This is a genomic window from Massilia sp. Dwa41.01b, from assembly GCF_014171775.1.
Lineage (GTDB): Bacteria > Pseudomonadota > Gammaproteobacteria > Burkholderiales > Burkholderiaceae_D > Telluria.
The window spans coordinates 3131607-3189139 of the sequence record NZ_CP050454.1; the positions used below are offsets into that span (position 1 = coordinate 3131607).

Consider the following 57533-nt stretch of genomic DNA (forward strand, 5'->3'; position numbering starts at 1 on the left):
GGCCGAAGTGAATACCGGCTTCCAGCATTTCGCGCATAGTAACGGACATGTAATTCTCCAGGGTTAAGTCTTGAATAACGGCCAGTCACCCTATGGGCACCCTTGTCGGCCGCATTCGCGATTTGAATAAATAAATGGACTACTTTTGACAACATTGCCGGACCTCAGTCCAAGCAACCCGAGATTCTAGCGGGATTCGGGTGGATTTTCAAGCTTTGCGTGCTGCATTCGGGCGTCCGGGCGCTTCGCGTGCCTGGCTGAAGCGCTGCATACGACGTACCGCGTGGGCTCGAGAGCCCACCCTACGAACGGCGAAGCAATTCGATTTTGTAGGGTGGGCTCTTGAGCCCACCTTACGAACGGCGAAGCAATTCGATTTTGCAGGGTGGGCTCTTGAGCCCACGCCGTTAACCCGCAGAACATTCGCAAACCCACCCTCGCCTCGGCAAGCCACTGCACATCCCTTATAATGAAAAGAATATTGCACCGGGCGCGACTGTTGCTCGGCTGTTACGAATACTTACCGTTAGTCGAATCCTCATCCATGACCATCTCCATCAAGACCCCCGACGAAATCGAAGGCATGCGCCTGGCCGGCCGCCTCGGCGCCGAAGTGCTCGACTACATCACGCCTTTCGTCAAGCCGGGCGTGACCACGGGCGAACTCGACCGCCTGTGCCACGAATACATGGTCAAGGTCCAGGGCACCGTGCCGGCGCCGCTGAACTACGCGCCGCCGGGTTACCCGCCCTTCCCGAAGGCGGTGTGCACCTCGGTCAACGACGTGATCTGCCACGGCATCCCCGGCGACAAGGTCCTGAAAAGCGGCGACGCCCTGAACATCGACGTCACCGTCATCACGAAGGATGGCTTCCACGGCGACAACAGCCGCATGTTCCTGGTTGGCCAACCCTCCCTGCTGGCGCGGCGCCTGTCGGAAGTGGCCTACGAGTGCATGTGGCTGGGCATCTCGAAAGTGAAACCGGGCGCGCACCTGGGCGACATTGGCCACGTGATCCAGCAGCACGCCGAAAAGAACGGCTACAGCGTGGTGCGCGAATTCTGCGGCCACGGCATCGGCCGCGTCTTCCATGAAGAGCCGCAGGTGCTCCACTACGGCAAGCCCGGCACGCTGGAAAAGCTGGAAGCGGGCATGATCTTCACGATCGAGCCGATGATCAACGCCGGCCGCCGCGAAATCAAGGAAATGCCGGACGGCTGGACCATCAAGACGCGCGACCGCAGCCTGTCGGCCCAGTGGGAGCACATGATCCTCGTCACCGAGACCGGCTACGAGGTGCTGACCCAGTCGGCCGGCACCCCGCCGCCGCCGGCCATCGTCCTGCCAAAAGCCGCCGTCCCGGCGTAGGCAGCATGTCTCCGATGGCGCTCGACGGGATCCGTCCCGCTCTCAAGGCCAGGCTCAAGGCCGAGCGCCATGCCTTGTTTGCCGCGTTCAAGGATGAGGGCAAGCCGGAGAAGCTGCTGCGCGGCCTGCGCCAGTGCGTCGACGACATCCTTGGCGAAGCCTGGGACGCTGCCCGCCTGCCAGGCAACAGCGCCCTGGTCGGCGTGGGCGGCTACGGCCGCGGCGAACTGTTCCCGCATTCCGATGTCGACCTGCTGATCCTGCTGGGCGAGCCGGCCGACGCCATCACCCAGGCCCGGCTGGAAAGCCTGGTGCAGCTGCTGTGGGACCTGGGCCTGGAAATCGGCCACAGCATCCGCACCGTCGACGAATGCCTGGTCGAGTCGCAGGCGGACATCACCGTGCAAACGAGTTTGCTGGAAGCGCGCCTGGTCGCAGGCAGCGCGGCGCTCTTCGCCCAGCTGGAAGGACGCTACCGGGAAGCGCTCGATCCGCAGGCCTTCTTCCAGGCCAAGACCGCGGAAATGCGCCTGCGCCATGCCAAGTACGAATACACCGCCTTTGCGCTGGAGCCGAACTGCAAGGAGAGCCCGGGAGCGCTGCGCGACCTGCAGGTGATCCTGTGGGTGGCCAAGGCGGCGGGCCTGGCCGCTTCCTGGAGCCAGTTCGCCACGCGCGGCCTGATCACCCACGAGGAAGCGCGCCAGTTGATGGAAAAGGAGCGCGCCTTCAAGGATATCCGCGTGCGCCTGCACCTGCAGACGAACCGGCGCGAAGACCGCCTGCTGTTCGACGTGCAGACGGCGATCGCCGAGTCTTTCGGCCTGACCGACGACGCACCAGGCCCGGGGGCGCGGCGGGCCTCTGAATACCTGATGCAGCGCTACTACTGGGCGGCGAAGACCGTCACCCAGCTCAACACCATCCTGCTGCAGAATATCGAGGCCCAGCTGTTCCCGCAGCCGGCCGTACCGCTGCCGCTCGCCGGTCCTGCCGGCGCCTGCTTCAACGACGTCAACGGCTTCATCGACATCGCGCGCGACGACACCTTCGAGACCGACCCGGAAGCCATCCTCGGGATTTTTGTTGCCATGACCGAGCGCCCGGACATCAAGGGCATGACCGCGCGCACCACGCGCGCGCTCTGGCATGCGCGCGAGCTGATCGACGATGCCTACCGCGCCGACCCGGCCAACAAGGCGAACTTCCTGCGCATCCTGAAGGCGCCGGTGGGCCTGGTGCACGCGCTGCGGCGCATGAACGACTTCGGTGTGCTGGGACGCTACCTGCCGAACTTCCGCCGCATCGTCGGCCAGATGCAGCACGACCTGTTCCACGTGTATACCGTCGACCAGCACATCATGATGGTGGTGCGGAACCTGCGCCGCTTCACGATGAGCGAGCACGCCCACGAATATCCCTTCTGCAGCGGCCTGATCGCCAACTTCCGCGACCGCTGGCTGCTGTATGTCGCCGCCCTCTTCCACGACATCGCCAAGGGCCGCGGTGGTGACCATTCGGAACTGGGCCGCGAGGACGCCCTCGCCTTTTGCCAGGAACATGGCATGCGCGAGGAAGACACGGAGCTGGTCGTGTTCCTGGTCGAACAGCACCTGACCATGTCGCAGGTGGCGCAGAAGCAGGACCTGTCCGACCCCGACGTGATCGCCTCGTTTGCGGCCGTGGTGAAGGACGAGCGCCACCTGACCGCGCTGTACCTGCTGACGGTGGCCGACATCCGCGGCACCAGCCCCAAGGTGTGGAATGCCTGGAAGGCCAAGCTGCTCGAAGACCTGTACCGCATTACCCTGCGCGTGCTCGGGGGCGAGCCGCATTCGGCCGACCGCGAACTGCGCGCGCGCCAGCAGGAAGCGCTGGCCACGCTGCGCCTGTTCGGTTTACCGAGCGATGCCCACGAGGCGCTGTGGGACCAGCTTGACGTGGTCTATTTCCTGCGCCACGACGCTTCCGACATCGCCTGGCAGACGCGCTTCCTGCACGACAAGGTGAACCACCCCCGTCCGGTGGTCAAGGCGCGGCTGGCGCCGATCGGCGAAGGCCTGCAGGTGGCGGTCTACATCAAGGACCAACCCGACCTGTTCGCGCGTATCTGCAGTTACTTCGACCGCAAGAATTTCAGCATCCTCGACGCCAAGATCCACACGACGAAGAATGGCTATGCGCTCGACAGCTTCCTCGTCACCGCCGAGGGTTTCGCCAGCCACTACCGCGACATCATCAGCCTGATCGAGCACGAACTGTGCGAGCTGCTGGTAAGGCAGGCGCCGCTGCCGCCACCGACGCGCCCGCGCCTGTCGCGCCTGTCGCGCCACTTCCCGGTCGCGCCCAGCGTCGACGTGCGCCCGGACGAACGCGGCCAGTACCTGCTGTCGATCGCGGCCAACGACCGCACCGGCCTGCTGTACGCGATCGCCAGCGTGCTGACGCGCTACCGCATCAGCCTGCACACGGCGAAAATCATGACGCTGGGCGAACGCGTCGAGGACGTGTTCCTCGTCGACGGCGCCAATCTCACCAATCCGCGCGTGCTGGTGCAGCTCGAGACCGAGCTGCTTGACGCGCTGGCAGTCTGATTGCGCGCCCTGCCCGTCAACTGAAACACTTCATCTCACTTCATAAGATCCATGACCGAACCGCTCCGCCTCTCCAAACGAATGTCCGAACTGGACCTGTGCTCGCGCCGCGAAGCCGATGAATGGATCGCGCGCGGCTGGGTGCGGGTCGACGGCAAGGTGGTCTCGGAACTGGGCAGCAAGGTGCTGCCCAGCCAGCGCATCACCGTCGAACGCCAGGCCGCGGCCGAGCAGTCCAAGCGCGTCACCATCCTGATCAACAAGCCGATGGGCTATGTGTCGGGCCAGGCCGAGGACGGCTACACACCGGCGGTCGCCCTGATCAAGCCGGAGAACCGCTGGGCGGAGGACCCGGCGCCGGAACAGTTCCACCCGACCCAATTGCGCTCGCTGGTGCCGGCCGGGCGCCTCGACATCGATTCCGTGGGTTTGCTGGTACTGACCCAGGACGGGCGCATCGCCAAGCAGCTGATCGGCGAAAACACCGCGATCGACAAGGAATACCTGGTGCGCGTGGAATACACGAAACCGGGCAAGCTGCCCGAGTCGGACCTGAAAAAGCTGAACCACGGCCTGTGGATGGACGGCAAACCGCTGCTGCCGGCGAAGGTGCGCTGGCAGAACGAAGACCAGCTCAGCTTTACCCTGCGCGAAGGCAAGAAGCGCCAGATCCGCCGCATGTGCGACATGGTGGGCCTGAAGGTAGTGGGCCTGAAACGCGTGCGCATCGGCCGCGTCAAGCTGGGCGATTTGCCGGTGGGGCAATGGCGCTACCTGTCGCCGGACGAGACGTTCTGACGCGCCGCCGCAAGGCTGGGGTCAGGTCTGACATTCGGACACGAGCTCGACCGCCGCAAGGCTGGGGTCACGCCGCAAGGCTGGGGTCAGGTCTGACATTCGGACACGAGCTCGACCGTAAGGCTGGGGTCAGGTCTGACATTCGGACACGAGCTCGACCGTTGGCCGGCAGTGATTCCGCCAGACCCACGCTGAACGCGCATGCAGAGGATTTTCGATAGCAAAGGCAGAGCTCGTGTCTGAATGTCAGACCTGACCCCACCGTACTTGTGAATGTCAGACCTGACCCCACCGTACTGTGACCCCACCGTACTCTGTGACCCCACCGTACGCTGCTCTTGCGACCCCGCTGCTCTTGCCGCCTTACCTTCGCCCGGCGCGGCAAGATGCCTGCAACTGCGGGTCGGCGCCCAGTTCGCGCAGGAGCGCCATCATGGTGTCCAGCCCCCACTCCTGCGCCACCCCATAGGCGGTGCGGCAGTCGGGCGCGACGCGATTGACCTGGGCGCCAGCCGCAACCAGCTTGCGCACCACCTTCTCCAGGCGGGCTTCGCGCTCGCGCACCGCGGCGCTTTTAACTGGCCCGCGCACGCCGTCGACGAACCCGTGCGCCTGCATCAGCTGCATCAGGACGCTCATGCCCTCGCTTGACCCGCTCCCCGTCCGGCTTTGCGCCGGCTTCGAGCAGCAGGTCCATCATCGCCAGGTCCAGCGCCAACGCCGCATGCGTCAGCGGCAACCGGTCGCGCGCGGCGTTGACGTCGGCACCGTGGCGCAGCAGTGTACGCACCATGTCGCGGTCGCCACGGTCGGCGGCGATGCCCAGTGCCGTCCTGCCTCTGCTTCCGGTAGCGTCCGGCCCGGTCGAGGGCGGATCGGCGCTGGCGCCATGCGCGAGCAGGAAGTCGACCATGCCGGCGTCCCCCATCTCGGCCGCCGTCGTGAGCGCGGTGCCGCCCATTGCATCGATGCGCGCACCGTGCTCGAGCAGCAGGGCCACCACGTCGCGCCGCTTGGCGCGCACCGCGCTGTCGACCGGCGCAAAGGCCGCGTAGCCCGGCTCGACGATACGCGGGTCGCGCGCAAGCATCGTGCGCAGCTTGCCGAGATCGCCCGTGCGCACCGCCTCGGCGAATTCGGCGCCACGGCGCTCCACGATCGCCTCGGCCTGGCGCTGGGCAATCTGGTCCGGCCTCAAGAGCAGCCTGGCCAACGCATTGCTCAGGCGGTCAGCATCGGGGTGACGCAGCTCCTCGGCGGTGCGTTCGGTGTCGTTCGATTCAAGGGCCAGGAGGGGCCGCTGCAGCGTGCGGCCGTCCACGTACACGCTCAGGAAACCGAAGTAGTTCAGCAGGATCGGCCTGCCGCCCTCGTTACCGATGACCTTCTTGTCGGAGGGCGTAAACCGCACCGGCTTGAAGGCCATGACCTCGCGGATGAACGCATCCAGGCGTGTCGGATCCAGACCCTTGCACGGGCGCTTTTCCTGCTTGTACAGCGTGCAGACCCCAGCCCTGGATGCGGTCTTGACATACCAGTGCGCCACCGGGTCGCCCGCGTGACCGTCCGGTCGTTCGATCAGCAGCGAAGCCTCGATCGGCTCGCCGCTGTAACTGGCCAGCCGCTCGTGGATCGGCCGCTGCGGGAAACGCCCGGGCCAGAAATGCATGAACTCGTTGTGCGCGATCGGATGATCGCGCAGGGCGCCCTCGTAGGACAGGTCCCATTTCAGGTCGGCGCCGGCATGCACGCAGCCGGCCCAGAGGGCGCCTGCCAGCAGGCAGGCTCCGGCCAGCGCATGCCGGCCCCAGCGCAAAGCGTTCGTTGTCATGCTTCCCTTCGGGACGGGCCTGCCGTTCAGTTGTGGATGTACTTGGTGAACACGTCGCTGAAGTCGCGCTTGGTATGCGTGTCGAGCATGGCCGTGTTCAGGGCCGCCAGCAGTTCGCCGTACTGGCTGACGAGGCTGCCGGCACCGGGCGCGATATTAAGCTTGTGGACCGAGGCGGTGGCATCGAGCGTGCGCAGCGCGTTGTCGCGGCACACGGCATCGCGGTGCTGCTGCTTGCCGATCGTGATCAGGGCCTTGTAGATGTCCTTCAGCTGTTCGATGAAGGTTTTCTTGACGTCGATCGAGAAGCGCGTGGCGTCGAGGTTGAATTTCAGTTCGATATCCATGTCGAGCGTACCGGCGGTCTCGATGCTGACATTCGTAATCTGGTGCGAGGCATAGTCGTAGCGCTTGATCGAGCGCTTCGAGGACACGGCCGAATCGCCATCCACGTGGATCAGCGCCAGGTTGGTGAAGCAGTACTCGTCCTTCTTGCTCTTGATGAGAAAGAAGATCTGCTCGCCGTCTTCGCTGAACAGGTAATCGTCGGCGTCGACCTTGTTGAAGTCGGCAGGCCCGACAATGACGCCGATATCGCTGATGCCCAGTGCTTCCGCTGCCAGTCTCTTGAACATGTTGTTCCTCGTGTGAAAGAAGTCGCTACCTTAGCATTATTTCATCATGGAAAGAACCCTCGGGGTAGCCCGCCGACAGCCAATCCGGGCATCTCATTGCCCGCGCTCTGTTGCCGGTTCGGGCTTGCGCGCCCTCGATGCCTCGTCCAGCTGGAACAGCCTGTTCAAGGCGTCGAGCATGCGCCCGGCGTGCGGATGCCGCTTGTCCCTGGCGACCATTCCCGTCATGCCTGTCTCGAGCGTGGCAACCGGGCGCTGCAGCGTGCGTCCATCGATGCTCACGCTCAGCAATTGGTAGTAGTTCATCAGGATCGGTGTACCCGTCGCCTTGTCCACACCGACGGCATGTTCGCCGTCGGGAACGGGATCGAGCGGCGCGAAATGCATCACTTCCCGGATGAACGCCTCGGTGCGTGCGGGGTCGAGCGGCTGGCAGTCATCCTCCCGGTCGTTCGTCACCACGCACACGCGGGCCGCGCTGCGGGTCCTGATATACCAGGTCGCCATCGGATGCTTGCTCTCCGGCGCCTCGAGCAGCAGGGATGCCTCGATCGGCTCGCCACTGTAGCTGGCCAGCCTTTCCTGGATGGCCCGCTTCGGATAACGCGTGAGCAGGTAGCGCAGCATCTCGTTGTCGCGCAGCCGATGGCGGCGCAGGGCTTCCTTGTACGTCAGGTCCCATTTCAGGTTGGCAGCGGCCTGGGCCCGCGGTATCGACAGGCAGCCCGCCAGGACGAGGCAGCCAGCCAGCAGCAGCCCGCAGCGGTTTGCGGGCGTCACGGACCGCCCTCCTTCGATGCCTTCAATGCCTTCGTGCCAGCGGCAGGCTGTCCGACCGCGGCTTCCACGACGGGATAGAACTTCCCGACGCTGTGTTCGAGTCCATCCTCGTAGATGCGCTGCACCTTGACGATGGGATTGATGACGACACCCTTGGGCAGGGCGACGAAGGGGCCGGTCCCGAGCTTCTCGACGTCCCCCGGCGCGGGATAGGTCCACTTGCCGTCCAGGTTGCGGATGAAGACTTCGCCCGCGTAACACCCCATGACGCGCACCAGGGCTTCCACCTTCTCAAGCGGAAATTTCCGCGTATGGAAGTCGTTCATCATGCCGTCGACGTAGCCGAGGCTGCGCGGCGAGAAATCCAGGGTCACGCCGTGCGTGCGCCTGGCGAACTCCAGCGCCGAATCCGTGCATTCGGCCAGCCTGGCCTGCGGCACCAGAGGCGCCTGGCAAAAGCCGTGCGCCGATACCAGCGACAGCGATGCCGCGAACAATAGCGTGGATGGTTTCATGGACAAGTGCGAGCCCGTTCAGGTAAACAAGCGCAGCGAACCCCGGCCGCTTGCGGCACCGGGTCTCGCACGAAAACGCCGAGGCCTGGGCGCTCTGCTTATTTACGCTTCGGGCCAGGCGGCATGCCTGCGGACGCACCGGCCGAACCAGCGAGGTCCGGTTTGACCGCGGCCGGCAGGCCGACCTGCTTGCGGCAGGTATTGCGCATCGCCAGCTCCTCGGCATTGCTCTGCTCCAGCGTGCCCGGCGGCGCCTTGCCCGGATTGGCCTGCCTGTAGGCCATGGCCTTCATCGCGCGCGCGGCGAACTTGGGCGCGAAGCAGTCGCAGTATGCCCCGAGTTTCGGATTGTCCTTCAGGTCCCATTCGCCGAAGGGCTTGGGGGTGTCGGCCGATTGCCTGCACATCTGGGCATACGAGTCGTTCATGGTCGCAGCCGATTGGGCATGGACCGATGGCAAGGAGGCGACGAGCAGCGCGGCGATGCCGGCGCGGGTGAAGTGGCGGATCATGGGGACTCGCGAAAAATTGAACAGCGCGAATATAGCACGCAACTATTGTGCTGCCGACAATATTTTTGAGGGCCGATGCGGCGCCGCTTCCTCTGCGACCTGGCTCACGGGCAGCCTCGCGGCCGGCCCGCGGCCACACGGCGGACGACGCCTGCCAGCCCATCGTAGAGGCGCGCTTCGATCGCCAATGTTTCGGGACGCCCCAGGTCCGCCAGCACGACCTCAGCCGCGAGGAAACCCGACTTCACCGCCCCTTCCATCGTGCAGGGCATGCGCGTCTGCGTCCAGTCGCCAGCCAGCACCAGGCCAGGCAAGGGCGTGCGCTGGGCCGGTCGGCGCTCCTCGAAACCGACCAGGGGACAGGGAATCGCCATCGGCACCCGGTGCACGCGCGCGTGCAGCAACTTCGCCGACGCCGCGTCCGGTGCGAACTCGGCCAGTTCGCGTACGGTGGCGGCAACGATGGCGTCGTCGTCCATATGCGCGGCGCGGTGGCTGTAGATGATGTTACTGGCGATGACCGACGGCCGTCCCGCCCAGCCATGGCGGATCTGGCCCAGCTCGTAGAAATCGTAGTTCAGGCGCTCGGGCGACCACAGGTGCGAGGTAAAACGCTCGGCCTTGATGTCGCGGTCGAACCAGAGATAGCAGCAGATGTAGGGACTGGGCTCGAACCAGTCGAGTGCCGGCAGCGCCGCGGCGCGCTGCCGGTCGCGGTCAAGGAGCGGCGCCAGCGCCATTGGCGGCAAGGCGCTGACGACGACATCGGCGCGGAGGCGGGCGCCGTCGGCCAGCAGCACGCCGTCGACGCGCCCCTCCCCGACAGTGCGCGTACCGGCGTGTCCAGCAGCACGCGCCCGCCACGCGCCTCGATGTAGCTGCGCGCCTGCCCGGTATACAGTTCCCCCAGCCCGACGGCGGCAAAGCCGAAGTGCAGGCCGGCGTAGCCGCTCAGCTGGGCATGGATGCGCAGCAGCGAAGCGCTCGAACAGCGCTCGAGCGGCACGTTCGTCACCACCATGGCGGCGAATCGCCACCACCAGTCGATCATGCGCTCGCTCACGCCCTGGCTGCGGAAGAAATCGAGGGCACTGATGCGGTCGAGCCCGGCCACCTGCTCTTCGCCGAAGCGCATGCCGCGCCAGCCGGTCTTGAGCATCGACAGGTAGTCGGGAGCCTTCAAACCGGGCGCGCGCAGCATGCTCGGCATCAAAGTGAAGGGCGCGGGCAGCGGCGCATGGCGCAAGGCCAGCGGTGCCGGGCTGGTCGCCAGCGTCAGTACGTGGCCAGGCTGCCAGGTGATCAGGTGGCTGCTGCCCAGCTGCCGGAGGAAGCCGAGCATGTTGTGGTATTCGGGTGGAAGATGTGCGGGCCGATGTCGACCGTATCGCCAGTATGCCCGTCGCGCCAGCTCGATGCCCTGCCGCCCAGGCGCTCGCCTGCTTCCAGCACCGTCACCTCGACCCCGCGCCCGGCCAGCGCCACCGCGCAGGACAGGCCCGCCAGGCCGCCACCCACCACCACTGCTGTCGTCATCGATCGTCCCTGCCCGGTTTGCCAGCCCACAGTCTCCAGGGAGGCGGGCGGAGCCATCGGTACGGCCACGCACACAGGCGCCAGGCAGCGCTTGCGCAAGCCACTTCCTGAACAGGCCGGCTGCACCTCTGTCATGATTGCATCTTCTGTTGTCGTCGCGTAGCATGCAGTCGCGAAGCGACGGCCACGAGCTCGCCGCGAGACAAGTTCATCCAACAAGGAGACAAATTGAAAACGGAAATCCTGCCGTACAGCCAGACCCGCTCGTTCGTGACGGTGTGGCTGATCGAGTTATGGGAGCGCTTCGGCTATTACGGCATGCAGGCGCTGATCGTGTACTTCATGGTGCAGCGCATGGGCTTCGACGACAGCCGCGCCAACCTGGTCTGGGGCGCCGCCGCGGCCCTGATCTACGTCGCCCCGGCCATTGGCGGCTGGATCGGCGACAAGGTGCTCGGCACCCGTCGCTGCATGTTCCTCGGCGCGATCATCCTCTCGCTCGGCTACGCCCTGATGGCGATCCCGACGACCAATACCTGGTTCCTGTTCTCGGCCCTGGGCGTGATCGTGGTCGGCAACGGCCTGTTCAAGCCGAACACCGCCAACCTGATCCGCAAGATCTACGAAGGCGACGACTCGAAGATCGACAGCGCCTTCACCATGTACTACATGGCCGTGAACGTGGGCTCGACCGTCTCGATGCTGGCCACGCCGGCGATCAAGGACTACTTCAACGCCACCCATGGCAACGAAATCGGCTGGCACGTCGCCTACGCCTTCTGCAGCGTCGGCCTGGTCGTCGGCATCCTGACCGGCCTGATGATGCGCGCCACCATCCGCCACGTCGGCTCGCTGCCGGACGAACGGCCGCTCGACATGACGAAGCTGGCCATGGTGCTGGCCGGTGGCGTCGTGGCCGTCGGCCTGTCGGCCGTGATCCTGCAATACCAGAGCCTGGCGCGCGTCTTCGTGTATCTGGCCGGCCTCGTCGTGCTCGGCATTTTCGTGCACCTGATCCGCAAAAGCGAAGCGAGCGAACGTGCCGGCCTCGTCGCCGCCCTGGTGCTGACGCTGCAGACCGTGTTCTTCTTCATCTTCTACCAGCAGATGTCGACCTCGCTGTCGCTGTTCGCGCTGCGTAACGTCGACCTGGAATTCACCCTGTTCGGCGCCCACCTGTGGACCTGGTCGCCGGCGCAGTTCCAGGCACTGAACGCGATCTGGATCATGGTGCTCAGCCCCGTCCTTGCATGGATGTACTCGCGTGCCGGCCGTACCGGCTCGGACCTGTCGATCGCCGGCAAGTTCGTGCTCGGCTTCGCCGTCGTGGCCGCCGGCTTCTTCACCTACGGCGTCGCGGGCCAGTTCGCCGTGAATGGCCTGACCTCCTCCTGGATCATGATTGCCGGCTACGGCCTGTACTCGCTGGGCGAACTGCTGGTGTCGGGCCTGGGCCTGGCGATGGTGGCGCGCTATGTGCCGGCACGCATGGGCGGCTTCATGATGGGCGCCTATTTCGTCGCCACCGGTATCTCGCAATACCTGGGCGGCGTGGTCGCCAACCTGGCCGCGGTCCCCGAGGGCATGTCCGACCCGCTGCAGACGCTGCCGATCTACACCAGCCTGTTCAACAAGCTGGGTATCGCCGCCGTGATCTGCACGCTGATCGCCCTGTCCGTGCTGCCGATGATGCGCCGCCTGACCGCGACCCACAACGCGCACCAGTAATCGTCGCGGGAATCCAGCCCAGGGGCTGCTTCGGCGGCCCTTTTTCATGAAAGGACAGCATGACCATCCTCGCTACCGAACGCCTGCGCCTGGAGCCGCTGGACGACCGCCACTTCGACGGCCTGCATGCGATGAACCGCCTGCCTGACGTCATGCGTTACATCAGCGGGGAACCGGAGACGCCCGAACAGACACGCGCGAGCATCGCCGTCGTCAAGGAACGCTGGACGCGCCATGGCTTTTCCTGGTGGGCCTTCATCGAACGCGAGACGGACCGGCTGGTGGGCGCCGGCTGCATCCAGTACCTCGGGCGCGATCCCGCCAATCCGCTGGAGATCGGCTGGCGCCTGGTGCCGGACAAATGGGGGCAAGGCCTGGCCACGGAGGCGGCCAGCGCCATGATGGCCTGGGCCTTCGACACGCTGGGCGCGCCGCTGCTGGTGGCGATCTGCCACCCGGAGAATGCCGATTCGGCCAGGGTGATGGGACGCCTGGGCATGCGCTACCGCGGGCTGGAGAACTGGTACGGCAAGCCGCACGCGGTGTACGAGATCAGCAGCGCTCGGCCACCAGCGCCAGCAGCGCGTCCGGATCGACCGGCTTGACGAGGTAATGGTCGAAACCGGCCCCCAGTGCGCGGGCGCGGTCTTCGGCCTGGCCGTAGCCGGACAGCCCGATTGCGACCGGGCGCGTGCCGCCGGGCGCGGCGCGCAGGCGCGACACCACTTCAAGGCCATCCATGCCCGGCAAGCCGATGTCGCAGACGACGACATCGAACTGGCCCGCCAGCAACATGTCCAGCCCCCTGGCACCGTCGTGTGCCATGCTGGTTTCATGTCCTTCCATGTCAAGGAAGGCCTTGAGCGTTTCGCAGGCGTCGATGTTGTCTTCGATGAGCAGCACCTGGCACTGTTTCGTCGCCACCGCGCCGGTATCCTGCGGCGGTGGTTCGGCCGCGGGCATGTCGTCCAGGGGCAGGCGCACGCGAAAAACGCTGCCCCGGCCGATCCCTTCGCTGTGCGCTTCCACCGTGCCGCCATGCATGGACACCAGGTTGCGTACCACGTTCAGGCCGACGCCCAGGCCGCCTTCCGAGCGGGCCAGCGAGCGCGGCCCCTGGGTGAACAGATCGAAGATGTGCGGCAGCACTTCGGGTGCGATGCCGGTCCCGTTGTCGCTGATGGTGGCCACGGTCTGGCCATCCTGGACCTCCACAGCGAGTTCGATGTTGCCGGCGTCGCCGGTGTACTTCGAGGCATTGCTGAGGAGATTCGTGAACACCTGGGTCAGGCGCACACGGTCGCCGCGCGTACCGACCGAGGGGGGCGGCAAATGGAGGTGCAGTTCCTGGCGCCGTTCGCGGATGCGCGGTATGACGGTCTCGACCGCGTGGTCGATGATTTCCGCCAGCGACAGCGGCTCGAGGTTGAGGGTGATCTTGCCGCTGCTGATGCGCGCGGCGTCGAGCAGGTCGTCGAGCAGGCGTGACATGTGGTCTACCTGGCGCCGGATCACGCGCGAAAAATTCAGGACCTGGGGCGAGGCGTCGGCCGAGCGTTCCAGCAGCATCGACGACATGCTGATCGGTACCAGCGGGTTGCGCAATTCGTGCGCGAGCATGGCGAGGAATTCGTTCTGGCGGCGGTTGGCAGCTTCGGCCTCTTCGCGCAGGCCCTGGTCGCTGATCGCCGCCAGCACCAGGTGTTCATTGGCCTCGCGCAGGCGGGCGGCCGTTTCTTCCAGCGTTTCCTTTTCACGCGCAACCTGGCGCAGGCGCTCGACTTCGGCTTCGAGGCTGGCGATATGGCGCTGTAGCGTTGCGGTATAGGGGTCCTGGCGCAGGCCTGGCAGCTCCGACTCCAGGGATCGCTGCATCGAACCGCTTTCGTCTTCGTGAAACATTCCCGCCCTTTTCCCTTATTGGTTGGTCACGCGCAAGGCGCTGCCGCCCGTGAGCACACCTTCGATCTCGGTCGGCAATTCCTCGACCTCGAAACCCTGTTCGGTGATGCGAAACTCGCGCAGGTCGTTGCTGTGTGCACAGCCACGCACCTTGACCACCGAGATGAACTTGCGCAGGCGCCCGCCAACCTCGGCATAGCGCATGCTGAGCACCGCATCGACCAGGTAGGAAATATTCGCCTGGCTGAAATGGAGCCCGGTGAAGTCGTCGTCGAGTCCGGTCGTCACGATCGTTGTCACTCCGTGCTTGGCCACCGTCGCCAGCAGGCGGAACACCGCCTGGCGCTGGTCGGCCTGGAACTCGGGCGCCATGTACAGGCCGAACTCGGACAACGAATCGATCACCAGGCGCTTCGCGCCGGTACGCTGCAGGGTATCCTGCAATTCGTCGATCAGCTCGTCGACCGTCAGGTCGAGCATGCGGCTTTCCACCACCGATACGTGGCCATTTTGCACCAGGGCGGCCAGTTCCGCATTTCGCAAGCGTGCGGTGCCCTTCTCGAAATACATCGCCACGCCCTTTTCGCCCTGGCGCGCGCCCTCCTGCAGGAAGCGCGTGGCGAGGATGGTCTTGCCGGCGCCGGTCGGACCGACCGCCAGCATGGTATGCCCTTGCGGCAAGCCGCCGTGCAGGAGGGCGTCGATGCCGGGGACCCCGACCGAGACGCGGCGGGGTTCCTGGTCGACCGGGTGGCCGGGCAGGCGGTCGCTGGCCAGCTCCGGCAGCACGCGCGGATAGACGCGCAGGCCGTCGCGGGTGATGCGGAAGTTGTGCGACCCGGCCAGGTGGGCACGGCCGCGCATCTTGACGACGCGGATCTTGCGCACCACCGTATTTTGCTGGTGCGCCTGGTTCAGCGCCAGCATGCCGTCGGCCACCGTCATGATCGGATTCGCCTCCGGGTCGGTGTGCGCGTACTCGCCGATCAGGAAAGTGGTGGCCTGCCAGCTGGTCATGCGCGTACCGAGCTCCTGCACGAAATACTGCAAGTCGGCAACCCCTTCGTTGCCGCCCTTGGCGGTCTGGACCACCGAGCGGAAGGAATCGACGAAGACCAGCGAAGGCTGGAAATCCTCGACCTCGGCCATGATGCGCTCGAGCACGCCGCCGAAGTCGCCGGTGCGCAGGTTTTCGCTCAGGTTCACATAGCGGATGGCCGGGCCGACCTTGCTGACGTCGAAAAAGCTGAACTGCTGCTGGTAGCGCAGCATCTTCAGGGGCGGCTCGCCGAGCACCGTGAAGAACAGCGCGCGCCGCTCGGGCGTGGCGAGGGCGAACATGATCTGGTGCGCCAGCGTCGTCTTGCCGCTGCCGGGAGGCCCAGCGAGCAGGTTGAAGGAAAACTCGGGCAATCCTCCGCCCAGGAGTACATCGAGTCCCGGCAGGCCTGTGCTCAAGAGTCCCAAGGCTACTTTGTCGGTCATTTACTTCTGCTCCTGTCCATGCTTCCGCCCGTCCGCGCTCACCAAGGCGATGTGCAACAGCTGTTTTGTTAACGCTTCACCGATCAAGGTACCCAGCAGCGTGGTAAAGGTGCCGAGCAAGGCGTCGTTGGCACGTGCGGCTTCCTCGGGTCCCGTCTCGTTCAGGACGTTGGTCAGGGACGCGAACAGATCGGCCAGAGGACGCGCCGAGGAGCATCTGGCAAGCGCTTGCACGCTCGGGCCGGCAGTGCGCAGCGCGCGTCCGAACAGCGCGCAAAAGCCGCTCTCGCCGATCATCGGCGTCAGCTGGTCGGCCAGGCGCAGCCAGGGCCTGACCATCGCGCTCGCCCAGGCAGCGTTCCCGGCACCGTCTTCTCTGTTCATCTTGTCGGCTTCCTCTAGCGACCGGGGCCGTCCGCCTTCTGTATGGTCCATGCGCGCTGATCAGCTGTCGTTTGTTATATGCACGCCTGCCGACTGGCGGGCTGGTTCGCTATTATAGATGCGATGTAAATGTTTTTTACAATCGCAGTGACATTTAACGAAAACCTTACCGAATCCGGCTTGCCGGGGGCGCACGCCTGTGGCATCGGGCCGGTCCCTGCGCCATAATGCGACGAGGCAGTTGCCTCAACGACATATAGCGGGGACACAATGAAACACACCTTCGGCGCCGGCTGCGGCGCGGCACTTATCCTGCTCGCCTGCGGCGCCAGCCCGGCCGCGGCGGCGGCGACGCCGGCAGGGGCGGCAGCCCATGCAAGGACCGCGACAACAGCAGATGCCCGCTTCCAGGCCATCCACGCCGCCGAATGGGCCTGGCGCGTCAAGGAAGGCCTGGCGCGCGGAGGACGATACGCGCGGCCGCGTCAGCCCGGAGCTACCGCGCGTCGATGCGCGCAGCCAGCAGCGCCGTTTGTCCCACTGGCAAGGTGTGCTGACACAACTCGATGCGCTCGGCCAGGGCGCATTGTCGGCCGCCGAGCGCGTGAACTACCAGGTCTACCGTGCCCAGATCGCGCTTTTGTGGAAGCGCTGCGTTTTCGCGAGTACGAAATGCCGGTCAATGCCGACAGCGCCTTCTGGACCGACGTGACCTACGGTGCGCGCCAGGCGTTTGCCCGGCCCGACGACTACCGCGACTACCTGGCCCAGCTGGCCGACATGCCGCGCTATTTCGGCGAGCAGGTCGAGAACATGCGCGCCGGCCTGGCGCGCGGCTTCACGCCGCCGCGCGTGACCCTCAAGGGACGCGACAGCGCCCTGGCCTCGGTGGCCGGCGCCCGCCCCGAGGACACCGTGTTCTACACGCCTTTCAGGGACATGCCGGCCGCGATTCCGGCAAGCGAGCAGGCGGCGCTGCGCGCCCAGGCCGTCGCCGCCATCCGCGAACGGGTGCAGCCGGCCTATGCCAGTACCCTCGCCTTCGTGCGCGACGAATACATCCCGCAGGCACGCACCTCGCTGGCGGCCGGGAGCCTGCCCGGCGGCCAGGCCTACTATGCCTCGAAGATCGTCGAATTCACCACCACGGCGATGAGCGCCGACGAGATCCACCGCATCGGCCTGGCCGAGATGGCGAAGATCCGCGCCGAGATGGCCGACATCATCAAGCAGACCGGCTTCCAGGGCGACCTGCCCGCCTTCCTGCAATTGCTGCGCACCGACCCGCGCTTTTATGCGAAGACGCCGGAGGAACTCCTGATGCGCGCCGCCTGGGTGGCCAAGAAGTTCGACGCCAGGGCCGGCCAGTATTTCGGCTACCTGCCGCGCCAGCGCTTCGCGATCCGCCCGGTGCCGGACGACCAGGCGCCCTACTACACGGCCGGGCGCGGCGGCCCCGGCGTCTACCCGGTCAACACACGGAACCTGCCGGCGCGCGCGCTCTACAGCCTGCCGGCCCTGACCCTGCACGAGTCGGCGCCCGGCCACGCCTTCCAGGTGCCGATCGCGCTCGAGCAGAAAGGCGTGCCGCCGTTTCGCCGCGCCTACATTTCGGCCTATGGCGAAGGCTGGGCGCTCTACACCGAGCGCCTCGGCGTCGAGATGGGCATCTACGAGACGCCCTACGAAGTCTTCGGGATGCTGAGCTACCAGGCCTGGCGCGCGGCGCGCCTGGTGGTCGATACCGGCATCCACAGCAAGGGCTGGACGCGCGAACAGGCATTGGCCTACCTGCGCGAGAACACCGCGCTGTCGACCCACGAAGTCGAAACCGAGGTCGACCGCTACATCTCGTGGCCGGGCCAGGCGCTGTCCTACTACCTGGGGCAGATGGCCATCATGGAAGCGCGCGCCAGGGCGGAAAAGGCGCTGGGCGACAAGTTCGACATCCGCGCCTTCCACGACACCGTGCTGCAGCTCGGCTCGGTACCGCTGCCGGTGCTCTCCGCGCGCATCGACCGCTTCATCGCCGAGGGCGGGAAAAGCCCCTATCCGCCGCAAGCGTGAAGGGGGCTTCGCGGCGGCGAGCGGGCGCCGGGATAGCGGCGCCGGCGTCGAACCGCGCGCCGCCGCCGCCGGGGATGCGCTAGTTTCCACTATCGGCATCATCGACTCCTTCCCATGCAAAAAATCGTTGTCATCGGCGGCTCCGCCGGCAGTATCGAAGCCCTGAAACACATCCTTGGCGCCTTGCCGCGCGACTTTCCGGCAGCCATCCTGATCGTCGTCCACATCGGCGCCGGGGACAGCCTCCTGCCAAGCCTGCTCGAACGGCGTTCCGCGCTGCCCGTGCAGCATGCCGTCCAGGGCGCCCCATCCTGCCCGGACACGTGCTGGTCGCGCCCTCGGACTTGCACCTGACGGTCGCCAGGGGACGGCGAACGTGCCTATGCGCGGCTTTCGCGCGGGGCCAAGGAAAACCATTCGCGCCCCGCCATCGATCCGCTGTTCCGCTCGGCCGCCTCGGTGTTCGGTAGCGATGCGATCGGGGTCGTGCTGTCCGGTTTTCTCGACGACGGCACCGTCGGACTGCAGGCGATCAAGGCGCGCGGCGGCATTGCGGTGGTCCAGGATCCGCTCGATGCCGAGGCGCCCGACATGCCCGCCAGCGCGCTGGCGCATACCGAAGCCGATTTCGTGGGCCGGGTGGACGAGATCGCGCCGACCCTGGTGGCGCTCATGCAGCGGACGCCGCCCTTGCCCGAGGCCGCCAACGAGGCCGAACCAGGCGACTGGATCGCAGTCGAAAATCACATGTTCGACGGGAGTAGCAACATGGAGGATCTGGACCGGATCGGGGCGCGGGCGCAGCTGACCTGTCCCGAATGCGGCGGTGCCATCTGGGAATTGCGCGGCGACGGCCCCTTGCGCTACCGCTGCCATACCGGGCACGCGTTCACCGCCAAGGTGCTCGAAACGCTGCAGAGCGGCGAAACCGAGGAAGCGCTATGGGCCGCCGTGCGTGCGCTGCACGAGCAGGAACAGCTGTACCGGCAAATGCACGGCAAGCCGCCGGCGCACCACCGCAGGGGCGCGCTCGCCGACAAGGCCGGGGACGAATACCTGATGAAGGCCGAACAGGCACGGGAACATGCGCAGCTGCTGGCCGAGCTGATCAAGTCGCGCGTGCTCGTGGCGGCCAAATGAGGCCGGCTGCATGCGAGCGAGGCAGGACGGCCCGGGGCGGGCCCGCCGGCGGCGCTCAGTCGTCCGCGTTCGGGTCCATCCCCGGAAACATCACCTCGGTAAAGCCGAAGCGTGAAAAATCCTTGATCCGCATCGGGTACAGGATCCCCAGCAGATGGTCGACCTCGTGCTGGACCACGCGCGCATGGAAGCCCTCGGCCTCGACCCGGATCGGGCGGCCGAACTGGTCGACGCCCTCGTAGCGCAGGCGGGTATGGCGCGGCACGCTGCCGCGCAGGCCGGGCACCGACAGGCAGCCTTCGAAGCCCTCTTCCATCTCGTTCGACAGGGGCGTGAGGACGGGATTGAGCAGCACCGTTTCCGGCACCTGGGGCGCGTCGGGGTAGCGCGCATTGTGCTGGAAGCCGAAGATCACCAGCTGCAGGTTGACGCCGATCTGCGGCGCCGCCGCCGCCCGCGCCATTGGCCGCGTGCATGGTGTCGAACATGTCGGCCACCAGCGCGTCCAGTTCGGGCGTACCGAATTCGCGCACGGGCTCGGCCACGCGCAAGAGGCGCGGGTCGCCCATCTTCAGGATCTCACGTACCGCCATGGCCGTTCTCCCGTGTCATGTCAGCTGCCAGCTCCTTCAGGAAGGCGCGGAAGCCCTCGCCCGTCTCCGGGTGCTTGAGCCCCATCGCGGCGGTGGCCTGCAGGTAGCCGAGCTTGGAGCCGCAATCGTAGCGCTGGCCGTCGTAGCGGTAGGCCAGCACGCGCTCGACCTGCATCAGCGCGGCGATGCCGTCCGTGAGCTGGATTTCGCCGCCGGCGCCCAGTCCCAGGTTTTCCGGGTGCTTGAAGATCGCGCCGCTGAGCACATAGCGGCCTACCACCGCCGGGGTCGACGGCGCTTCCTCGGGCTGGGGCTTTTCGACGATGCCGGAGACCAGTTCGAGCCGCGGCTTGTGCGGCGTGGCGCTGACGATGCCGTACTGGCGCGTATGCGCGCGCGGCACGTCCTGCACGGCCAGCAGGCTGCATTTCTCGTCGCCATAGGCCTCGGTCATCTGGGCCAGCACCGGCCGGGTGGCGCCGCTCGTGTCCATGAAGTCGTCGGCCAGCAGCACGGCGAAGGGCTCGTCGCCCACTACCGGACGCGCGCACAGCACGGCGTGGCCCAGGCCCAGCGGGGCCGACTGGCGGATGTAGATGCAGGTGACGTTCTTCGGGATCACCTGGCGCACGAGGTCGAGCAAGGCCTGCTTGTTGTGTGCTTCCAGTTCCGCCTCGAGCTCGTAGGCCTTGTCGAAATGGTCCTCGATGGCGCGCTTGTTGCGGCCGGTGATGAAGATCATCTCCGTGATGCCGGCCGCCACCGCTTCCTCGACCGCGTACTGGATCAGCGGCTTGTCGACGATGGGCAGCATCTCCTTCGGCTGCGCCTTGGTGGCGGGAAGGAAGCGGCTGCCGAGGCCCGCGACGGGAAAGACTGCCTTGCGTATCCTGGTCATCGATATCTCCTGTTGCGGTTTCAAGAGCTGCTGCCAGCCTGGGCCAGCAGCGCCAGCAGGCCTTCCTCGTCGAGAATGGCCACGCCCAGGCTTTCCGCCTTGGCGAGCTTGCTGCCCGCCTCGCTGCCTGCGACGACGTACGAAGTCTTCTTCGACACCGAGCCGCTGACCTTGCCGCCGGCGCCTTCGATCAAGGCCGCGGCCTGGTCGCGCGACAGCGACGGCAGCGTCCCGGTCAGCACGAAGGTCTGGCCGGCCAGCGGGCCGTCGCTACCGGCCTCAATCGGCAGGGCGTCGAGCTGGGCCAGCAGTTCGCTGCGCAGGGTCGAGAGCGCTCGACTTCCTCGCGGCGGCCGGGTTGCGCCATCCACGCGTCGAGCGAGGCGACGACTGTCTCGGGCAGGCCGAACACGCCGAACACCTTCAGGTGGGCCAGGTCCGCCAGCGTGCGGCCGTCGAGCAGCTGGCGCGCGCGCGGCTCGGTCAGTTTCGGAATGCCGAGCGCGGTGAGCAGGCCCACTTCGTCGAGCCGCTCGCGCAGCGCCGCCCGGGCGGATGCTCGCCCCGGGCGATACCCCGGCGGCCAGCAGGGCGTCGAGCGCGGCCTGGTTTTTCGGTTCCGCGAAGAAGTCGGCAATCGCTTCAGCCACGGTGCCGCCGATGTCGGGCAACACGCGCAACAGGGCCGCCGGTGCACGGCGCACCAGTGCCAGGCTGCCGAGCCAGTCGGCCAGGGTTTTCGCCGTGGATTCGCCCACATGGCGGATGCCGAGCGCGAACAGCAGGCGCTCGAGCGGCGGCTGGCGGCTGGCGGCAATCGCACCCAGCAGGTTGTCGGCCCATTTGGTGGCGACCTTGCCCTTGGCCGCTGCCGGTGCCGCTTCAGCCGTTCCGCCTTCGCTCGCTTCGCGTTCGTCGGCCATGCGCTTCATCTTCAGCAGATCGTCCAGCGTGAGCTTGTAGAGGTCCGCCACGCCGTGGATCAGGTCGCACTCGACCAGGCTGTCGATGTAGCGGTCACCGAGGCCTTCGATGTCCATCATGCGGCGGCCGGCGAAGTGACGGATCGCTTCCTTGCGCTGGGCCGCGCAGGACAGGCCGCCGGAGCAGCGTGCGATGGCCTCGCCCTCTTCGCGCACCACGTGCGAGCCGCAGACGGGGGCAGGTGGCCGGCAGTGTGTACACGGCCGGCGCCGGCTCGGGGCGGCGCTCCAGCACGACCGACAGCACCTCGGGAATGACGTCGCCGGCGCGCCGGACCACGACCGTATCGCCCACACGCACGTCTTTCCGGCGTACTTCGTCCTCGTTGTGCAAGGTGGCATTGGTGACGGTGACGCCGCCCACCGATACCGGCACCAGGCGCGCCACCGGCGTGATGGCGCCGGTGCGTCCGACCTGGACGTCGATGGCGGAGACCAGCGTCAGCGCTTCCTCGGCCGGGAACTTGTGCGCCAGCGCGAAGCGCGGCGCGCGCGAGACAAAGCCCAGCAGGCGCTGGTCGGCCAGGCGGTTGACCTTGTAGACGACGCCGTCGATCTCGTAGGGCAGCGAGGGGCGCTTTTCGCCGATGCCCCGGTAGTAGGCCAGCAGGCCCTCGCGGCCCGTCACCACGGCCCGCTCTTTCGACACCGGCAGGCCGAGCCGGTCGAACCAGTCGAGCACCTCCGAATGCGATTCCGGCATGGGAACGCCTTCCAGCTGGCCGATGCCATAGGCGAAGAAGCGGAGTTTACGCTGGGACGTGATGCGCGCATCGAGCTGGCGCAGGCTGCCGGCGGCGGCGTTGCGCGGGTTCGCGAATTCCTTCTGGCCGGCGTCGCGCTGGCGCGCGTTGAGGCGCTCGAAGTCTTCCTTGAACATCAGCACTTCGCCGCGCACTTCCAGCACCTCGGGGATGTCGCTGCCGTGCAGGCGCAGGGGAATGACGCGCACGGTGCGGATGTTCGCCGTGACGTCCTCGCCCGTGTAGCCGTCGCCGCGGGTGGCCGCCTGCACGAACACGCCCTTTTCGTAGCGCAGGCTCATGGCCAGGCCGTCGAATTTCAGTTCGGCCGCGTAATCGACCTTGGCCGCGTCGAGGCCTTCGCGCACGCGGCGGTCGAAGTTGTCGACATCCTCATCCTCGAAGCCGTTGTTCAGCGAGAGCATCGGCACCGCGTGCGTCACCTGGCTGAACTCGGGAATCGGCGCGCCGCCCACGCGCGAAGTCGGCGTGTCGTTCGACACCGCTTCCGGATGGGCCGCTTCCAGCGCCTGCAGTTCGCGGAACAGCTTGTCGTACTCGGCGTCGGGGATGGTCGGCGCGTCGAGCACGTGGTAGTTGTAGATGTGGCGGTTCAGTTCCTCGACCAGCCACGCCATGCGTGCGATATAGTCCGGCTGCTCGCTCATCGAGGCCTCAGCTGAACAGGCGCAGCGCGCGTGGGGAACCTGCCGGGATGTCGGCCGTCTCCATCTCCGCGTAAAAGTCCTTCACCTGGCCGGCGATCTCGTCCAGCGCGGCATCCATCAGCGGCTGCTCGTAGTCGTCGACGATCGTCGCGTCCAGGCGCAGCATCAGGTCCCTGGCGCACTTGAGCATCGCGCCGAAACCGTCGCGGCTCGGGGCCACGCAAGGCACATCCAGCAGCAGCGTCAGGCGGTCGGTGCTGTCCGCACCGAGGGTGACGTTGGTCGAGAGCGTGAACAGCACGCCGCCCGCCTCGTCGAGCATGGCGAAGCGCCCGTCCGGGCGCACGTCGAAGCCGGCATTTTCCAGCGCGCCGATCAGGGTCGACATCGGCCAGGGCGCAGCGTTCGAGCGCAGGTTCACGCCCAGCTGGGCATCGTGGTTTGCGACGAACTTGTGCAGGGTGCGCGCGTCGCTCATCACCTCGATCATGTCCGGCACTTCCGGCTCGGCGCCGATTTCGTCGGCCACGGCGCGCAGGCGCGTGACCAGTTCCGAGTATTCCAGTTCGTTCAGGGCCGTGGTGCGGGTGGCCATCTGCACGCCCGCCTGCAGCTTGGTGTAGACACCGCCATGCACGATCGGCGCCCAGTCGCCGCCGACCGCCAGGCCAATGTAGTGGATCGGCTTGTTGCCGACGCGGCGCAGTTTCAGGAGCGCCGGCAGCATGCGCTCGCCGCGGCCGGGCGCTTCCAGCGCCAGCGGGATGATGCAGTCGATCAGCGGGTCGACCAGGTTCTCGGCCGCGTCAAGCGGTACCGCGGGGGCAGCCGGTGCGCTGCTGCCGGCCAGCGGGGCCAGCGGATCGGCGCTGCCGAATCCCGTGCCTGAGGTGGCACCCGAGGTGGCGCCCGAGGCCGCACCCGAGGCGGCACCCGATGGCGCCGTGACGGCACCCGACGCTTCCGGCGCATCCGGCGCGGTACCGAAGCTCGGCTCGGCCGCCTCCAGGCCCGGCATGCCGACGTCGAGCACGGGCTCGCTGCGGTCGGCGCCGCTGCTGCGCATCAGGACGTCGTCGTGGTCTGAGGCGAAGGCGCGCTCGACGCTCTTGCGTGCCTTGTGCTCCTGCCATTTGTTATAGGTGATGACGCCGACGACGAATACGCCGCCGGCCGCGATCAGGCTCATTTGGAAGTCTGTCATGCTGCTTGTGCCTCTTGTGCGAAAGACGCGGCGGACTCCATGTCCACCGCCACGATGCGCGATACGCCCTGCTCCTGCATCGTCACACCGATCAGTTGGTTGGCCATTTCCATCGCAATCTTATTGTGCGAAATGAAAAGGAATTGGGTATGTTCGGACATGCGCTTGACCATGCGGCAGAAGCGCTCGGTATTGGCGTCGTCCAGCGGCGCGTCGACCTCGTCGAGCAGGCAGAAAGGCGCCGGGTTCAGGCGGAACATCGAGAACACCAGGGCGGTCGCCGTCAAGGCCTTCTCGCCGCCCGAGAGCAGATGGATGGTCGCGTTCTTCTTGCCGGGCGGCTGGGCCATCACCTGCACGCCGGAGTCGAGGATCTCGTCGCCCGTCATCACCAGCTTCGCGTTGCCGCCGCCGAAAAGGATAGGGAACAGCTCGGAGAAATGCGTGTTGACGCGGTCGAAGGTATCCTGCAGCAGGTCGCGCGTTTCCTTGTCGATGCGGCGGATGGCGTCTTCCAGCGTGGCGATGGCTTCGTTCAGGTCCGCGTTCTGGGCGTCGAGGAAACGTTTGCGCTCGCTGGCCGTGGCCAGTTCCTCCACCGCCGCCAGGTTCACCGCGCCCAGCGCGGAAATGGCATTGGTCAGGCGCGTGACCTCGCCCTGCAGGTATTGCGGCTTCATCTCGGGGTCGAGCTTCTGCGCGAGCTGGGCTTCGTCGGCGCCGGTGGCGGCGAGCGCCTCGGCGAACTGCTCCTGGTTCAGGCGCGCGGCCTGCTCCTTCAACTGCATTTCGGTGATGCGGTCGCGCTGGGGCTGCAGTGCCCGTTCGGTGCCCATGCGGCCTTCCTCGGCATGGCGCAGCTGCTGCGCGACCTGGTCGAGTTCATGGCGGGCGTCCGCCAGGGCTTTCTCCTGGCTTGTCCTGCGCTCCAGCAGTTCCTGCAAGCCCTCGTGGGCCGTGCCGCTTTCCAGTGCCGCCAGTTCCGCCTGGCCGCCAGCCAGGCTCTCGGCCACCTGGGCCGCCTGCGTGGTGGCGGTCGCGATCGAGCGGCGCAGCTCCTCGATCTTCGCGCGCCCGGTCTTTTCCGCGAACAGCGCTTCCTGGGCGCCGCGTTCGAGTTCGCGCAGCTTGTCACGCGCCTCTGCGAGCGCGCTTTCGCGCTGCAGGAACAGGGTCTGGCCGTCTTCGAAGCTGGACTGGACCTCGGCCAGCTCCATGTCGAGTTCCTCGAACTGCTGCTCCGCCTCGTGCTGGACCATGCGCTGCTCTTCTTCCTGGGCCGCGATCTCGGCCAGGTCGACATCGATCTGGCTGCTCCTCTGGTTGAAGCGCGACTCGACCTCGTTCTGGCGCACCACCTCGATCTGCAGCGCGTGCGTTTCGCGCTGCAGCGTGGCGATGCGCGCACGCGCATCCTGCAGGCGGCGCGTCAGTTCCGTCACCGCCGCGTCGGCGCGGGTGGCGCGCGAACGTGCTTCGTCGAGCAACAGGGCCTGGGCACGCAGCTGTTTGCCGATGTTCTCGATGTCGTGCTGGCGCGCGAGCATGCCGTCCTGCTCGGCGTCGGCCGCGTAGAAGCGCACGCTGGAGCTGGTGATCACATGGCCCTGGCGCGTGACGAAGCAGCCGCCCTGCGGCAGGCGCGCGCGCTCGGCAAAGGCTTCGGTGGCGCTGTCGGCGGCGAACACCAGTGCAGCCAGTCGTTCAGTACGCCGCGCAGGCCCGGGTCGTTCAGCTTCATCAGGCTGGCGAAGGTCTTCAGGCCGGGCACCTGCGCCGCTTCCGGCGCTGCGGGCGCCGGCGCATACAGGGCCAGGCGGCTCGGGGGCGTCGCCGACAAAGGCTTTCGCCCAGTCGATGTTGGACAGCTCCAGCGCGCCGGCGCGTTCGCGCAGCACGGACTCCAGCGCCGTCTCCCAGCCCTCTTCCACGTGCAGCTTTTGCCACAGGCGCGGCAGCGCGTCGAGTTCATGCTTTTTCAGCCAGGGCGTGACCTTGCCCCTGGGTTTGCACGCGTTCCTGTAGTTGCTTCAGGGCCGACAGGCGTGCTTCCAGCTGGGCGTTGGTGGCGGCCTCGCGCTGCGCCAGCGCCCCGGCTTCGCGTCGCTCCGTTTCCGCCGCGTCCTGCAGCGCGGACGCTTCTTCCTGCAGCAGGGTCTGTTCTTCCAGCGCCGCCTGCTTTTCCTCGAGCTGCATGCGCAGGTTGGCCAGGTGGGCACTGTCGGGCGGCGCCAGCGATTTCTTCTCCGCCTGCAAGCGCTCGCGCCGCGTCGCCAGGCCGTTCAGGATATTGCCGGCATTGCGGCCATGGGCGGCGGCCAGCTCGATGCGCTGGCGGACCTCGCCGATGCGGGCGCGCGACTCATCGGCGCGGCGCTGGGCTTCGCGCCAGGCGGCATCGAGTTCCGGCAGGCGTTCCTGCTGGGCTTCGACGGCGATCTGGGCGCCCTCGGCGCGCGCCGCCAGTTCCTCGACGCGGAACGTCGCTTCCTCGATCTGCTCCTCGAATTCGGCTGCCTGCGCCAGCCAGCCATCGCGCTGCGCCGCCAGCGTGCCGAGCTGGTTTTGCAGGCGCGTGCGCGACTCGATCACGAACTTGATCTGCGCTTCCAGGCTGCCGATCTCGGAATTGGTCTGGTACAGCGCGCCCTGCGCCGTGTGCAGGCGGTCGCCCACGGCGAAGTGGTGCTGGCGCAGGTGTTCCAGTTCCAGTTCGACGTTGCGCAGTTTCGCGGTCTGTTCTTCCAGGTTGTTTTGGGCTTCTTCCATCTCGCGGAAGTAGCGCGTTTGCTCGGCCTGGGCTTCGTTCCTGCGCAGCAGCCAGAGCAGCTTCTGCTTTTCTTCCTGGTCGCTTTGCAGCTGGTGGAAGCGGTTCGCGACCGCCGCCTGGGCTTCCAGCTTGTCGAGGTTGGCGTTCAGTTCGCGCAGGATGTCTTCCACGCGCAGCAGGTTTTCGCGCGTGTCGGACAGCCGGTTTTCGGTCTCGCGGCGCCGTTCCTTGTACTTCGAGACGCCAGCCGCTTCCTCGAGGAACACGCGCAGTTCTTCCGGGCGCGACTCGATGATGCGCGAGATCATGCCCTGGCCGATGATGGCATAGGCGCGCGGACCCAGGCCCGTGCCCAGGAAAATGTCCTGGATGTCGCGCCGGCGCACCGGCTGGCTGTTGATGTAGTAGGTGGAAGTGCCGTCGCGCGTGAGGGTGCGCTTGACGGCGATTTCGGCGTACTGGCCCCACTGGCCGGCGGCCTTGCCGAGGCTGTTGTCGAAAGTGAGTTCGACCGAGGCGCGGCCCGAGGGCTTGCGGTGGGTGGAGCCGTTGAAGATCACGTCCTGCATCGACTCGCCGCGCAGCTCGGACGCTTTCGATTCGCCCAGCACCCAGCGCACGGCATCGATGATGTTCGACTTGCCGCATCCGTTCGGGCCGACCACGCCGACCAGTTGTCCAGGCACCTGGAAATTGGTTGGATCGACGAAGGACTTAAATCCCGACAATTTAATGGAGGATAGTCGCACCTTGCTTCGGCTACTCGGGAATCGTTAAAGGACGCATCATACCATCTGTTGCTTGCTTTTCGGCCAAGCTTGCGGGGCGAACGCGAGCGAGCCCCGCGGTGGCGGTGGCAGGCCCCAGAGGATTGACGATTGGAAATTGAAGGGCGCTGCCGGGGCGAGCACTTGCGCGATGCGCGTGCCTGGGACGGCTGCGATCCCCTGAACCGGAGAACGGCGGCGGACGCCTGGCGGCGGCCGCCCGGTCTCAGCCGACGGCCTGGAGCGCCGACGGCGCCGGGTCGTTGACCGCTTCCTGCAGCGCCTCGGTCAGCACGCGGCCGACCACGCCTTCGAGCGCGACGACGCTGACGCTGCCGGCGCGGAAGGCTTCGGCAAGTTTTTCGGCGGACAGCGAGAACGCTTCCTGGCGGCGCCCGCGCGAGAAGATGAAGAGCGTGCGCAGCGGGCTGACCCAGGCCAGCTTGACCTGGCGCACACTGCCGTCCGGCGCCTGGAACGCCAGGCACATGCCGCGCTCCAATTCATCGACGCGCTGTGTCGCTTCGTCCTTCTCCGCCGTTTCCTCTTCGGCGGCTGCGGCCTGCTCGCGCGCGATGCGGCGCAATGCGTCCTGCTGGGCCGCCTCGACGGCCAGCTCCAGCTGGCGCTCAGGAGCCAGTTCCAGCGGCGCCCGCACAATCGACAGGTGGCAGCGGGCCAGCTCGGCGAAAAATTCCAGGCGCTCGGCATCCTGCCATTTGATGGCATCGAGCCATTTGTTCAGGGTCATCAACAGTCCCGGCAGCTTGGCGATCAGCACCTTGCGCTGCTCGGCCGTCGCCTTCGGCTTGACGGTCCAGACCAGCTCGTCCATGGTCTGGGTCGCATTCTCGACCGCGCCCGGGCGTTCCTCGTCGATCAGGTAGGCAAAGGTCATCACGTCGACCCAGCGTTTCTCGAGGAAGGTCGAGACGGTGGTGACGAGCTCGCCGTCGGCCACACGCACGGCGATCACCTGGCGCGCGGTGCGGGCGGCGACCGCCTGCTTTTCCACCTTGACGGCATGCGCGATCGGCGCCGCGATGGCTTCCTCATGCGCCTTTTCTTCCGCCTCGAGCTGGGCTTCCAGTTCGGCCACGGCCTCCGCGAAAACGGCGGGCTGGCCCTCCTGGTCGCGGCCGATGCGGTCGACCCCGCGGCGCATGGCCTGCATCACCGGATCGTCGGCGCCCTTGCGCCCTTCCCAGCCCATGCGCGAGAACAGGTCGATCATGCGCCGCGCAGGGTGGGCTTCCTCGAAGAAGAAGCCCTGGTCGACCAGCGCCGCGCGCAGCACCGGCACCTGCAGGAAGCGGATGAGTTCGCGCGTCTCGGACGGGATGGTGTCGTCGAGCAGCACGGTCTCGAAAATGCGCGACAGCAGGTCCAGCGTGTTTTCTTCGCCGCGCGACAGGAGGCCCGGCGGCAGGCTCTGCTTCAGGCGCGGCAGGTAGAACACGTTATGGGGGATGGCCATGGCGGAGGCGTCGGCAAATGCCTGTGTCTCATCGGATCCCTGCGCCGATCCCTGCGCCGATCCTTGCCCCAGTCCCGGCATCTGGCCGATGCCTGCGCCATGTGCCGGCGCTCCCTCGTGTCCGAAAGCGGCACCGGGCGTCCCTGCCTGCCCTTGTACCTGAGCCAGGCTCAGGCTCGAGAGCAGGTTCAGCAGGGAACCGGCCGCGGCGGCGCTGGCGGCGTCCAGGCCCGGGATGCCGGCGAAGCCGCGCCGCCCTGTGCAGGGTGCGATGGCGCCGGGGCGAAACCGCCAGCGGGCGTGGCGGCGGCGCCGATGCCGGCAGTGCCGGCCTGGGCTGGCGCAGCATGGGGCGCAGCACCCGCGGCCGCCGGGGCCGTCGGAGCGAAACCGGGCGCGGCGGGGGCGGTGGCGGTGCCGCCGGCGACCGTGAAGCCGGTCGCGGCGCTCGGCCGCCAGCCATTGCCTTGCGGCATGTCGGGCAGATCCGGCACGAGTGCGGCGCCGGCCGCCAGCTGCGCGCCCGGGACGGCGTTGCCGCTGCCCGGGAGCGCGCGCAACTGCTGGGCCAGCTCCGCATCCATGGGGGAGCGGCGCCGGTCGCGCCTGGCGGACGCTTCGCTCGACTTATGGATATGGAAGCGTTCGCGCCCCGCCTTGCTGCGCGCGCGCAGGGCGGCGTCGATGGCGTCGAACATCTGCCCGAGGTCGAGGAAGAGCTCCGGGCGCAGCATCGGCAGGATCAGTGAATGCGAACCTTCGTCCGGCTCGAACTCGCGCCAGGCGCTGTGGACGGCTTGCAGGAACACTTCGGGACGGAAGGGATTCTGGCCGGGACGCAGCACATCGCGCCCGAGCAGCAGCCCAAGGCGTACGCACAGGCTGGCCAGCACTTCCGAATGGGCGATGTCGAAAGGACGCGACAGGGTGCCGAAGGCCACCTTGCTGTCCATCTCCTCCATTGGCACCAGGCTCAGCAGTGCGAGGTCGGCACTGCCGCTGGTGCGCGGGGACAGGCCGTCGACTTCGGCGCGCAGGGCGCGTTCGATCGCTTCGCCGGCCAGGTGCACGAAGGCGTAGGCATTGCTCTTGAGCAGGTGACCGGCGCGCGTGCGCCGATACGCCACCTGGGCGTCGTTGCCGGCCGTCGTCATGTCGGCCATCGCATCGGCGAGCCGTGTGGCGAGCGAGGTCAATTGTTCGTTCGCCATCGCGATCGCGGTCCGGACGAGCTCCGCCAGCACCTCGCGCTGCGGCGCCTGGGTCTTGCCGGGGCTAGGATTCTCGTTGGGAGCGTGAGCCATGATCGATATCGATTCGTCCTGGTAGCGGAAACGCCATACCTTTATTGTGACACATTATTTCCGTAAGGCAATGGCGAACACAAATAAATGTTCGTATTTACCCAAACTGGGTAGAAACATGTCCTGCATGAAACTCATGTTATCTACCTGCTATCCGCTGTTATATGCGTGTCATCGAAGACGCAAGCGTCGTTTCGTGTCCAGGCAGCATCTTCAGCTTGCGCTACCGCAAATGTCAAGCTAGCTGTTTCCCTACCATAAGATTTTGCCCCGTCCAACCGGAGGATTTTCCATGAATGCGGTACGCCAACTCGACATCCGGCCCAAGATCGCTGCGGCGCTGGGCCTGCCTTTCGTCCTGAATGCCACGCTGGTGCTGTGGCTGCTCTCGCGTTCGGAGTCGGGCACCCTTCCCGGCCCCGCCAGCGTGCTGTTCAGCCTTGCCGCCTGCCTTGCGCTGGCCGCGGCGCGCGCTGGCGCCTGGCTGGCGCGCGAGGCGACGCGTCCCCTGCACGAAGCCCTGCAGCTGGCGCGGCGCGTGGCCGATGGCGATCTGCGCGTGCGCACCATCAGCGCCGGGCGCGGCGACGGCACCCTGATGCTCTCGACCTGGCCGCCCTTGCCGCAAAGCTCGCCGGCGTGATCGAACAGGTGCGCCAGGGCGCGGCCCGGTGACCGCCGGCAGCAGCGACATTGCGGCCGGCAACATGGACCTGTCGACCCGCACCGAGCAGCAGGCCGCTTCACTGGAAGAAACGGCCGCGTCCATGGAAGAGCTGACGGCGACGGTGCGCCAGAACGCCGAGCATGCCCACCAGGCGCGCACGCTGGCCCTGTCGGCGTCCAGCGTGGCCATCAAGGGTGGCGAAGTGGTCGGCGACGTCGTCGGCACCATGGCTTCGATCAACGATTCCTCGAAACGGATCGCGGAGATCATCGGCGTCATCGACGGCATTGCCTTCCAGACGAATATCCTTGCCCTGAACGCGGCGGTCGAGGCGGCGCGCGCCGGCGAACAGGGGCGCGGTTTCGCTGTCGTCGCTTCCGAAGTGCGCAGCCTGGCCCAGCGCTCGGCGGCAGCGGCCGGGAAATCAAGGGAGCTGATCGACGATTCGGTTGGCAAGGTCGAGGCCGGCACCAGCCTGGTCGACAAGGCGGGCCGCACGATGGCGGAAGTGGTTGCCAGCGTCAAGCGCGTGACCGACATCATCGGGGAAATTGCCGAGGCCAGTGCGGAGCAGACGGCTGGCATCGAGCAGGTCAATGGTGCGATCGCGGCGATGGACGGCGCAACCCGGCAGAACGCGGCCCTCGTCGAGGCGTCCGCCGCCGCCTGCGCCGCCCTGCGCGAACAGGCGGCGACGCTGGCGGACGCCACTGGCGGCTTCGTGCTGGCCGACAAGCCCGTTGCGCCTGGCGCGGCCCCGGCCGCCGCTGCACCGAAGCGCAGCGCCACGCGCGCCCGCCAGGCCGAAGCTGGCCGCGGCAAGGAAGGCAGCGCGGCCGGCCAGCCGGCCCCTGCCGCCGCACCGCGCAACCCGCAGCCCGCTCGTACGACAAGCGGCAGCGCGGCCAGGCACGACCCTGATTGGGAAGAATTTTAAATGCGCATTTGAAATGCGTTTCGAAGTCGAGCTATCGAAATGCGCGCACGAATCAAGAATGACGATTATCCTTTATGTGTAGGCGAGTATCCTACACGGGCTCAGGCGGTTATCCGATACCGATAAAACTGCTCGGCTCGCATGATTGCAAAACCGAAACCTGCTGATACAAGATCCAGTAATTCGGCGAGTGACTGTTATCCAACATCGAAAGGAATAATCATGGCCTCGAATCAAAAACGCACCCAGGGCGGTACCCCTGAGCAACACGCTGAAGCCGGTCGTCAAAGCCACAAAAACGACGGCAACAAACAATCCGGTTCGGGCTCGGGCTCGCGCTCGGGCAGCGGCTCGGGCACCCGCGGCGGCACGCCGGAACAGCATGCCGAGGCAGGCCGCCAGAGCCACAAGAACGACGGCAACCAGCAGTCGGGCTCCGGCTCGGGTTCGCGTTCGGGCGGCAATTCCGGCACGCGCGGCGGCTCCCCGGAGCAGCACGCAGAAGCCGGCCGTCAAAGCCACAAGAACGACAAGCGTTAATTTCCTTTCAGTCGTCGCATGACGCGACGGTGAAAAGAATCAGCCCGGCGCATATTGCGTCCGGGCTTTTTTGTTTTTGGTAAATAGTAAAAGCCGAACAGGCCGGACATATTGATGGGCTTACTCAATTGCTCATCAATAAATATGGAAATGCGCTGTCGGGATAATCCGACATAATTTCAGCCCAATGCATGCAAAGGATATTTGCACCTGCATGGCATTTGGCAAATAGTATATGCATGGATTACTTCCATTGCGGAGCAAAGCGGCATGAAAAAAGCCGCAGAGAGGTGACGCACCGCTGGACGGGTGCGTGCCTGTCTGCGGCCCTGGCCGCCCTGCCGCTGCCGTTTCGTCAGATATTGCGCAGGACAGCCCCTTTCGGCGGCGCGAAGTCGACGATGTCATTGATCATGCCGGCGATCTTGGCGTCGCGGGAATTGAGGTGCAGGTCGGAATACTGGTGGATGCCCCACTGCTCGGGCGTCAGTTCGATATGCTTGCGCAGGATCGATTCCGTGCGTGCGTCGTCCGCGCGCAGGCCCTCGACGATGATGTTGAGCGCATCGGGACGCGAACCCGGCGAGGCCGTCGCGTGCGACTTGTGCACCATGAAGCGGGCCGTTTCGCTGGCATAGCGGCGCGTTCCCGCCAGGTACATGATGACGGCAATCGAGGCCACCGCCCCGCCGTTGTACATCACGAACTCGATCGGCGACTTCGACATGAAGTTGTACAGGCACAAGCCGTCGCTCACGTAGCCGCCGTTCGACTGCACCAGCACGTGCGCCGTTTCGATGCCGTCCTCGCTCATGTGGCTGGCCGCCTCGAACACCCGGTGCACCATATCGCTGTTGACGTCGCCCGACAGCGTGAACCAGGCTTCCTTGCTCTGTTTGGTTTGTTCTTCGCTCATAGTCTTTTTCTACCTGCAAAGTGTGAATCTCAGTGTAACAAATGACGAAAAAACCCCGCGCGCACGCCCTCCAACGGTGCGCGCATACCCGCTGCGGCTCGCCAGCCCGACGCACGCCGGCTTGGCGGGCCTGAGAAAACCGTCAGAGCAAGGCGCGGCGACGAAGACGGTACATTTGTACGGCCAGGAGCCGCAACGCGGCTATGGCGGTTTTGTCAGGCGCTCCTATTCATCCTGCCAAGATTGACAGGGCTGCGGGGCTGACATATCCTCCACAGTCTTGATCGGGAGAGCGCAGCGACATGCTGCCGCCGAAGGGGCATCACCCAAAAACTCTCAGGCAAAAGGACCGTTCAAGGGCCGGTGCGTACCAAGCGTGCCGGACCAACTCTGGAGAGCGGCCGCGGCGAGACCCGCGGCCCACCGAAGGGGCAGGCGGACCCGTTCCGCTATCTCTCAGGTACCAAGGACAGAGGGGCGCAGCGCGCGCTGGCATCGGCCGGCGTGCGGCTCCCCTATTCACTGCCCTGAGGATTCCATGACGCTCAAAGCGACCCCGCTCAATTCCGCACACCGCGCACTCGGCGCCAAGATGGTCGATTTCGGCGGCTGGGACATGCCGGTCAACTACGGTTCGCAAATCGAAGAGCACCACGCGGTGCGTACCGACGCGGGCATGTTCGACGTCTCGCACATGTGCGTGGTCGACCTCGAAGGCGCGAACGTGCGTGGTTTCCTGCGCGGCCTCCTGGCCAACAACGTCGACAAGCTGCAGACCCCGGGCAAGGCCCTGTACTCGTGCATGCTCAATCCCGAGGGCGGCGTCATCGATGACCTGATCGTCTACTTCTTCCGCGAAGACTGGTTCCGCCTGGTCGTCAACGCCGGCACGGCCGAGAAGGACATCGCCTGGATGCGCCAGCAGAACGACGCCACTAGCAGCGGCTTGACGATCACCGGCCGCCGCGACGGAGAGAACGCGATCGCCCTGGTCGCCGTGCAGGGGCCGAACGCCCGTGCCAAGGTCTGGGAAGTGCTGCCGGCCGCGAAAGCGGCTTCGCAGGACATGAAGCCCTTCAACGTCGTCATCGTGCCGGATACGGCCTTCGGCGAAGCGATGGTCGCGCGTACCGGCTATACCGGGGAAGACGGTTTCGAGATCGGCGTGCCGGCCACGCAAGTGGAAGCACTGTGGAAGGCGCTGATTGCCGCCGGCGTCAAGCCTGCCGGCCTGGGCGCACGCGACACGCTGCGCCTGGAAGCGGGCATGAACCTCTACGGCCAGGACATGGACGAAACGGTCAACCCGCTCGACGCCGGCCTGGCCTGGACCATCGACCTGGTCTCGGAACGCGACTTCATCGGCAAGGCGGCACTGCAGGCCAAAGGCCAGCAGGCGAACTTCGCCGGCCTGATCCTGCGCGAAAAAGGCGGCATCCTGCGCGCCCACCAGAAAGTCGTGGCAGCCTCGGGCAACGCCGGTGAAATCACCAGCGGCACCTTCAGCCCGTCGATGCAGCAGGCCATCGCGCTGGCGCGCGTGCCGATGGACGTGCAGATCGGCGACACCGTCCACGTCGAGATCCGCGACAAGAAGCTGGCCGCCACGGTCGTCAAGCTGCCGTTCGTGCGCAACGGCAAAGTGCTGGCATCTTAAGCTTCCAACACAATTTATAATATCGCGTCAAACCAACCTGGAGCCCTTACATGAACATCCCGACCGACCTGAAATACACCGAGTCCCACGAGTGGGTCCGCCTCGAAGCTGATGGCACCCTCACCGTCGGCATCACCGAGTATGCGCAGGACGCCTTGGGCGACATCGTGTTCGTCGAACTGCCGCAGGTCGGCAAGAGCTTCACGGCCGGCGACGACGCCGCCGTGGTCGAGTCGGTGAAGGCCGCCAGCGACATCTACGCGCCGGTAGGCGGTACCGTGGTTGCGGTCAACCAGCCGGTCGCCGACGCGCCGGACTCGATCAACCAGGATGCCTACGGCGCCTGGCTGTTCAAGCTGCAGCCGACCGACGCAGGCGCGATCAACGGCCTGATGGACGCCGACGCCTACGGCAAGACCACCGACAACTGATCGTCACGCGCCTTCGGGCGTTGAAATCCCCTGCGGCGCCCGCATCTGGGTGTGCCGCAGGGCGCAACAGCAGCACAGCTTACTCGTCCATTTGACCCGCGCAGGCAGCGCCCGCGCCACCGTCCCTTCTTTTTGGCCACCACCATGACCCGCACCAGCCTCACCCAACTTGAAGCACGCGATTCCTTCATCCCGCGCCACATCGGCCCATCGGAGTCCGAAGAAGCAGCGATGCTCTCGACCCTCGGCTACCCATCGCGCGCGGCCCTGATCGACGCGGTCGTTCCCGCCAATATCCGCCGCAAGGACAAGCTCGACCTGGGCGAATTCTTCGAGCCGCTGCCCGAGCAGGCGGCGCTGGCGAAACTGAAAGCCATCGCGTCGAAGAACAAGGTGATGAAGTCGGTCATCGGCCAGGGCTACTACGGCACCCACACGCCGCCCGTCATCCTGCGCAACATCTTCGAAAACCCGGCCTGGTACACCGCCTACACGCCTTACCAGCCGGAGATTTCGCAGGGCCGTCTGGAAGCAATCCTGAACTTCCAGCAGATGATCACGGACATGACCGGTATGGGCATCGCCAACTCGTCGATGCTGGACGAGGGCACGGCTGCTGCCGAAGCGATGACGCTGATCCAGCGCGTCGGCAAGTCGAGCTCGAAAGTGTTCTACGTCGCCGACGACGTGCTGCCGCAAACCCTGGAAGTGATTCGCACGCGCGCCGAACCGATCGGCGTCGAAGTGCGCACGATCGCGGCCGCCGACATCGAATCGCTGAACGAGACCTGCTTCGGCGTGCTGCTGCAATACCCGGGTGCGAACGGCGACGTGCGCGACTACCGCGCAGCTGTCGAGAAGCTGCACGCGGCCGGTGCGATGGTGATCGCCGCCGCCGACCTGCTGGCCCTGACCGTGCTGACGCCACCGGGCGAATGGGGCGCGGACGTGGTCGTCGGTAACAGCCAGCGCTTCGGCGTCCCGCTCGGTTTCGGCGGCCCCCACGCCGGCTACCTGGCCACCCGCGACGAATACAAGCGCTCGATGGCGGGCCGCCTGGTCGGCGTCACCGTCGACGCCCGGGCAACTCGGCCCTGCGCCTGGCGCTGCAGACCCGCGAACAGCACATCCGCCGCGAAAAGGCGACCTCGAACATCTGCACCGCGCAGGTGCTGCTGGCCGTGATGGCCGGCATGTACGCGGTCTACCACGGCCCGCAGGGCCTGACCCGCATCGCCCGCCGCGTGCACCGCATGACCGGCATCCTGGCAAGCGGCCTGCAGCAGATGGGTTACCAGCTGGCCAACGCCAGTTACTTCGACACGCTGACCGTCGTCACCGATCGCGCCGCCGAACTGCACGAGGCCGCAACGAACGCCGGCGTGAACCTGCGCCGCGTCGACGATGGCCACGTGGGCCTGTCGCTGGACGAAACCACGACCCGCGAAGACATCGCCCTGCTGTTCTCGATCTTCGCCAACGGCGGCGCGGTGCCGGATGTAGAGTCGCTGGACAAGGATGCGGCTGACGCTTTCCCGTCGGTTCTGGCCCGTACCAGCGCCTTCCTGACCCACCCGACGTTCAACCGCTACCACGCCGAGCACGAGATGCTGCGCTACCTGCGCAGTCTTGCCGACAAGGACCTGGCGCTGGACCGCACCATGATCCCGCTGGGTTCGTGCACGATGAAGCTGAACTCGACCTCCGAGATGATCCCGGTCACCTGGCCCGAGTTCTCGAACATCCACCCGTTCGCACCGGATGACCAGACCGTCGGCTACCGCGAAATGATCGGCCAGCTCGAAGCGATGCTGTGCGCCGTCACCGGCTACGCCGCCATCTCGCTGCAGCCGAACGCCGGTTCGCAGGGCGAATACGCGGGCCTGCTGGTGATCCAGAAGTACCACCAGTCGCGCGGCGAAGGCCACCGCAACATCTGCCTGATTCCATCGTCGGCGCACGGCACCAACCCGGCATCGGCCAACATGGTCGGCATGCAGGTGGTCGTCACCGCCTGCGACGAGAACGGCAACGTCGACCTGGCCGACCTGAAGAAGAAAGCCGAGCAGCACAGCGCCAACCTGGCCTGCGTGATGGTCACCTACCCGTCGACCCACGGCGTGTTCGAAGAAGGCATCCAGGAACTGTGCGAGATCGTCCATGCGCACGGCGGCCAGGTGTATATCGACGGCGCCAACATGAATGCGCTGGTCGGCGTGGCCGCACCGGGCGCCTTCGGCGGCGACGTGAGCCACCTGAACCTGCACAAGACCTTCTGCATCCCGCACGGCGGCGGCGGTCCTGGCGTCGGTCCGATCGGCGTCGGCGCCCACCTGGCGCCCTTCCTGCCGAACCAGCTCTCGACCGGCTACGTCCGTGACGAACAGGGCATCGGCGCGGTCAGCGCCGCGCCCTACGGTTCGGCCTCCATCCTGCCGATCTCGTGGATGTACATTGCGATGATGGGTGGGGAGGGGCTGACGAATGCCACCGAAACGGCCATCCTGAACGCCAACTACATCGCGCGCCGCCTGGCACCGCACTATCCGGTGCTCTACACCGGCCACGACGGCCTGGTCGCGCACGAATGCATCATCGACCTGCGTCCGCTGCAGGACAAGACGGGCATTTCGAACGAAGACGTCGCCAAGCGCCTGATGGACTTCGGCTTCCACGCGCCGACCATGAGCTTCCCGGTGCCGGGCACGCTCATGATCGAGCCGACCGAGTCCGAGTCGAAGATCGAGATCGACCGCTTCATCGAGGCGATGATCACGATCCACGCCGAGATCGTGAAGGTCGAGCGCGGCGAGTACGACAAGATGGACAACCCGCTCAAGGGTGCGCCGCACACGGCCGAAGTGGTGACGGCCGACGACTGGCAGCACACCTACACCCGTGAAGTGGCGGCCTTCCCGGTGGCCTCGCTGCGCAAGAAGAAGTACTGGCCGCCGGTGGGCCGTGCGGACAACGTGTATGGCGACCGGAACCTGTTCTGTGGTTGTGCGCCGATCAGCGATTACGAATAATCGCTAGGCACTGACCTTGGCGGCGGCGCGGGGAGCGATCCCTTCGCCGCCGTTGTCGTTTCTGGCTGACGTTGCGGCTGCGGATCTGTACGACCGCGTGGGCACGAGTGCCCACCCTACGGTGCACCGCCGTTGTAGGGTGGGCACTCGTGCCCACGCGGTACGACGTACGATGGTCGAGACGTCCAAACGACATCAATCCCTCCTCGACGCCAGCCGCAAATGCGGCCTTGGCGTCTTCCTGCGCTCGCCCCGGCCGGGCTGGCTGGCGTCGCGCCGGCCGTCCTTCAACACGTCGCGCATGTCGATGTCGGCCACGCTCGACGGCGGCGTGGCCACATCGGGTGCTGTCACCGCTTCGTCGAGCCGGAACGCGGCCACCGCGCGCGACAGCGTCAGGGCCTGCATCTGCAGGTTGCGTGCCGACTCGGCCGCTTCTTCCACCAGCGTCGAATTGCGCTGCGTGACCTGGTCCATCTGCACGATCGCCTGGTTCACGTCCAGCAGTCCGCTGGCCTGCTCGGCACTGGCCGAACTGATCTTGCTGATGATGTCGCCCACCTGCTGGACCGAGGTGGCGATGGTGGCCATGCTGCTGCCGGCCTGCGCGGTCCGGCAGTGCCGCCCTCGATCTCCGCGACCGATTGCGCCACCAGCTCGCGGATCTCGCGCGCGGCGGCGCCGGCGCGCAGCGCCAGCGAACGCACGTCACCGGCCACCAGCGCGAACTCGCGCCCGCCCTCGCCCACGCGCGCCGCCTCCAGGGCCGCGTTCAGCGCCAGCGTACCCGTCTCGACGGCGATAGCGTCGATGCGCGCGCCGATCTCGCCCACCTGCCGGGCGCTGCCCTTGACCGTGGCCAGCGTCGTTACCAGCCGGTCGACCACGCTCTCGCCTTGCTGGGCCACGTTCGACGCGGATTCGGCCAGGCGGTTCGCTGCCCGGGCGCTGTCGGCCGTGAGGTTGACGGTGGCGGCCAGCTCCTGCATCGACGAGGTCGTGTGCTCGAGCGAACTGGCGCGGAAGGTGGCGCGCGTGGTGAGGTTCAGGTTACCCGGGGCCAGGTCGCGCGACGCCGTGCCGATCGAGCGCGCCGATTCGAGGATGGTGCGCAGCGTCAGGTTCAGGTTGCGGATGCTGGCGTTGAGCGCGCGCGAGGTTTCCCCTATCTCGTCGTTGCCATACACGCGGTCCTGACCGTCAGGTCGCCGCTGGCCAGGTCGACCGCCGCAGCCCCGATGCCGCGGATCTCGGCCAGCAGCGTGCTGCGCACCGCCACCGTGATGCGCAGCGAGACGGCAATGGCCAGCGCGATCACGCAGGGCATCAGCCAGGTCATCGTGCGGAAGTCGCTTGCTGCCGTCGCCGAGGCCTCCTCGGAGAGCGTCTGCTCGAGCTGGGCCAGGGCATTGAGGCGCTGGGCGACGACGGCGAAGGCCGCTTCCGCCTTGCTCATGGCGTTGGCGCTGATCGACTGGTCATCGCGCACCAGTTCGATCGCGTCGCGCACGGCACGCACGTACACCGCATGGGCGGCCGCGGCCTGGTCGACATAGCGCCGCTCCGCGCTGCCGGCAGGGGTCATGCGCGCCACCCGCTCCAGCCCTGCATGGGTCAGCGCGTGCTGGCGGTGGATGTCCGCGATCAGGGGCTCGATGCGGCGGCGCGGGAAGCTGCCGCCGATCCGGGTATGCAGCTGGTAGATCTCCGCGTGGCTGCGCTGGGCGGTGAAGACGAGCTCGCTCGCGGCGCGCATGTGCGCCGCGCGCTGGCCGACGATGTCCTCCAGCGAGGCGTTCTGGCGCACCATCGCGTACCAGGCGCCGCTCGAGAGCAGGACCAGCAGCACCAGCACGACGCCGGGCGCCAGCAGCAGTTTGGGGCCGATCCGCAGGCGCGACAGCATGGCTCAGGCCCCGCGGCGTTGGGAGGGGAAGGCGGCGGCAAGGGCCGCGGCCGGGAAGTGCTGGGGAATGTGCATGATGGCCTCGTCAATGGGCGCCGCGCGACAGTACGCGACTTCGCGATAGGTACCGAAGTTTCTCTATCGCATTTGATCAATCTAAGTCATCCGTCCGGCGCTGCCTTTGAGCAATCGCAACACCCTCCCCGCCATGGACAATTGCCGCCACGCAGGTACACTAGCGGGATGAAGATTGCCGTCCACCTGGCGCGCAACCGGCGCCTGCTGGCGTGGTGCGCGTTGTCTGTCGTCCTGCACCTGCTCCTCATGCTCTGGGTCGACGCGCGCTTCACGCCGCCCCCGCTGCCCGAGGTCGGCACGCCGCTCGCGTTGCGCCTGGTCCCCACGCCCCAGCCTGCGACCGCGCCGCAGGCCGATGCGCCCGCGGCCGCCGCCCAGGCATCCGCCGCGGCGCCAATGCCGCTGCCGGCACCGGCACCGGCACCGGCGCCGGCGCTACGATCGGTTCCCCTCGACGCGGCAGGCGACGCGCCGGCACCGGCGGCAAGCCCTGCGCAAGCACAAGACCGGGCCACCGGCATCCTGCCCCAACAGATGCCCGGACGCTACCAGTGCGCCCGCCCCCGTCCGCCAGCATCGGCTACACCGTGATCCGTACGCGCCCCGGGGCTGAGGCCGAACCGGCCGCCTCCGCCCGGCTGTCCTGGCAGCGCAAGGCTGGCCGCTACCAGTTGACACTGGACGGCGTGCTCGGCGAATTCGAGAGCGAGGGCGGCGAGGACGATGCCGGCATGGCGCCCGCGTCCACGCGCGAGCGCTCGCCGACCGGGGGCGCATGGGTCACGCGCTTCAACCGCGAGGAGAACCGGATCGACTATGCGGGCGGGGCTGCTCCCCTCCCCACGGGCGTCCAGGACCGCGCCTCGGTGCTGATCCAGCTGGCCGGCATGGGCCTGGCCGAGCCCGACCAGATGCAGGACGTGATCGAGATCGTCGTGGGAGGCGCCGCCGGCACCGGGATCGCGCGCTTCCGGTCATGGGGCAGGAAGAGATCGACACCGGCATCGGCCGGCTGGCCGCGGTGCACCTGGCGCAGCTGGCGCCGTCCGGCGAGCGCCGCGTGGAGCTCTGGCTGGCACCACAGCAGCACTGGCTGCCGGTACGCATCCAGGTGACGGAACCGGACGGCACCGTCGTCGACCAGGTCGTGCGCACGCTGGACCTGGAGGCGCCCGCCAGCGGGGCGCAGTGAGGCGGGGCCCGCCGACGTGAAAACGGCCGGCATGCCGCCGGCCGTTCGTGTAGCGCCCAGCGGCTTACGCCAGCTTGGCCGCGTGCTCGCGCGTCGCGTGGAAGGTGAGCTTGGGCCAGCGCTCCTGGGTCAGGCGCAGGTTCACGCCGGACGTCGCCAGGTAAGCGAGGTTGCCGGCCGCGTCGTAGGCCACGTTGTGACCCAGCTGCGTCTCGAAGTCGGACAAGGCCTTCTTGTCGTCGCTCGACACCCAGCGCGCGCTGCTGATGCTGGAGCCCTCGAAGACGGCATCGACGCCGTATTCATTGAGCAGGCGGCTGGCGACGACGTCGAACTGCAGCACGCCGACCGCGCCCAGGATCAGGTCCGAGCCCAGCACCGGCTTGAACACCTGCACCGCGCCCTCCTCGCCCAGCTGCTGCAAGCCCTTGTGCAGCTGCTTCATCTTCAAGGGATTCCGGATGCGCACCGTGCGGAACAGGTCCGGGGCGAAGTACGGGATGCCGGTGAAGGTGAGCATCTCGCCTTCCGAGAAGCTGTCGCCGATCTGCATGTTGCCGTGGTTCGGCAAGCCGATGATGTCGCCGGCGTAGGCTTCTTCCACCTGCTCGCGGGACGATGCCATGAAGGTCACGACCGACGACAGCTTGACTTCGCGCCCAAGGCGCAGGTGCTTGACCTTCATGCCCTTTTCGAAACGGCCCGAGCACACGCGCAGGAAGGCGATGCGGTCGCGGTGGGCCGGGTCCATGTTGGCCTGGATCTTGAAGACGAAACCGGAGAACTTCGGCTCGGCAGGCTCCACGGCGCGCACGGTGGCGTCGCGCTCGCGCGGGGCCGGCGCCCAGTCGACCAGGGCCGAGAGGATTTCGCGCACGCCGAAGTTGTTGATCGCCGAACCGAAGAACACGGGAGTCTGCACGCCCGACAGGAAGCGCTCCAGGTCGAACGGGTGGCTGGCGCCATGCACGAGCTCAACTTCCATCTTCAGCTGCTCGATCTCGAGCGGGAACATCTCGGCCAGCTTCGGATTGTCGATACCCTTGAGGATCTCGAAAGCGCCGTCGGCTTTTTCTTCGCCGGCCTTGAACAGCATGATCGTGTCGTTGAGCAGGTGGTACACGCCGCGGAAATTCTTGCCCATGCCGATAGGCCAGGTCACCGGCGCGCATTCGATCTTGAGCACCGACTCGAGTTCATCGAGCAGCTCGAGCGGGTCGCGGGTTTCGCGGTCGAGCTTGTTCATGAAGGTGACGATCGGGGTATTCCTCATGCGGCAGACGTCGAGCAGCTTGATGGTCTGTTCTTCCACGCCCTTGGCGGCGTCGATCACCATCAGCGCCGAATCGACGGCCGTCAGCACGCGGTAGGTGTCTTCCGAGAAGTCCTGGTGGCCGGGGGTGTCGAGCAGGTTGATGACGTGGTCGCGGAACTCGAACTGCATCACCGAGGAGGCGACCGAAATGCCGCGCTGCTTCTCGATGTCCATCCAGTCGGAGGTGGCATGGCGGCCGCTCTTGCGGCCCTTGACGGTACCGGCGAGCTGGATCGCGCCCGAGAACAGCAGCAGCTTTTCGGTCAGCGTGGTTTTACCGGCGTCGGGGTGGGAAATGATGCCGAAGGTGCGGCGGCGCGCCACTTCGCGCGCGATGGCGGCCGGCGGGCGCGCAGAATCGGCAGCGGCAGCGGCAGTGGTGTCAAGAGCGCTGCCTTCGTCGGCGGCAAGGATGTCAGGTTCGTTGGACATAGTCGAGCCCGGATGGCCCCAATGGAGAAAACCCTCGATTTTACCGATTCCGGCGCCGCTCGTGTGAATAGAATGCGGCCCGGCGGGAGCGATTGCTCCGGCCGGGCCGCCTGGGGCGTCGTATCGCCCTGTCCGGAACCCGCGTTCCCGCGGTCCCGTAGTTTCCCTCTTCCCTACCTCATTCGCGCACCCGGCGCCAGCCGGAAATCTTCGTTGTCAGCGGCAACGCGTTGACGGCGGTGGTGCTGATGATGCCGCCGTCGGCATTGGTGGTGATCTGGCGCAGGTCGCCCGACGGCAGGCTGATCACGGTGGTACCAACCGCAGCCGCCGAGTTCGACAGTGTCTGCCCCGCGGCCGCCACGTACGTGGTCCGGTTGCCGCTGGTGACGGCGACGCTCATCAGGGGCTGGGCGGTACACACATTGAGCTGGTAGACATTGCTGCTGCCGCCCACCTTGCAGCCGGTCGGCGTCGTTGGCACGTTGGTCACGACGTTGAGCGCGCCGTCGATGATTTTCGGGTCGAGGTTGACGCGTTCGCCCAGGTTGCGGTCAAAGCGCATGCTCCAGCCATCGGCCGTGCCGAGAGCAAGATTGACGTCAGGGCCGCTGATGGCATACGCCGTCCCGGTGCCGGCGATGACGCTCAGCTGGCGGTTCACCATCGTCGCGACCGGCACACTGCCGAGCGCCTTGCCGTTATCGGCCAGGACGTAGGCGGCCTGGACGCTCGTGTCCCGGATGTCGCCCTGGTCGAGCAGCCGCCCGGTGCCGAAGGCCACCACGCGCCGGCTCACCACGGTACCGTCGGGGTTCCTGGCCTCGCAGATCGTGACGTCCGGCCGGGTCGTGATTGGCTGGTTGACGCCGGCGTCGCCCATTTTCAGCAAGCGGGCGTCCCCACCGGCGCTGTAGTCGAAACGCCACATACGGCCGAGGTTGTCGCCGCCGTAGACGTGGGTCACGCGCGGATCGGTGTGCGGGTCCTTGCTGATCGCCGTGATGCGCGCCAGGCCTGAAGGCGTCTCGACGCTGCCGTCGGTCCCGGTCTTCGACAGGATGGTGCCGTTGGCAATGTCCACGACATACAGCCAGCCCTTGCCGGTGCCGACGGTGACGCCGTCCGTGCCGGGGATGTTGTTGTAGCCCGAGCTCAGGAAGGCGGCCCAGTGCTTCCCGCCACTCCCATCCGTCCAGACGCCGATTTGCGGGTTGCCGAAAGTCAGGCCGATGTCGTCGTCGTGCTTGCCGCACACGGCGGCGTCGGCGCAGAGTTCCCACAGCAGCTTCGGATCGGCCGGATCGGTGACGTCGAGCGCATAGTAGCCGCGGCCGCCGGCATTGAGCCCGCCGACCAGCACGGTGCGCCATGCGCCGTCGATCTTCACGTCAACCACTTCGGGCGAACCGTCCACCGTGAACTGGTGGTTGGTGCCGTAGGTCGTGCTCGCCTGGCGGTAGAGCTTCTTCATGGTGATGCGCGGCACATAGGCCCACAGCTCGTCGCCGGTCTCGCCGTCGAAAGCATGCAGCATGCCGTCGTTGGCGCCAACGAAAACGGTGGGGGCGCGACTGGCCTTGGCCGACTTGAACGCGCCGTAGCCGGAGATGAACGCCGGGTCCTTCACGTCCGGGTCATCGAAATCCTCGTAATTCTTGGTCGGCCGGCGCATGTAGGCGGGCTTGGACGAGGCGATGTCGCCCAGCACCAGCGGCAACTGCCCCAACGCGGCTTCCGGATCGGCGGCCTTGCGCGCGTATTCGCGCAGTACCCTGTTGTTGGCAAACTGCTGCTGGCCGCGCAACCAGCCGACGATATTGCGGCCATCGTTGACGACCAGGCGATCAAGCACGGTCAGCGTCGGGCATTGGTCGAGCTGGCCGCACTTGTTGTCGAACCAGCCCTGCTCGGTCGGCGTCATCAGGTTATAGCGGAATTCCTTCAGGCCGCCCGTGTCGACGTCGCGCATGAGGATCCTGCGCGTATCGGTCAGCGCGCCCACTTTTGCGCCCAGCAGGGTCGAGGTGTTCCACTTGGCGACTCGCGATACCGCGCCCGTGGAGACGTCGATCTCCTTGCTCTCGAGTTCGCCGTACCACTTCACGGTCGTGAAGGTGGCGGCGAACAGGTCGTTGTCGTCCACCGACACGTTCGGGGTCGAGGTCGCGGCGGCCGAGGCGGCGCCCTGCTTTTCCTGGATATCCGACAGCGCGCTGGAGAGGCCGGCGACGACCTCCAGCGGCGCCGAGGCGCTGAAGTACTTGCCGTGTCCGTTGATCGCCGCGTGCCACAGGTCGTCGACGCGCGACTGGTAGGTGGCACCGCCGGTATCGTCGTTCGTCGCCGGATTCGGCCAGACATAGGGGCCGTTGTTGTTCCACGGGCAGCCGGTGGCGACACCGGTGATCAGTTTGTGGAAGTCGGTGCCGGCCGTGGGCGACCCGTAGTTCTTGTCATAGGTCATGATGCCGTCGACGCCCAGTCCCAGCGTGTAGGTATTCATGTGCAGGCGCTTGTTGTCGATACCGGTCCTGCCCGGCACCAGGCCTTCGTTGTCCCAGTTTTCGAGCGTGGTACGCAGCGAAGTGCTCTCGGTGTTCGAACCGCCGTTGTACCAGTACAGGGCGATGTCGGCCAGCGAGTTGGCCGATTGCGGGGTCGGATCGACGCAGCCCTTGTCCTTCGAGCAGAAGCGCGTCGTGCTCTCGACGTTGTCGTTGCTGACGACGTCCGCGGCCGCCGGACCATTCCAGTAGCCGTCCGTGGTCATGAAGGTGAAGTTCTGCTCGCACGGGAAACGCACGACCTCGTTGCCGGCGGAACGCTTGTAGGGCGCCAGGTTCGCATACATCTTGCCGACGGCATGCAGGGCCTGGCGCAGCGGTGTCGAGTTGTTGCCGTTCATCTTGTAGAGCGCGTCGTACCAGTCGGCGCGCGCCTTGCCGATGAAAGGTTGCGGGATCGTCATGCCGCCCTCGGCGGCCGCGGTCGACAGCGACACGATGCCGACCTTGTAGCCCTCGCCCACCGGCTGGAAGGCCAGGCCGACCGAGGTCTTCATCATCTGGTTGCGCGTCTTGTAGTACGCGTACCAGTTGGCGAAGTTGGTCATCTCCTCGTCGTAGGTGCAGGTGGTGCCGGCGCAGTCGCTGCGCTCGGTGACGCGCGGGTAGCTGTTCCTGGCCGGGACAATGTCCACGCGGCTGAACACCGAGGCGCCCAGCCCGAGCGTCGTGGTCGGAATGCCGTCGGCGGCGGCCGGCTTCTGGGTGAAGCTCAGGTTGCCGTTGCTGGTGAGGGCGCCGACCGTGATGGCCTGGCCGGCACGGTTCGCCCGGGGAGCTCACGAGGCACAGGGTGGTGTCGGGCGCAGCGGCGCAGGCCGGCGGACTGTTCGCGGTGCTGCCGACATACGCGCGGATGATGCCGTTGGTGCCGATCCTCTCGGCAAGCGCAATCGCCACGCCATTGGCGCTGGCGTTGTTGTCGAAGGTGATTTTCGTGTTCAGCAGCTGGGTGCTGCCCAGCAGCAGCGAGGACAGTTCGGTACGCTTGCCGTTGTTGGCGCGGCCGGAGATGGTCAGGAGCGCGGTCACCGTGTCGTCGGCACCGACGACCAGGTCGACGCCGGCGCGGCTGCCGTCGCTGACCGGCGTGCATGTCGTGCCGTTGCAGGTGATCGGCACCACCGCCACGATGGCGTCGCTGCCCAGCGAAATGTCGTAGCTCGAGCAGGCCGGCACGCCGAGCACGGTCGGCGTGCGCACGCAGGCCGTGTACTGCCTGTCGCGCTTGGCCACGATCGACGCGGCCAGTGCGTTCGCGGCGGCCGCCCTGCTCGGCCGCGGTGTCGGTGCCGTTGTCGGCAAAGACAGCGGTGCTGGTCAGGGTGATGCTGCCTGCCGGCGTGATGGCCTCGACGGTCTTGATGCGGGTACGGTTGCTGGTGGTGGAGGCGCGCACCGTGATGCTGCCGTACCAGTCCGGGACGCGGTTCGGATCGGAGAAGCGCGGGTACTTGTAGGCGCCGACATATTTCGCCTGGCAGGTGGTCAGGGCGCGGCTGTTACACCAGCGCAGGGGTGCCGCCACCGGATAGCCGGCCGGCGCGGCCCCGCCCACCGTGGTCACGCGGCAATCGGTCAAGGTGGCGTCGGTGCAGTATTCGCCGACGTTGATGTTGTAGTAGTACGGGTTCGCCAGGAAGTACACCGGCGTGTAGCGGGTGTCGCTCGGGTACGAATAACCCAGTTCATTCTTGACGCAGTTGGCACTGCTGGTGTCGCACCAGGCCAGGTCGGGGAAGCCCTGGGTCAGGTCGATCATGGTCTGGCCCTGGCCCAGCAGGTCGGTCTTGTTGATGCCGAAGGCGTCGGCCGGCACCTGGGTCCAGTTCGTCGTCTTTTGCCTGGTCATCGAATCGAAGGACACGCCCGTGTCCCTGACCGGCGGCAGATAGCGCACCTTCGGGTTGTAGTACTGCTTGTTGAAGTCGGCGCTGGCAAACGGCGGATCGCCGATGCGGCAGCCGCGCGTGCCGCTGGCCAGGGTGCCGCGCGAGCGGCACGAGCCGGTGTCGTCCACGTAGTCGGGCGTGAAGGTGCTGGCCATCGAACCCGAGTTATCGTAGAGCAGCATCAGGTTCGGCTTCACCGTGCCGGTGCCGTCGATGTTCAGCAGCGGCAGGTTGGCGATGGAGGTCGGCGCCGCCTGGCTGGCCGGGGCCAGGAGCAGCAATGCGATCAGCGAGAGTATGCGCTTCATACGTATTTCCATTCTCATTACCCGGCTGCGAGCCGGTCTTGGGCGCCGACCCGGTTGCGGGCCAGTCTTGGATGCCGGCCCTGTCCCGGGCCGGTCTTGCTGCCGGCCCTGTTCCGGGCCGGTCTCGGTGCCGGCGTCAGGGGCCGACCAGCACCACCATCTGGTTCACGACATTACCGCCCCGCTTGCCTGCAATCCGGGCGGTGACGACGAAGTGCACTTTCGGCGGCCGGCGGTAGCGCGGCGCGTCGATCGCCAGGCTTTCGCCCGGCCCGATCTTCCTGCGCGCCAGGTTGTCGGCGGTCATGACACAGCCGTTGCTGGTGCCGTCCGCCGCCATGCCCGAGCTACCTTGGACCGAACACAGGCGATGGATGACGTACTCCACCGGCTGGCCCTCGAAGGTCACGGACCGGCTTCCGGCCCAGAATTGTTCGGAGCGCGTGCTCAGCCTGGGGTGGAGCGTCGCGACGTAGCCGGTACTTGGCCCTGTCTCATTGAGCGTGCCGGCACTGGTCTTCACGGTCACATTCAACCACCGGTAGCCCTCCATCAATCCGAAGTCGACCGCACGCGCCTGGGCCGAATCGTAGGCCAGGTTGGCTGCCGTCATCGTGGTCGAGTTGGTGGACTTGAGCAGGTAGATGCTCGACATCAGCATCACGGCCAGGATGATCAGCGTGACGGGCATGGCCAGGCCCCGCTGGGCCTTAATGGACGGCTGCATTGTTCGGGCTCCATTGTGAATTGCGCATTGGCATGACGGTTTCGAACACGCGATAGCGGTAGCAGCGCCAGTCGACGGGGTCGCCAGGCACCGCCACGTCGACCTCCATCGGCACGGCGTTCACGCCCACTGGCGACTGGCTCGCGAACACGGTCGGCCGGGCTGTGGTGGCCGTGCAGCCGCCCTGCTGGCTTTCGCGCTTCTTGCTGCGTGCGACGACGGCAATGCGCAGCGCGACGATACGCTGGTAGTCGCCGCGGTTGCCGACCCCCCCGATTCCGTCGGCATCGATCATGGTAGGCGACCACTTCCCGACACTCAGGATTTCGCGCTTGACGAAATTCTCCTCGTCGCGGGTATCGAAGCCGTACTGGGCCTTGATCGACACGATGTTGTCCGCCACCGTGGCCGGCAGCCGGCTGGCGCCGGCCATGTCGGTCGCGCGCAACTGCAGGAAGCCCTGATCGACCGACCAGGTATGGAAGGACAGCGCCCCCGCCCGGCCGAGGTGGAAGACACGCATGTTGCCTGGCAGGACAGGGATACCGATGCTGCCTTCGTTGGCGTTGTAGCGGAAGTCGACGTCCACCTCCGCCACTTTCAGGACGGGATTGGCTGGTGAAATGGGCTTGACCGGGTCGGCGGACACCTGGGCCAGCGCGCAGTCACCGCTGCCGTCTTCGGCTGCGAGGACGACGACATCGCCCCGCGAAAATCCGTAGGGCTCGCCGCCGAGCTGCAGGCTCGTGGGCAAATTCGCGTCGTATCCGACGACGCGCGCCGTTCCGCTGCCCCCCTGGCTGCTGCCCGAATACAGGGTGATCGTATCAGGCCTCGTACCGTTCGATTCGATGAGGGCCGGCACCAGGGGATGCAGCCCCCCCGCCGCCGCCAGCTCGTAGCCTTCGGTATCGCGGAAGAAGGTGTTGCAGCCGACCAGCAGTGGATCGTTCAGGCCGTAACCGGCCTGCTGGGCGTCGCCGCTGATCGAGAACATCGCCAGCATGCCGTTCTGCATCGAATCGGAGGTGGCGATCGCGGAGGACTTGGCCGATTCCGCGCCGGTGACGAGGCGGGTGGCAAAGCCCAATGCCAGCAGGCCGATGGCCACGCTGACCAGGAGCTCGACGACCGAGAAGCCGCGCATGCGGGGGAGACTGGAACGCATCGGGTTCTCCTAGATGTAAGCGCGGATAACGTGCCTGTTGGCGGGCGCGGTGGCCTGGCGCTGCCAGCCGATGGTGATGGTGACCTCGCGCGGTTCGTTGATGGGGCCCTCGCCCACCGTGATCGCGATCGTCGCACCGGGAATGGCGGTGCGGGTCGCCTGGTACCAGGGTGCCAGCTGGCTGCTGGGCGTGCCGCCGGAGTAGGCATACCCGGACAGTGCTTCCTTGTTCGTCGCCATGGTTCCCATCAGGGTTTCCGCCGCGAGGGTGGCTTCGGCGCGCATGCTGGCCTCGGACAGGGCGGCGTACGAGCGTGCCTGCAGGCCGACGGTGCCGAGCAGGCCGATGGCCAGCAGCACGGCCGCCATCAGCGCTTCGAGCAGGGCGACGCCGCCCTGGCGCCGCATTGAAAGGGAAGGCATCTTCTTCATGGTGGGCACCTCTGGGGGTCGTTTTGGGTGGCGTCGGGCTTGCAGCGGCTGGCAATGCCGGCCAGGGTCAGGGCGACCGCGACCTTCGGGGTGGCGCCGGCACGGCTGCCACGGGGCTCGAGCACGATGCGGCGCAGCCCGTTGGGAACGGTCGTGTCGACCCAGCCGAGCGGCGTGAAGTACACCGCATCGGCCGTGGCCGGCGTGAAGGTCTGCTGCAGGACGGCCGCGGCCGGGAGTGCGTCGGCGGGGCGCAGGACAGACTTGAATCCGGTCGCCCCGGCCGGGTCGTCCGCCGCCGCGGCCTCGAGGGTCGACCAGTTGTCGCTCTCGCGCGTGCAGGGTGTTTCCGGGGTCGGGAAGCAGATGTCGACCTGCCAGTCCTTCTGGCCATTGCCGTTCGGAGTCAGCACCATGCGGCCGAAACTGTTGTTGCTCAGGGCCTGGTTGCGGGCCATGACCAGGCCTTCGGAGTAGAACTGGGTGGCGCTGGCGACCTGGTTCTTGTAGGTCCATTCGCTCATCATCGGCACGCCGATCGACAGGATGATGGCGAGGATGGCCAGCGCGACCATCGCTTCGATCAGGGTGAAACCGCGCCGGGCCAGGGCGCCAGGCGAGCGCCTCGTCGGCCACGTCATTGGCTGCACCCTCCTTCTTTGGTGCGTACCCAGCAATTGTTCGGCCTGGCCCAGCCGGTCCGGCGCGGACACGGTCCTGCGGTTGCCGCCCTGGTCGATCGAGAACACGAAGCCGGCGGTCGGGCCAGTGCCGCTGCCCGTGGCGGTGACGGTGAAGGTGGTCGCGGTGTCGTTGCTGACGCTGAAGACGAAGTCGGCAGTGCCCGCCGGCAACTGGCCAGGGGTCGTGCCGAAGCCTTCGTAAGTGCGGTTGGTCGACCAGTACTGCTCGGCGATCGGCTGCGTGCCCGCAAGGCCCGAATACGCATCCGTGAGCCGGGTGCGCAACACGTAGCTGCCGTAGTTCGGGATGGCGATCGCCGTCAGGATGCCGATGATCGCAACGGTGATCAAGAGTTCGATGAGCGTAAAGCCGGTCTGCCGTTTCATTGTTATCCCCAGAAGGACGGCTTGGCCGTCTACGCGGCTTGCCGCAAAAAGTTTCCTCTGGAGAATCATACCTCAGCAAGCTTGCATTACCCTGAGGAAATGCTGACAGGGAGCTGACAAACTGGTCTTTCCGGAGCTAAATACGCCCGAATCGGGCGATGCGCTCAGGGAAAACTGACCGTGAAGACCGCGCCGCCCGGGCCGCATCCTCGATCCGGACATCGCCTCCGTGCAGCCTGGCGATGTCGCGCACGATGGCCAGGCCAGGCCGCTGCCGGCCGTGTTCTCGTCGAGGCGCACGAAGCGTTCGAACACCTGGGCGCGCAGGTGCGGAGCGATGCCCGGGCCATTGTCTTCGACGCGCAGGAGCGCCCCCGCCGGCGCGCCTGCCGCAGCCGACCGTGACCCGCCCTCCCCGCGGCGTGTAGCGCAGCGCGTTGTCGACCAGGTTGTCGACCAGGTCGCGCAGCAGGAAGACGTCGCCCGGACGGGCGCCGGCTCCAGTTCGAAGCCGAGGTCGATTTCCTTGACGGCCGCCCGCTCCACGAAAGTCTGGACACTGTCGGCGACCACCTGCGCCAGGTCGAGCGGCACCAGGCGCGCGCGCGCGAAGCGCTGCGGTTCGGCGCGCTCGAGCGAGAGCAGCTGGTTGGTCTGGCGGATCATGCGTTCGTTCGCGCCCAGCATCATCTCGACCGACCTGCGCGTCTCGGGGTCGTCCGCATGGCGCGCCGCCAGCCATTCGAGCTGCAGGCGCAGCCCGGCCAGGGGCGTGCGCAGCTGGTGCGCCACGTTCGCGCGAAACTCGTCCACGGCGCGCGCGCCGGCCTCGATCCGGCCGAGCAGCGCGTTGAAGGCGTCGACCACGGGCGCCAGTTCGCGCGTCAGGCCGGCATCGTCCGGGGAGCGAGATCGCCGCTGCCGCGCGCATCGAGGCGGGCGCGCAGCCGCGCCAGCGGCGCCAGGCCATTGCCGACCGAAAACCAGACCAGGGCCACCAGGGCCAGGCTGAACACAATCTCGAGCAGGACGAGCGAGCGCAGGATGGCGGCGCGCGCGCCCTGGCGCGCACGCACGGTGCGCGCCACGCTCACGCGCACCGGCCCGGCGCCCGTGGCGGCTTCGGCGACGGCGACGCGTACCGGTTCGCCGTGCATGCGCGCGTCGGCCAGGCCGGGGCCCTTCGGTGCCGGTAGCGCGGCGGCACCGGCCAGGCGCCGTCCGTCCAGGTCATGCACGGCAACCCAGCCTGCCTCGCCGGCGTTGTCGGCGATCGATGGCGGACCGAGCGAGGCCAGGTTGCCGCCGCGCACGCGGCCCGCAGCGGCCGCCGCGGCCGCGCGCAAGCCCTCGTCGAACGCGAGCTGGGCCGGCGTCCAGGCCAGCAGGTAAGTGAGCGTGGCGGCGCCCAGGTTGAAGACCGGGATGGGCGCGACGAGCCACTTGAGCAGGCGCAGGCGGATGCTGCCGGCCTTGCCGCTCGCGCGGCGCTGCGGGCGCTGGCGCGTTTCGCGGATCATGGGTGGCGGCCCGGGTCGCGCTTCACGTGGCCGTGCCCGCTTCCAGCAGGTAGCCGAAGCCGCGAATGGTGCGCAGCTGCAGGCCGGCGCCGTCGAGCTTGAGCCGCAGGCGCGAGACATAGACTTCGACGGCATTCAGGGTCAGGTCGTCGCCCCAGGGTGCGATGGCATCGATGATCTGCTGTTTCGACACCACCCTGCCCGCCTGTTGCAGCAGGTATTCGAGCACGGCCCACTCGCGCGCCGACAGGTCCAGCGCACGTTCGCCCACGCGGGCGCGGCGGGCGCCGCTGTCGAAGACGAGGTTGCCGAGGGTGAGAACGGTGCTCTTGGGCGCATTGCGGCGGCCGAGGGCGCGGATGCGCGCGACCAGCTCGGGCGTGGCGAAGGGTTTCACGAGGTAGTCGTCGGCGCCTGTTTCCAGGCCGCGCACGCGGTCCTCGACGGCATCGCGCGCGGTCAGGAGCAGCACCGGGGTGGCGTCGCCGCGCGCGCGCAGACGCCGCACCACCTCGAAGCCGTCAATGCCCGGCAAGCCAATGTCGAGCACGGCGACCAGCGGCGGGTTGCGCTGCAGCGCGAGGTCGGCCTGCAGGCCGTCGCGGGCCAGCTCGACCTGCATGCCATGCCCCTGCAGAGTACGGATCAGGCCATCGGCCAGGACGGCATCGTCTTCGACAAGTAGGACATGCATGCGGGAATGGAGGGGCGCGGGGGTTGTAATTGCGCCCATTATGAGCCAGATCCTTGCGTCAGCTCAATGATTCGGCTGATTTTCGGCATCTTTCCCAGTAGGACTGGACTGACAAGACACCATGCATACAGCCTACACGGGGGCAACCCCTAATCTTATGTTCGGCACCGGACTATAGCTTTAATGTACACACATCGCGATGAGGCAGTGTCAACAGTGCCCCCCAAGAGTCGCACTCCATGCAGTACGTTAGATAAGAGGACAGAAAATGAACAACGCTCAACTCGGTGGTGTCACGCAAAAAGCACAATCGGTCAACCAGCTCCCCCTGACCAAAGAGGAAAACAAAGCGGCGTCCCGTCCAGTTGTCAGCTTCAGCGGTACCCAGCAGAACGAACTGCTGGCCGCCCTGCCGCGCCAGGACCTGGAAACCCTGTTCGAGCACCTGGAACTGGTTCCTATGCCTTTCGGCAAGGAATTGTTCGAGTATGGCAGCAAACTGGAATACGTGTATTTCCCGACGACTTCAATCGTGTCGCTGCTGTACGTGATGGAAGACGGTGCCACCACCGAGATCGCCGTGGTCGGACACGAAGGCGTGGTTGGCGTGTCGCTCTTCATGGGTGAGCGCGCCATGTGCAGCGCCGTCGTGCAGAGCGCCGGCTACGGCTACCGCCTCAAGACCCAATACCTGCGCGACGCCTTCAACCGCGGCGGCGCCCTGCCCCAGCTGCTGATGCGCTACACCAACGCGCTGTTCGCCCAGATGGCCCAGAACGCCGTCGGCGGCCGCCACAGCTCGATCGAGCAAAAGCTCTGCCGCTGGCTGCTCGACCGCCTGGACCGTTCGCCAGGCAACGAGCTGAAAGTGACCCAGGAACTGATTTCGATCATGCTGGGCGTGCGCCGCGAAAGCATCACGGCCGCTGCCGGCAAGCTGCAGGACGAAGGCCTGATCCAGTACCGCCGCGGCAACATCACGGTGCTCGACCGCGCCGGCCTGGAAGAATATGCGGGCGAGTGCTACAAGGTCGCTAAGACCGAATATGACCGCCTGCTAATGGATGTAGCCCGCTAAAGGCAAGCTCGGCAAGATCGTCGTCTTCCGTCGCCGGCACGACCGGCGATGGAACCGGCGGCTTCGATGGCGGGGCCTCCGCGACGCTCGCCACGACCGGAATGCGTGCCCGCACGCAGGTTCCGACTCCGTTGATCCCCCGTCCCACCTCGAGTTTTCCACCCAATAGCAAGGCGCGCTCGCGCATTCCCAGCAGGCCGTGCGACTTCGTGCGCGCCAGGGCATCGTCGCCGATGCCGACACCGTCGTCGCTCACTTCCAGTGCCAGTGCGCCGTCTTCGAGCGCCAGGTGCACGATGACGCTGCCCGCGCGCGCATACTTGGCGATATTGTTGAGCGCTTCCTGCACGATACGGAACAGCGCGATCGCATGCATCGGGCTGACGCTGTCGATGTCGCCGTCCACCAGCACGTCGCAGTCGAGCGCGGTCACGCGGGCGTAATCCTCGCAATAGCTCTGCAAGGCCGCCGACAGGCCAAGGTTGTCGAGCAGGCTGGGGCGCAAATCCTCGACGATGCGGCGCTTGAGCTGCACGGTATCGACCAGCGTGGCGCGGGCGCGGGCCAGCATCTCGACGAGATCGGGGCGCGTGGCACGCAGTTGTTCGCTTACGCTGCTGAGGTCGATACCGATCGCCGTCAGGTTCGCGCCCATTTCGTCGTGCAGTTCGCGCGCCAGGCGCGATTTTTCGTCCTCGGCCACGTGGATCAGGTGGCGCGACAGTACGGACAATTGCTCGGTGCGGCGCGCAACCATGGTCTCGAGCTGTTCGTTGGTCTGTTGCAGGGCATACTCGGCATCGAGGCGGGCACCGAAGCTGCGCTGCACCAGGCGATAGAACAGGAGCAGCACGGCAATCGCGGCGGCGTTGATGCCCAGGCCCAGCATGGCCGCGTGACGGTACTGGGCGTAGAAGGCGGCGCTGCGCGCGGCCAGCAACTCGTTCTGTTCGCTCAGCATGATGACGACCTGCATGCGGATTTCGTCGCCCTCGCCTTCGCCGGCAGCACCGGTGATGGCGAGGATTTCGCGCAGGCCGCCGTCCTGGTAGATGGCCAGCGCCTGGTTCATCATGCCGAGCTGGCGCTCGACCGCCAGGCGCAGCTGGGCCAGGTTTTTCAGCTGGGCAGGATTGTCCGCCAACAGGGTACCGACCTTGCGCAGCTGCTTGTCGATCTGGTCAGGCGCCCCTTGCACGCTGCTCAGGTAAGTCGGGGCCCCGGAGAGGAAATAGCCGCGCAAATTGCTCTCGGCATCGGTCACGAGCAGGTTCAGGTGCTGCAGCTCGTCGGCCACTTTCGTGGTCTGGTCCTGCAGGCTGTTCGCGGCCTTCAGCCCCTCGAGATTGCGCAGCAGGCTGACGCCATTCGCCACGAGAATGAGCACGCAGGCAAAGCACAGCAAGGTCTTGTACCAAGGCAAGGCGCGCTGGCGCGCGGGCATGGGACCACTGGTAAAGTACATCTGCTGGCTTCCTTTCGCGCAACTGTGCCGGACCGGAAGATTATAGTCCCCTTGGGAATCTATTGCAGCCTGGCAGTTCTGTGGAGTGGGCGGGATACGACAGATGTGCGGAGCAGCATGCCCGCTCGACAAGGGCCTGTCGGTGGGTGACGCCTGGCGAAGGCGTGCGGGCGGCAGGGCCGCCTTGCCGGCAGCCCGCGTTGACATGGGCGGACCGTCCGGGGCGGACGCCGGGCGGCGTCCGCGAACCTGCTAAGTACTCACCCAAAAATAAATGTGTTTTTGGCTTCCATAACCGGCGCGTTGCTGCGTTGGCTCGCGTCCGCTTGCGGGGCAGTGCTCGCACTGCGGCGCGCTCGCCGCCTTGCACCGCATCCGAACCGGCACGTCCGGTTCTGTTTGCCAAAATTCACATTTATTTCTGGTCGAGTACTTAGTCGAGCAGGTTGTTCTTCATGGCATAGTAAGTCAGGTCACTGTTTGACTGCAGGCCCATCTTTTCCATGATGCGGGTACGGTAGGTGGAAACGGTCTTGATCGACAGCGACAAGGCATTGCCGATGTCGGACACCGTTGCACCCTTCGCCAGGCGCAGGAACACCGGAACTCGCGGTCCGACAGCTCGGTGTGCAACGCTGTGTTCGGATCGCGATCGAAACTCTGCGCCAGCAGTTCGCCGACGGTGGAGCTGACATAACGGCGGTCCGGAAGACGGTGCGCACGGCGGTCTTCAGTTCGTCCGCGTCGCATTCCTTGTTCAGGTAGCCGTTGGCACCCATCTTGAACAGGTTCAGGGCATATTGTTGTGCCGGATAGCCGGACAGGATCA

General features: G+C 66.6%; 44 protein-coding genes, 8 pseudogenes and 2 riboswitches (2 of these 54 cut by a window edge). Of the genes and pseudogenes, 16 read left to right on the forward strand and 36 right to left on the reverse strand.

The window, feature by feature from the left end:
- Positions 1-49, reverse strand: partial view of a 30S ribosomal protein S2 gene (gene rpsB / locus G4G28_RS14335; protein WP_182988783.1) — the start only. Its footprint begins 701 nt before the window's first position; the window shows 49 of its 750 coding nt (coding positions 1-49); its start codon is at positions 47-49; the stop codon falls past the left edge of the window.
- Positions 50-544: 495 nt separating this feature from the next.
- On the opposite strand from rpsB, the gene map reads away from it, so the two are divergent.
- From map to G4G28_RS14350, 3 genes are read left to right on the forward strand one after another with little or no spacing between them, the layout of a single operon-like run.
- Positions 545-1369: a type I methionyl aminopeptidase gene (gene map / locus G4G28_RS14340; protein WP_182988784.1), complete on the forward strand. Its 825-nt coding sequence runs from the start codon at positions 545-547 to the stop codon at positions 1367-1369.
- A 5-nt stretch (positions 1370-1374) separates the two neighbouring features.
- Positions 1375-3963, forward strand: a complete 2589-nt coding sequence (locus G4G28_RS14345) for a [protein-PII] uridylyltransferase (RefSeq protein ID WP_182988785.1) — start codon at positions 1375-1377, stop codon at positions 3961-3963.
- A gap of 51 nt (positions 3964-4014) precedes the next feature.
- Positions 4015-4761 carry a pseudouridine synthase gene (locus G4G28_RS14350; protein ID WP_182988786.1) on the forward strand — a complete coding sequence of 249 codons (747 nt, stop codon included), beginning with the start codon at positions 4015-4017 and terminating at the stop codon, positions 4759-4761.
- A gap of 363 nt (positions 4762-5124) precedes the next feature.
- Here the strand turns inward: G4G28_RS14350 and G4G28_RS14355 are convergent, their stop codons facing one another.
- From G4G28_RS14355 to G4G28_RS14390, 8 genes are all read right to left on the reverse strand, one after another.
- Positions 5125-5400 carry a hypothetical protein gene (locus G4G28_RS14355; RefSeq protein WP_183107512.1) on the reverse strand — a complete coding sequence of 92 codons (276 nt, stop codon included), beginning with the start codon at positions 5398-5400 and terminating at the stop codon, positions 5125-5127.
- Positions 5336-6592, reverse strand: coding sequence for an ankyrin repeat domain-containing protein (locus tag G4G28_RS14360; protein WP_183107513.1), 1257 nt, complete (start codon positions 6590-6592; stop codon positions 5336-5338). The genes G4G28_RS14355 and G4G28_RS14360 overlap by 65 nt, the downstream gene beginning before the upstream one ends.
- 26 nt (positions 6593-6618) lie before the next feature.
- Entirely contained in the window at positions 6619-7227 is a 609-nt protein-coding gene (locus G4G28_RS14365; RefSeq protein ID WP_182988788.1) for a PH domain-containing protein, read from the reverse strand.
- A gap of 93 nt (positions 7228-7320) precedes the next feature.
- On the reverse strand, positions 7321-8007 hold the full coding sequence (locus G4G28_RS14370; RefSeq protein WP_182988789.1) for a hypothetical protein: 687 nt from the start codon (positions 8005-8007) through the stop codon (positions 7321-7323).
- Positions 8004-8522: a hypothetical protein gene (locus G4G28_RS14375; RefSeq protein ID WP_182988790.1), complete on the reverse strand. Its 519-nt coding sequence runs from the start codon at positions 8520-8522 to the stop codon at positions 8004-8006. The genes G4G28_RS14370 and G4G28_RS14375 overlap by 4 nt, the downstream gene beginning before the upstream one ends.
- A 98-nt stretch (positions 8523-8620) precedes the next feature.
- A complete protein-coding gene (locus G4G28_RS14380; RefSeq protein WP_182988791.1) occupies positions 8621-9034 on the reverse strand; it encodes a hypothetical protein in 414 nt (137 codons plus the stop codon).
- A gap of 104 nt (positions 9035-9138) precedes the next feature.
- Positions 9139-10074, reverse strand: coding sequence for an FAD-dependent oxidoreductase (locus tag G4G28_RS14385; RefSeq protein ID WP_308600648.1), 936 nt, complete (start codon positions 10072-10074; stop codon positions 9139-9141).
- Positions 10075-10336: 262 nt separating this feature from the next.
- Positions 10337-10570 (reverse strand): FAD-dependent oxidoreductase, encoded by a 234-nt coding sequence (locus G4G28_RS14390; RefSeq protein ID WP_229507640.1) that lies wholly within the window; start codon positions 10568-10570, stop codon positions 10337-10339.
- A gap of 228 nt (positions 10571-10798) precedes the next feature.
- On the opposite strand from G4G28_RS14390, the gene G4G28_RS14395 reads away from it, so the two are divergent.
- Both G4G28_RS14395 and G4G28_RS14400 read left to right on the forward strand, forming a co-directional pair.
- Positions 10799-12298 (forward strand): peptide MFS transporter, encoded by a 1500-nt coding sequence (locus tag G4G28_RS14395; RefSeq protein ID WP_182988794.1) that lies wholly within the window; start codon positions 10799-10801, stop codon positions 12296-12298.
- Positions 12299-12357: 59 nt separating this feature from the next.
- Positions 12358-12903, forward strand: a complete 546-nt coding sequence (locus tag G4G28_RS14400) for a GNAT family N-acetyltransferase (protein ID WP_182988795.1) — start codon at positions 12358-12360, stop codon at positions 12901-12903.
- Here the strand turns inward: G4G28_RS14400 and G4G28_RS14405 are convergent.
- From G4G28_RS14405 to G4G28_RS14415, 3 genes are read right to left on the reverse strand one after another with little or no spacing between them, the layout of a single operon-like run.
- The gene (locus tag G4G28_RS14405) at positions 12851-14173 is read right to left on the reverse strand and encodes an ATP-binding protein (protein ID WP_229425077.1); all 1323 of its coding nucleotides are present in this window, start codon (positions 14171-14173) and stop codon (positions 12851-12853) included. The two genes, G4G28_RS14400 and G4G28_RS14405, sit on opposite strands and share 53 nt — an antisense overlap.
- A 42-nt stretch (positions 14174-14215) precedes the next feature.
- Positions 14216-15685, reverse strand: a complete 1470-nt coding sequence (locus G4G28_RS14410; protein ID WP_182988797.1) for an ATPase domain-containing protein — start codon at positions 15683-15685, stop codon at positions 14216-14218.
- Positions 15686-16069, reverse strand: a complete 384-nt coding sequence (locus G4G28_RS14415; RefSeq protein WP_182988798.1) for a hypothetical protein — start codon at positions 16067-16069, stop codon at positions 15686-15688. It abuts the gene before it with no gap.
- Positions 16070-16741: 672 nt separating this feature from the next.
- Here G4G28_RS14415 and G4G28_RS14420 point away from each other — a divergent pair.
- Both G4G28_RS14420 and G4G28_RS14425 read left to right on the forward strand, forming a co-directional pair.
- A complete protein-coding gene (locus tag G4G28_RS14420) occupies positions 16742-18136 on the forward strand; it encodes a DUF885 family protein (protein ID WP_229507641.1) in 1395 nt (464 codons plus the stop codon).
- 114 nt (positions 18137-18250) lie between these two features.
- A pseudogene (locus G4G28_RS14425) lies at positions 18251-19276 on the forward strand (chemotaxis protein CheB).
- A gap of 55 nt (positions 19277-19331) precedes the next feature.
- Here the strand turns inward: G4G28_RS14425 and def are convergent.
- The 7 genes and pseudogenes from def to G4G28_RS27580 form a co-directional block, all read right to left on the reverse strand.
- Positions 19332-19869 (reverse strand): annotated as a pseudogene (gene def, locus G4G28_RS14430) (peptide deformylase).
- On the reverse strand, positions 19856-20767 hold the full coding sequence (gene galU / locus G4G28_RS14435) for a UTP--glucose-1-phosphate uridylyltransferase GalU (protein WP_183107515.1): 912 nt from the start codon (positions 20765-20767) through the stop codon (positions 19856-19858). The pseudogene def and the gene galU overlap by 14 nt, the downstream one beginning before the upstream one ends.
- A 20-nt stretch (positions 20768-20787) precedes the next feature.
- A pseudogene (gene ligA / locus G4G28_RS14440) lies at positions 20788-23161 on the reverse strand (NAD-dependent DNA ligase LigA).
- 7 nt (positions 23162-23168) lie between these two features.
- On the reverse strand, positions 23169-24365 hold the full coding sequence (locus G4G28_RS14445) for a cell division protein ZipA C-terminal FtsZ-binding domain-containing protein (RefSeq protein WP_183107516.1): 1197 nt from the start codon (positions 24363-24365) through the stop codon (positions 23169-23171).
- Positions 24362-27884 (reverse strand): annotated as a pseudogene (gene smc / locus G4G28_RS14450) (chromosome segregation protein SMC). The gene G4G28_RS14445 and the pseudogene smc overlap by 4 nt, the downstream one beginning before the upstream one ends.
- A gap of 244 nt (positions 27885-28128) precedes the next feature.
- Positions 28129-29838 (reverse strand): DUF1631 family protein, encoded by a 1710-nt coding sequence (locus tag G4G28_RS14455; protein WP_374039804.1) that lies wholly within the window; start codon positions 29836-29838, stop codon positions 28129-28131.
- A gap of 119 nt (positions 29839-29957) precedes the next feature.
- Positions 29958-30683, reverse strand: a pseudogene (locus tag G4G28_RS27580) (DUF1631 family protein); the annotation flags it as partial.
- Positions 30684-30975: 292 nt separating this feature from the next.
- Between G4G28_RS27580 and G4G28_RS14460 the strand changes: the two are divergent.
- From G4G28_RS14460 to G4G28_RS14470, 3 genes are all read left to right on the forward strand, one after another.
- Positions 30976-31326 carry a hypothetical protein gene (locus G4G28_RS14460; RefSeq protein WP_183107517.1) on the forward strand — a complete coding sequence of 117 codons (351 nt, stop codon included), beginning with the start codon at positions 30976-30978 and terminating at the stop codon, positions 31324-31326.
- Positions 31327-31354: 28 nt separating this feature from the next.
- Positions 31355-32287: a methyl-accepting chemotaxis protein gene (locus G4G28_RS14465; protein ID WP_374039734.1), complete on the forward strand. Its 933-nt coding sequence runs from the start codon at positions 31355-31357 to the stop codon at positions 32285-32287.
- Between the two features lie 222 nt (positions 32288-32509).
- Positions 32510-32827, forward strand: a complete 318-nt coding sequence (locus G4G28_RS14470) for a hypothetical protein (protein WP_183107518.1) — start codon at positions 32510-32512, stop codon at positions 32825-32827.
- A gap of 355 nt (positions 32828-33182) precedes the next feature.
- On the opposite strand, the gene G4G28_RS14475 is transcribed toward G4G28_RS14470, so the two are convergent.
- Positions 33183-33743 carry an ATP-dependent Clp protease proteolytic subunit gene (locus G4G28_RS14475; protein ID WP_182988802.1) on the reverse strand — a complete coding sequence of 187 codons (561 nt, stop codon included), beginning with the start codon at positions 33741-33743 and terminating at the stop codon, positions 33183-33185.
- A 275-nt stretch (positions 33744-34018) separates the two neighbouring features.
- Positions 34019-34105: riboswitch (glycine riboswitch) on the forward strand.
- Positions 34106-34123: 18 nt separating this feature from the next.
- Positions 34124-34226, forward strand: a riboswitch (glycine riboswitch).
- 55 nt (positions 34227-34281) lie between these two features.
- Here G4G28_RS14475 and gcvT point away from each other — a divergent pair.
- From gcvT to gcvP, 3 genes and pseudogenes are all read left to right on the forward strand, one after another.
- Entirely contained in the window at positions 34282-35400 is a 1119-nt protein-coding gene (gene gcvT, locus G4G28_RS14480; protein WP_182988803.1) for a glycine cleavage system aminomethyltransferase GcvT, read from the forward strand.
- A gap of 50 nt (positions 35401-35450) precedes the next feature.
- Positions 35451-35831 (forward strand): glycine cleavage system protein GcvH, encoded by a 381-nt coding sequence (gcvH, locus tag G4G28_RS14485; RefSeq protein WP_182988804.1) that lies wholly within the window; start codon positions 35451-35453, stop codon positions 35829-35831.
- Positions 35832-35975: 144 nt separating this feature from the next.
- Positions 35976-38860: pseudogene (gcvP, locus tag G4G28_RS14490) on the forward strand (aminomethyl-transferring glycine dehydrogenase).
- 195 nt (positions 38861-39055) lie between these two features.
- Here gcvP and G4G28_RS26360 read toward each other — a convergent pair.
- The 3 genes from G4G28_RS26360 to G4G28_RS26370 are packed head-to-tail and all read right to left on the reverse strand — an operon-like array spanning position 39056 to position 40766.
- Positions 39056-39451: a hypothetical protein gene (locus tag G4G28_RS26360; protein WP_229507642.1), complete on the reverse strand. Its 396-nt coding sequence runs from the start codon at positions 39449-39451 to the stop codon at positions 39056-39058.
- Positions 39355-40047, reverse strand: coding sequence for a methyl-accepting chemotaxis protein (locus tag G4G28_RS26365; RefSeq protein ID WP_229507643.1), 693 nt, complete (start codon positions 40045-40047; stop codon positions 39355-39357). Before G4G28_RS26365 ends, G4G28_RS26360 begins: the two co-directional genes overlap by 97 nt.
- A complete protein-coding gene (locus G4G28_RS26370) occupies positions 40026-40766 on the reverse strand; it encodes an MCP four helix bundle domain-containing protein (protein WP_229507644.1) in 741 nt (246 codons plus the stop codon). Before G4G28_RS26370 ends, G4G28_RS26365 begins: the two co-directional genes overlap by 22 nt.
- Positions 40767-41009: 243 nt before the next feature.
- On the opposite strand from G4G28_RS26370, the gene G4G28_RS14500 reads away from it, so the two are divergent.
- Together G4G28_RS14500 and G4G28_RS14505 are read left to right on the forward strand one after the other, a co-directional pair.
- On the forward strand, positions 41010-41435 hold the full coding sequence (locus tag G4G28_RS14500; protein WP_183107519.1) for a hypothetical protein: 426 nt from the start codon (positions 41010-41012) through the stop codon (positions 41433-41435).
- Positions 41436-41820: 385 nt separating this feature from the next.
- Positions 41821-42036, forward strand: coding sequence for a DUF3108 domain-containing protein (locus G4G28_RS14505; protein ID WP_183107520.1), 216 nt, complete (start codon positions 41821-41823; stop codon positions 42034-42036).
- A 64-nt stretch (positions 42037-42100) separates the two neighbouring features.
- Here G4G28_RS14505 and G4G28_RS14510 read toward each other — a convergent pair whose 3' ends face one another.
- The 11 genes and pseudogenes from G4G28_RS14510 to G4G28_RS14550 all read right to left on the reverse strand — a co-directional run bounded on the left by G4G28_RS14510 (position 42101) and on the right by G4G28_RS14550 (position 54161).
- On the reverse strand, positions 42101-43783 hold the full coding sequence (locus G4G28_RS14510) for a peptide chain release factor 3 (protein ID WP_182988810.1): 1683 nt from the start codon (positions 43781-43783) through the stop codon (positions 42101-42103).
- Positions 43784-43961: 178 nt separating this feature from the next.
- Positions 43962-46985 (reverse strand): pilus assembly protein, encoded by a 3024-nt coding sequence (locus G4G28_RS14515; protein ID WP_229507645.1) that lies wholly within the window; start codon positions 46983-46985, stop codon positions 43962-43964.
- Between the two features lie 77 nt (positions 46986-47062).
- Entirely contained in the window at positions 47063-48550 is a 1488-nt protein-coding gene (locus tag G4G28_RS26375; RefSeq protein WP_229507646.1) for a hypothetical protein, read from the reverse strand.
- A gap of 136 nt (positions 48551-48686) precedes the next feature.
- The gene (locus G4G28_RS14520; protein ID WP_182988811.1) at positions 48687-49277 is read right to left on the reverse strand and encodes a hypothetical protein; all 591 of its coding nucleotides are present in this window, start codon (positions 49275-49277) and stop codon (positions 48687-48689) included.
- Positions 49261-50445, reverse strand: a complete 1185-nt coding sequence (locus G4G28_RS14525; protein WP_182988812.1) for a PilW family protein — start codon at positions 50443-50445, stop codon at positions 49261-49263. Before G4G28_RS14525 ends, G4G28_RS14520 begins: the two co-directional genes overlap by 17 nt.
- A gap of 9 nt (positions 50446-50454) precedes the next feature.
- The gene (locus tag G4G28_RS14530) at positions 50455-50877 is read right to left on the reverse strand and encodes a hypothetical protein (protein ID WP_183107521.1); all 423 of its coding nucleotides are present in this window, start codon (positions 50875-50877) and stop codon (positions 50455-50457) included.
- Positions 50874-51947 (reverse strand): prepilin-type N-terminal cleavage/methylation domain-containing protein, encoded by a 1074-nt coding sequence (locus tag G4G28_RS27775; RefSeq protein ID WP_275944326.1) that lies wholly within the window; start codon positions 51945-51947, stop codon positions 50874-50876. Before G4G28_RS27775 ends, G4G28_RS14530 begins: the two co-directional genes overlap by 4 nt.
- Positions 51948-52083: 136 nt before the next feature.
- Entirely contained in the window at positions 52084-52689 is a 606-nt protein-coding gene (locus G4G28_RS28370; protein WP_374039805.1) for an ATP-binding protein, read from the reverse strand.
- Positions 52626-52814: pseudogene (locus G4G28_RS29285) on the reverse strand (histidine kinase dimerization/phospho-acceptor domain-containing protein); the annotation flags it as partial. The pseudogene G4G28_RS29285 and the gene G4G28_RS28370, both read right to left, overlap by 64 nt.
- Positions 52815-52831: 17 nt before the next feature.
- The gene (locus tag G4G28_RS28375; protein ID WP_308600661.1) at positions 52832-53467 is read right to left on the reverse strand and encodes a sensor histidine kinase N-terminal domain-containing protein; all 636 of its coding nucleotides are present in this window, start codon (positions 53465-53467) and stop codon (positions 52832-52834) included.
- 22 nt (positions 53468-53489) lie between these two features.
- A complete protein-coding gene (locus G4G28_RS14550) occupies positions 53490-54161 on the reverse strand; it encodes a response regulator transcription factor (protein WP_183107522.1) in 672 nt (223 codons plus the stop codon).
- Positions 54162-54429: 268 nt separating this feature from the next.
- Here G4G28_RS14550 and G4G28_RS14555 point away from each other — a divergent pair, with 268 nt between their 5' ends.
- Entirely contained in the window at positions 54430-55239 is an 810-nt protein-coding gene (locus G4G28_RS14555) for a Crp/Fnr family transcriptional regulator (RefSeq protein WP_182988817.1), read from the forward strand.
- Here the strand turns inward: G4G28_RS14555 and G4G28_RS14560 are convergent.
- Positions 55196-56704, reverse strand: coding sequence for a CHASE3 domain-containing protein (locus G4G28_RS14560; RefSeq protein ID WP_182988818.1), 1509 nt, complete (start codon positions 56702-56704; stop codon positions 55196-55198). The genes G4G28_RS14555 and G4G28_RS14560 overlap by 44 nt on opposite strands.
- Before the next feature lie 433 nt (positions 56705-57137).
- Positions 57138-57533: pseudogene (locus tag G4G28_RS14565) on the reverse strand (response regulator) (it continues 235 nt past the right edge of the window).

What these genes read in the sequence shown, in the direction of transcription:
- G4G28_RS14475 (WP_182988802.1), bottom strand. Translation starts at nt 33,743, where the DNA reads ATGAGCGAAGAACAAACCAAACAGAGCAAGGAAGCCTGGTTCACGCTG.
- G4G28_RS14420 (WP_229507641.1), top strand. Translation starts at nt 16,742, where the DNA reads ATGCCGGTCAATGCCGACAGCGCCTTCTGGACCGACGTGACCTACGGT.
- G4G28_RS14525 (WP_182988812.1), bottom strand. Translation starts at nt 50,445, where the DNA reads ATGCGTTCCAGTCTCCCCCGCATGCGCGGCTTCTCGGTCGTCGAGCTC.
- G4G28_RS27775 (WP_275944326.1), bottom strand. Translation starts at nt 51,947, where the DNA reads ATGAAACGGCAGACCGGCTTTACGCTCATCGAACTCTTGATCACCGTT.
- gcvH (WP_182988804.1), top strand. Translation starts at nt 35,451, where the DNA reads ATGAACATCCCGACCGACCTGAAATACACCGAGTCCCACGAGTGGGTC.
- G4G28_RS28375 (WP_308600661.1), bottom strand. Translation starts at nt 53,467, where the DNA reads ATGATCCGCGAAACGCGCCAGCGCCCGCAGCGCCGCGCGAGCGGCAAG.
- G4G28_RS26370 (WP_229507644.1), bottom strand. Translation starts at nt 40,766, where the DNA reads ATGCTGTCGCGCCTGCGGATCGGCCCCAAACTGCTGCTGGCGCCCGGC.
- G4G28_RS14470 (WP_183107518.1), top strand. Translation starts at nt 32,510, where the DNA reads ATGGCCTCGAATCAAAAACGCACCCAGGGCGGTACCCCTGAGCAACAC.
- G4G28_RS26360 (WP_229507642.1), bottom strand. Translation starts at nt 39,451, where the DNA reads ATGGCCACCATCGCCACCTCGGTCCAGCAGGTGGGCGACATCATCAGC.
- G4G28_RS14530 (WP_183107521.1), bottom strand. Translation starts at nt 50,877, where the DNA reads ATGAAGAAGATGCCTTCCCTTTCAATGCGGCGCCAGGGCGGCGTCGCC.
- G4G28_RS14500 (WP_183107519.1), top strand. Translation starts at nt 41,010, where the DNA reads ATGAAGATTGCCGTCCACCTGGCGCGCAACCGGCGCCTGCTGGCGTGG.
- G4G28_RS14365 (WP_182988788.1), bottom strand. Translation starts at nt 7,227, where the DNA reads ATGTTCAAGAGACTGGCAGCGGAAGCACTGGGCATCAGCGATATCGGC.
- G4G28_RS14550 (WP_183107522.1), bottom strand. Translation starts at nt 54,161, where the DNA reads ATGCATGTCCTACTTGTCGAAGACGATGCCGTCCTGGCCGATGGCCTG.
- G4G28_RS14390 (WP_229507640.1), bottom strand. Translation starts at nt 10,570, where the DNA reads ATGACGACAGCAGTGGTGGTGGGTGGCGGCCTGGCGGGCCTGTCCTGC.
- G4G28_RS14380 (WP_182988791.1), bottom strand. Translation starts at nt 9,034, where the DNA reads ATGATCCGCCACTTCACCCGCGCCGGCATCGCCGCGCTGCTCGTCGCC.
- G4G28_RS26375 (WP_229507646.1), bottom strand. Translation starts at nt 48,550, where the DNA reads ATGAAGCGCATACTCTCGCTGATCGCATTGCTGCTCCTGGCCCCGGCC.
- G4G28_RS14345 (WP_182988785.1), top strand. Translation starts at nt 1,375, where the DNA reads ATGTCTCCGATGGCGCTCGACGGGATCCGTCCCGCTCTCAAGGCCAGG.
- G4G28_RS14415 (WP_182988798.1), bottom strand. Translation starts at nt 16,069, where the DNA reads ATGAACAGAGAAGACGGTGCCGGGAACGCTGCCTGGGCGAGCGCGATG.
- galU (WP_183107515.1), bottom strand. Translation starts at nt 20,767, where the DNA reads ATGACCAGGATACGCAAGGCAGTCTTTCCCGTCGCGGGCCTCGGCAGC.
- G4G28_RS14520 (WP_182988811.1), bottom strand. Translation starts at nt 49,277, where the DNA reads ATGCAGCCGTCCATTAAGGCCCAGCGGGGCCTGGCCATGCCCGTCACG.
- G4G28_RS28370 (WP_374039805.1), bottom strand. Translation starts at nt 52,689, where the DNA reads ATGGCTGGCGGCGCGCCATGCGGACGACCCCGAGACGCGCAGGTCGGT.
- G4G28_RS14350 (WP_182988786.1), top strand. Translation starts at nt 4,015, where the DNA reads ATGACCGAACCGCTCCGCCTCTCCAAACGAATGTCCGAACTGGACCTG.
- G4G28_RS14410 (WP_182988797.1), bottom strand. Translation starts at nt 15,685, where the DNA reads ATGACCGACAAAGTAGCCTTGGGACTCTTGAGCACAGGCCTGCCGGGA.
- G4G28_RS14400 (WP_182988795.1), top strand. Translation starts at nt 12,358, where the DNA reads ATGACCATCCTCGCTACCGAACGCCTGCGCCTGGAGCCGCTGGACGAC.
- G4G28_RS14510 (WP_182988810.1), bottom strand. Translation starts at nt 43,783, where the DNA reads ATGTCCAACGAACCTGACATCCTTGCCGCCGACGAAGGCAGCGCTCTT.
- G4G28_RS14375 (WP_182988790.1), bottom strand. Translation starts at nt 8,522, where the DNA reads ATGAAACCATCCACGCTATTGTTCGCGGCATCGCTGTCGCTGGTATCG.
- G4G28_RS14360 (WP_183107513.1), bottom strand. Translation starts at nt 6,592, where the DNA reads ATGACAACGAACGCTTTGCGCTGGGGCCGGCATGCGCTGGCCGGAGCC.
- G4G28_RS14460 (WP_183107517.1), top strand. Translation starts at nt 30,976, where the DNA reads ATGAATGCGGTACGCCAACTCGACATCCGGCCCAAGATCGCTGCGGCG.
- G4G28_RS14505 (WP_183107520.1), top strand. Translation starts at nt 41,821, where the DNA reads ATGGGGCAGGAAGAGATCGACACCGGCATCGGCCGGCTGGCCGCGGTG.
- gcvT (WP_182988803.1), top strand. Translation starts at nt 34,282, where the DNA reads ATGACGCTCAAAGCGACCCCGCTCAATTCCGCACACCGCGCACTCGGC.
- G4G28_RS14555 (WP_182988817.1), top strand. Translation starts at nt 54,430, where the DNA reads ATGAACAACGCTCAACTCGGTGGTGTCACGCAAAAAGCACAATCGGTC.
- G4G28_RS14445 (WP_183107516.1), bottom strand. Translation starts at nt 24,365, where the DNA reads ATGACAGACTTCCAAATGAGCCTGATCGCGGCCGGCGGCGTATTCGTC.
- G4G28_RS14560 (WP_182988818.1), bottom strand. Translation starts at nt 56,704, where the DNA reads ATGTACTTTACCAGTGGTCCCATGCCCGCGCGCCAGCGCGCCTTGCCT.
- G4G28_RS14405 (WP_229425077.1), bottom strand. Translation starts at nt 14,173, where the DNA reads ATGCAGCGATCCCTGGAGTCGGAGCTGCCAGGCCTGCGCCAGGACCCC.
- map (WP_182988784.1), top strand. Translation starts at nt 545, where the DNA reads ATGACCATCTCCATCAAGACCCCCGACGAAATCGAAGGCATGCGCCTG.
- G4G28_RS14355 (WP_183107512.1), bottom strand. Translation starts at nt 5,400, where the DNA reads ATGAGCGTCCTGATGCAGCTGATGCAGGCGCACGGGTTCGTCGACGGC.